This window comes from Nocardioides aestuarii (genome assembly GCF_039527245.1).
In the GTDB taxonomy this organism is placed as follows: domain Bacteria; phylum Actinomycetota; class Actinomycetes; order Propionibacteriales; family Nocardioidaceae; genus Nocardioides; species Nocardioides aestuarii.
The window spans coordinates 241074-296855 of the sequence record NZ_BAAAJT010000003.1 but is presented as its reverse complement, the minus strand read 5'-3'; the positions used below and the strand labels follow the sequence as shown (position 1 = coordinate 296855).

The following is a 55782-nucleotide window of genomic DNA, read 5'->3' as shown; positions in this document are numbered from 1 at the left end:
GTCCTCAACCACGTGGCCCGCGAGCACGCCTGGGCGGTCGCCGCACGCGACGGTGACGCCGAGAAGCGCGCCTACTTCCACGTCTATCCCGACCGTGCCGGGCCGGACGCCTTCGAGGCGACGGTCCCCGAGGTCTTCCCGGACTTCGCTCCCGGCAGCTTCACCTGGGACGACGACCTCGACGGGTGGGTCTGGACGACCTTCAACGACTACCAGTGGGACCTCGACTGGTCGAACCCGGACGTGCTCTGCGAGTTCGCGGCGATCGTGTGCCACCTCGCCAACCTGGGGGTCGAGGTGCTGCGGCTCGACGCGATCGCCTTCCTGTGGAAGCGGCTCGGGACGACCTGCCAGAACGAGCCGGAGGTCCACCAGCTCACCCGCCTGCTGCGCACGGTCGCGCGGATCGCCTGTCCCGCCGTGCTGTTCAAGGCCGAGGCGATCGTCGGCCCGGCCGACCTGCCCGCCTACCTCGGCACCGGTGACCTCGCGGGGCGGGTCTCCGACATCGCCTACCACAACAGCCTGATGGTCCAGCTGTGGTCGATGCTCGCCTCCGGCGAGGTCGGGCTTGCCGTGACCGCGCTCCAGCAGCTGCCGGCGCCTCCCGCCACCACGTCGTGGCTGACCTACGCCCGCTGCCACGACGACATCGGCTGGGCGATCGACGACACCGACGCCTGGCGCGCGGGCGCCGACGGCGCGCTCCACCGCCGGTTCCTGTCCGACTGGTATTCCGGGGCCTTTCCCGGCTCGTGGGCACGCGGCCTGGTCTTCCAGGAGAACGAGGCGACCGGCGACCGGCGGATCTCGGGAAGCCTCGCCTCCCTGGCCGGACTCGAGTGCGGTGACCCCGGCGCCGTCCAGCGGATCCTGCTGCTCCACGCGGTGCTGCTCGGGTTCGGCGGTCTGCCGGTCCTCTGGATGGGCGACGAGGTCGGGCTGCTCAACGATCCCCACTGGGCGGACGACCCGACCCACGCCGCCGACAACCGCTGGGTGCACCGGCCGACCATGCCGTGGGACGCCTACGACGGGCTCCCGGTGCACGACCTCTACGGCGCGACGGTGCTGCGCGGCGTACGGCACCTGGTGACGGTGCGTTCGACACTCCCCCACCTCCACGCGGCGAACCCCACCGAGGTGTGGGACGCCCGCGACCCCGGCGTCCTGCTCGTCGTCCGACGCGGGCCGGACGGGCCGCTGCTCATGGCCGTCAACGTCACCGCCGAGGAACGTCGGGTGGCCGACGACGTGCTCGCGTGGCTCGGTCTCCAGGTGCCCGACCTGCACGACGCCATCGGCGACGCGGCGCCGGTGCTCCGCGACGGGGCGGTGCCGCTGGCGCCCTACCAGGTGGTGTGGCTCTACGACCGCCAGGCCGCGGCCGTCTCCTCGTCGTAGTAGAGGGTGCCGCCGCAGCCCCACGCCTGGGCACCGGAGCCGGTGACCAGGAGCCGGGTCCCCACCGAGTAGGAGGGAGCGGCCTCGCTGTGGGTCGGGGTGACCGGCGCGCCCATCCGCACGGTGCGCTCCGCCGGCAGGTCGCCGTCGCCGAAGGTCTCGTGCACCTCGAAGGCCACCTCTCCTCCCTCGATCGCGGTCACCGTGCCGTCGAAGGACCAGGCCGGCTCGGCGTCCATCACGCAGTGGGCCGTCTTCGTCCTCACCTCCCCGGTCCGCGGCGGCGCCTCCTCGCGGTGCGGGACCGCGGCCGGCCCTGACCCCGGCGGGGTCTCCCGCTGCGACGGGAGCGTCGGCGAGGGGGCCGGCTGCTCGACCGGGGTCTGCTCCTCGGCCGGCGACGCGCCACACCCGGCAAGGAGGGCGGCCAGGAGGATCACTGCTGTGGCGCGCATGGGGGTGGGACGGGCGCGGCCGGGACGCGGTTCCGTCACAGCATCCGCCGCAGGACGGTCGGCCGCAGGTTGGTGAAGAGGTGGAGGCCGAGGGCGAGGAAGAACGCCGCGTGGGCGGTGACGTGGAGCGGCAGCCAGTCCCTGTCCGCGCTCAGCACCATCGCGATCCCGCTGAGGGGCACGAGCACCAGCAGCACCATCAGGCTGCGCTCGACCCCGTGCACCAGCCGCCGCTCCCCCGGGGTCAGCACCTCGGACCACTCCGGGAACCCGTCGACGCGGCGCCACAGCGGCCGGAGGACCCCGACGAGCAGGATCGCCAGCCCCAGCGCGAGGTGCAGCTCGGGCAGGTCGAACCCGCCACCGAACAGGTCCACCTGGTCGGCCCGCGCCTCGCAGGCGTCCTCGATCCGGTCGAGCCTGTCCTCGAACGCGTCGGTGGTGTCACCTCCGCTGCGCTCCTCCCCCGGCGGGTCGCAGTCGTCGAGGTCGAGCAGCCAGCCGACGGCGAGCTGGCCGGCGACCAGCAGCACGGTGGACCAGTGGAGGAGCTTGGTCAGCACGCCGTAGCCCTCGGGTCCGGTCCGCCAACGCACGGCGACACCCTAGGTGGAGGCTCAGAAGTAGCCGGTCTCGCCGTCGAGCAGCTCACGCAGCAGGTCGAGGTGACCGGCGTGACGGGCGACCTCCTCGAGCATGTGGAGCAGCATCCACTCCAGCGTGGCCGACGCCGCGGGGAACTGGCCGCCGACGCCGACGTCGGAGAGCTCGTGGGAGGACAGCACCTCGTCCGTGCGGGCGCACTGGGCGTCGTACGCCGCGAGGAGGTCGGGCAGCGTCCGGTCGGCGACCTGCCACTCGGAGTCCTCGACGCCGTCCCACCCGGGGCCTGCGGGGTCGCGCCCGAGGAACGCGTGCTCGAACCACAGCTGCTCCGCCCACGTGAGGTGGGCGAGCACCCCGGCGACCGTCATCAGCGGCGAGGTCGGCACGAGCGAGCGGTGGGCGTCCTGGTCGGACAGGCCCTCGCACTTCATGCGCACGATGCCCCGCTGGAGGTCGTACCAGCCGATCAGGGCGGTCCGGCTGTCGGCGTCGAACGGCGGGCGCGAGCGGGTGGCAGGCATGTCCCCCACCCAACGACCGGGGCCGTCCTCAGGTCAAGCGCTGCTGGAGCTCCACGGCCTCGCCGACGACCCGGTATCCGAGCCGCTCGTTGACCCCGATCATGTGAGGGTTCGAGGCCGCGTTCCACGTGTCGACGGTCAGCAGGTCGGGCTCGGCCTCCCCCAACCACCGGCCGAGGTCGGCCTTGAGCAGCAGGCCCAGCCGGTGGCCCCGGTGGGCCGCCACGACCGACGTGTCCTCCTGGACGCCGATCCAGGGCCGCTCCTCCTCGACGGTCATCACGGTGTGACCGGCGAGCTCGCCGGTCGAGCGGTGACGCGCGACGACGCGGTAGAGCCGGTGGCCGCTCCCGATCTGGGCGTCCTCGAAGGCCGCGAGCCGCTCCACGGGGTAGACCTCGTCCTCGACCTCCAGGTCGTCCATCGGGGCGTCGTTGATCGACTCGGCAACGGCGACCAGCCGCTCCCGGGTCGCGTCGTCGCTGCGCCCGGCGATGCGCACCAGCTCGTAGTCGTCCGCGTGTGACGCCGCCTCGGCGTACGCCTCCTCGAAGAGCCCCGCGGGCAGGTCGGCGAGGTGCTGGCGGCGGTTGACCGACCGGGCCCGCGCCTCGTAGCCGATCGTGGCGGCGAAAGCCCGCGGCCCCGGCGCGTCCCAGTGGTCGGTGCCCACGAGCGGACGGCCGATCCGACGGCACTCGTCGTGGAGCAGCGCGAAGGCAGCCGTGCCGTGGCCGCGCCGCCGGTGGCCGGGATGGACCCGGACGCCGACCCAGGCGAGCTCGCGGTTGTCCCAGCTGCTGGCGCCGAGGCTGGCGGTGCCGACCGTGACCCCACCTGCGTCGAGCAGGAAGGCTCGGTCGGGCTCGCCGTCCCAGCCGTGGACGAGGTCGAGCGCCGTCCCCCGGACCGTCGACGGGTGGGTCCAGGGTGAGTCGACCGTGTCCGCGGCGTTGCGCACCGCGACGTACTCCGACACCAGGGCGGTGTCGGTGGGGTCCACCTCGCGGAGCTCCATACGGCTCAGGATGAACCCGCACGTCGCCGCCCGCACGGGATTTTCGGTGGCGTCCCGGGCCGCACCGCTCCTACCGTCGCTCCCGATGACGACCCGCATGCACGACGACCAGGTGGATCCCACCCCCGACGACGTACGCCGCCTGCTGTCCGCGCAGCACCCGCAGTGGTCGGGGCTGCCAGTGACCCGGGTCGCCGAGTCCGGCACGGACCATGCGCTCTTCCGGCTCGGCGACGACCTGGTCGCCCGGCTGCCCGTGATCGCCTGGGCCGACGGCCAAGCAACGGCGGAGGCCGCCTGCTGGCCGCCACTGGCGCCCCACCTGCCCGTCGCCGTCCCGGTGCCGCTCGCGCTCGGGGTGCCCGACGACGGCTACCCCTTCGCGTGGTCGGTCAACCCGTGGCTGCCCGGGGGCCGACCGGACGCGAGCACCGACCGCATGGTCCTCGCCCGTGACCTTGCGGGCTTCGTCGGTGCCCTGCGCGGCTGCGACGCGACCGCCGCCCCGCCTGCCACCAGCCGCGGCCTGCCGCTGGACCGGCCGGAGCGCGACGCCGCGACCCGACGCTCGCTGGCGAGGTCCGGCGACGTGGTCGACGCGACGGCGGCCCTGGCCGCCTGGGAGGAGGCGCGGCGCGCCCCGGTGTGGCCCGGGCCGCCGACGTGGCTCCACGGCGACCTCACGGCGGGGAACCTGCTGGTCGTCGACGGCCGGCTGTCGGCGGTGATCGATGCCGCCCCGGTGGCCGGCGACCCCGCCGTCGAGCTGGCCGCGTGCTTCCAGCTCTTCGGCCCTGCCGACCGGGCGCTCGTCCGCGAGACGCTCGGCACCGACGACGCCGAGTGGGCGCGGGCGCGTGGCTGGGCGGTCTCCATCGCCGCGATGGAGATCGCCTACTACCGCGAGACCCGGCCCGAGCTCGCCGAGCGCAGCATCCGGTCGATCGAGGCCGTGCTGTCGGAATGAGTCACCGGAACTGCTGCGCGACCTGCTCGACCCGCGCGACGTGGGCCTCCCAGTCGTAGTCCTCGGGGAGGTTCGAGACGTCGGGCCGGTGACCGGCGAGCCCGTCGAGCGTCTCGCGCAGGATGTCGGCATGGCCGGCGTGGCGGTGGGTCTCGGCGATGACCCAGACGAGCATCTGGTGGAGCGTCACCTCGTTGCGGTCCTCCGGCCAGTGGGGGACACGGCCGGTGTCGCCGAGCTCGAGGTGGCGGAAGGTGCGCCCGGCGTGGTCCCACGCCAGGCGGTAGAGGTCGATCACGTCGTCGCGCGACTCCTCGGCGGTGGCGACCATGTCGGCGTGGGGGTCGTCCTCCACCCCGCCCTCGACGTCGTCGTGCCACGGGGTGTCGACCGGCATCTCCCGGCCGAAGGTGTCGACGAAGTAGCCGAGCTCGACGTAGGCGAGGTGCTTGACCAGGCCGAGCAGGTTGGTGCCGGTCGGCGTCAGCGGTCGGCGCACGTCGTAGTCGCTGGCCCCCTCGAGCTTCCAGAGCATCGCGTCGCGCCCGATCTGGAGCGACCTGACCAGGCTGCCCTTCGCCGTCTCGACGGTCACGCGTCGGGCCTCAGCACGCAGAACTCGTTGCCCTCGGGGTCGGCGAGCACCGCCCACCCCCGGTCGGGCGCCGTACGCCGGTCGTCGACCATCGTCGCGCCGAGCCCGAGGATCCGGTCGACCTCCTCCTCGCGGGAGCGGTCGGTGGGGCGCAGGCAGACGTGCATCCGGTTCTTGACGGTCTTGGGCTCCGGCACGCGGCAGAAGATCATCGCCCGCCCGTCCGCACCGTCGAGCCATGCCTCCTCGTCGTAGTCGGCCTGCTCCTCCTCGGGAGGCAGCACGAAGTCGTCGAGGACCTGGGCCCACCAGCGCGCCTGGGCGGCGGGGTCGTGGGCGTCGAGGCAGTAGTTGCTGGTACGTGAGGCCATGACCTTGACCCAACCAGCGGCCACCGACATCGGCAACGGAGTTGCACGGGCTCACTGGCGCGGCTCTGCTTCGGTAACGTGCCGCGCATGTCGACCTCGGGACAGACAGGGACGAGCACTGCCCAGACGCCGCGCTGGAGCCTGATCGGGCCGGGCCTGGTGGTGGCCGCGACCGGCGTCGGCGCGATCGACCTGGTCGCCACGCTGGTGGCGGGCAGCAAGTACGGCTACGCGCTGCTCTGGTGCGTCGTCATCGGCTGCGTCATGAAGGTCGTCCTCGTCGAGGGCGTGGGTCGCTACACCCTCGCGAGCGGCAAGACGATCTACGAGGGCTGGTCGTCGCTCGGCTGGTGGACCACCGCCTACTTCGGTCCCTACATCGTCGTCTGGGGCTTCGTCTACGGCGCCGCCGCCATGGCCGGCACCGGGCTGCCCCTCCACTCCCTCTTCCCCGGCCTGAGCGTGACCCAGTGGGGCATCCTCTCCGGGCTGATCGGCGCGGCGCTGGTGTTCGCCGGGCGCTACGGCATCTTCGAGAAGGTCTGCGCCGCACTCGTCGGGATCATGTTCGTGACGATGGTCGGCGCCGCTCTCGTGACCGTCCCCCACCTGCCCGACATGGTCACCGGCCTGGTCCCGACCATCCCCGACGGCGGCATCCTCTACGTGCTCAGCCTCGCCGGTGGCGTCGGCGGCACGATCACGCTGGCGGCCTACGGCTACTGGATCCGCGAGAAGGGCTGGACCACGCCGGTCCACATGCGGCTGATGCGGATCGACAACCGCGTCGCCTACGTCGTCACCGGGGTCTTCGTCATCGCCACGCTCATCGTCGGGGCCGAGCTGCTCTACTCCGCGAAGATCGCCGTCGAGACCGGCGACCAGGGCCTGCTCGACCTGTCGAACGTGCTGGCCGACCGCTACGGCCAGACGATGGGGACCTTCTTCCTCGTCGGCTTCTGGGCCGCGGCGATGTCGAGCCTGATCGGTGTCTGGAACGGCGTCTCGCTGATGTTCGCCGACTTCGTCGGCCACGCCCGCAAGCTGCCCGTCGACGACCCGCAGCGCGGCAGCTCCGGGCCCTGGTACAAGGCCTACGTCCTCTGGCTGACGCTGCCGCCGATCGCGCTCCTGCTGATCGGCGAGCCGGTCTGGCTGATCCTCGCCTACGGCGTCCTCGGCGCGCTCTTCATGCCCTTCCTCGCGGTGACCCTGCTGTGGATCCTCAACAGCGATCGCGTCCCGTCCGAGTGGCGCAACAAGCTGTGGTCCAACGTCGTCCTCGGCCTCATCGCGATCGCCTTCTTCGTGCTCGCCGTCAACGAGCTGCGCACCAAGATCGCCGACGCGCTCTAGAAAGTCCTCCCCGCGCCCCCTCCTTCCACGAGGCTGGGGGCGTGGGAAGGGGTGAGGCACCCCACCGACGGAGGACACCGTGACCCTGCACGACCAGCTCGAGCGACTGGCCGAGCGCGCCGAGCCCGAGGCCGGCCCGACCGGCCGCGAGCTCTGGGACCGCGGCACCCGCTACCGCCGCCGGATGAGGGCGGGCACGGCGTCGATCGCCGCCGTCACGCTGCTCGGGCTCGCGGTGCTCACCGGAGTGAGCATCGGTCACGCCGGACCGTCCCCGGAGCCCGTGCCGGCCGATGCCCCCGCTGGTCTGCCGCCGCGGATCTGGGACCCCAGTCCGTGGCTGGCGGGCAGCGCCGAGGCCGGTCCGCCCGGCCAGGTGATCACCGTCATCGAGAACCAGCTGCGGCGAAGCTGGACGACGTCGACGTACGGCGTGGTCGCGGTCTCCGCCGCCACCGGGGACTACCGCTTCCTGGACCTGCCGCGGCTCGCGCTCGGCGACTTCACGCACGTCGCGCTGGCGCCGGACGGCCGCCACGTCGCCTACTGGACCACGGGGAGCTCGACGGGTGCGCCCAACACGACCTCCACCTTCGACGGCCTGCCGGTCACCGGCTTCGCCGTCTACGACGTCGACAGCGGCGAGGTCCGCACCCACTCGGTGCCGACCCGCCACGGGCTGCGACCGGACACGCTCACGTGGACCGGACCCAGCACCTTCGTGGCGTCCTACCTCCAGCAGCAGGGCGGTGGCCGCGAGGGCTTCGCCACCGACGGGGAGACCTGGGTCTGGGACGTCCCCGGCGACGCCCCGGTGCGGGCGACCGAGCCGTCGTGGCTCTCGGCCGGCAGCTGGAGCATCCCGTCGAGTCGTCAGGTGCTCCTGACCGGGCGACGGAGCGACCGCATCCTCGACGGAACGACGCTCGAGGTGCTGGCGCGGCCGCCCCACGCCACCCATCTGGACTACGGGGCGGGGATCGCGGTCAGCCCCGACGGCACCCGGATCGCCGGCCTCTGGACCCCCGGTCCGGGCACCAGCCGCTCACCGTCGCCGGTCGCCGTCGCGCGGCTGGACGACACCGCCGACGCGACGCGCGTGCGCTCCGGACCCAGCACCTACGTCCTCGTGGGGTGGACCGACGACGACCACGTGGCGGCCCTCGGCACCGGAGGGCCGGACGGGTCCCACTCCGCGCTCCTCGAGGTGGACGTCGACGACGGGTCGTCGCGGGAGCTGATGGTGGTGCCCAACGGACTCGCCCCGATCCAGTGGGCGACCGACCTGCTCGGCTCCCCCGTCGTCGACCGCCCGGCGCCGCCGCGACCGCTCGACCCGCGCTGGGTCACCGCCGGCCTGGCGACCCTGGTCATCGCCGGTCTGTTCTCGCTGTGGGGGTGGCGCCGACGTGTCCGGCCCTGAGGCGCACGAGGGGTTCGAGCAGTTCGTCGCCTCCCGGCGCGCGGCACTGCTCCGCTCGGCCTACCTGATGACCGGCGACCTCCACGACGCCGACGACCTCGTCCAGGTGACGCTGGTGAAGGCGGTCGGGGCGTGGGACCGGATCGCCGACCGTCCCGAGCCCTACGTCCGCCGGATCCTGGCGCGCGAGGCCACCAACCGCTGGCGGCGACGACGGTGGCGCGAGCTGCCCACCGCCGACCTGCCGGACTCCGCCGCGTCCACGGGCCGCGATCCCGACGACGTCGACCTCCTCGACCGGGCGCTGGCGACGCTGAGCCCCCGGCAGCGCGCGGTCGTCGTCCTCCGCTACTACGACGACCTCACCGAGCGCGACACGGCCGACGCCCTCGGCATCTCGGTCGGCACCGTGAAGTCCCACGCGCGCGACGCCCTCACGAGGTTGCGCGCCCTGGTCCCGGAGGCGGCGGCTAGCCTCACGCCGTGACACCGACCGTCGACGAGCTCCTCGAGCACGCCCGCCGCGCGCAGGGATTCATGCCCGACGACGAAGGCCTGCTGCTGCACGAGCTGGCGACCCGGCAGCTGCCCCACGGGCCGGTCCTGGAGGTCGGCACCTACTGCGGCAAGTCGGCGGTCTACCTCGGAGCGGCCGCCCGGGAGGTCGGCGGGACGGTCTTCACCGTCGACCACCACCGCGGCTCGGAGGAGAACCAGGCGGGGTGGGAGCACCACGACGCCACGCTCGTCGACGCGGAGTCGGGGCTGATGGACACGCTCCCCCGCTACCGCCGCACCATCGAGCGGGCCGGGCTCGAGGACGTCGTCGTCGCGGTGGTCGGCCGGTCGCTGACCGTGAGCAGGCACTGGCGCACACCGCTGTCGATGCTCTTCATCGACGGCGGCCACGGCGACGAGCCCGCCCACGACGACTACGCCGGGTGGGCGCGGTGGGTGCAGCCCGACGGGCTGCTGGTGATCCACGACGTCTTCCCCGACCCGGCCGACGGCGGGCGTCCGCCCTACGAGGTCTACCTCCGGGCGCTGGAGAGCGGTGCCTTCACCGAGTCCGAGCACCTGGGATCGGTCAGGGCGCTGCGGCGCACGTCAGGGGCGGCGGGCGACCCGGTCTGAGTCGCAGCCGCACTCGAGGCCGATCTCGGCGAACGGCGCGGCCAGGGTCGTGCCGCGCATGATCGTGGCGCCGGGCGTCGTGAGCGACAGCGCGTCGACCGCCAGGATCACGGCCGCCGACGTGTAGGTCGTCTGCTCACCCGGCCAGTTCACGTTCTCCGGGAAGACGAAGCCGGTCCAGTAGGAGCCGTCCTCGTGGCGCAGGTGCTGCATGTCGGACAGCAGGCGTACGGCGCGCGCGCGGTCGTCGAGCGCGTCGAGCGCGAGGACCAGCTCGCAGGTCTCGGCGCCGGTCACCCACGGGTTCGTCGAGACGCAGCGGATGCCGAGCCCGTCGACCACGAAGTCGTCCCACCGTGACGCGATGAGCGCGTGTCCGGCGTCGCCGCGGACCGCGCCGCCGAGCACCGGGTAGTACCAGTCCATCGAGAAGTGGGACTTGTCCAGGAAGAGGTCGCGGTGCTCGCGCAGCGCGTGGGCCAGCCGGCTGCCGGCCAGCTCCCACTCGGGCTGGGGGTCGCCGACCAGGTCGGCCAGGGCGACGCCCGCGCGCAGCGCGTGGTGGATGCTCGACGACCCCGCGACGAGCGCGTCCGCGTTCACGCGGCCCGGACCATCCTCCGACCACTCCTGCGCCCAGGCGATGCCGCCGAACGGCAGCTGCATCGACACCGCCCAGTCGAGCCCGGCGCGCACCACGGGCCAGTACTCCTTCACGAACGCGAGGTCGCGGCGCACGAGCCAGTGGTGCCAGACCCCGACCGCGAGGTAGGAGGCCATGTTGGTCTCGCCGCTGGCGTCCTCGACGACGCCCTCGACGACCTTCATCGGCACCGAGCCGTCGGCCCGCTGCACCGTCGGGACCCAGGCGTAGGCGCGCTCGGCCGCCTCGACCTCTCCCGCGGCGACCAGCGCCATCGCCGCCTCGACGTGGTTCCACACGTCGGTGTGCTCGCCCGCCGACCACGGGATCGCGCCCGACTCCTCCTGCACGGCCACGATCGAGCGAGCCGTCGCGGCCAACTCGTGGGCGGTCAGGACGCCGTCGAGCGCGGGGAGCTCAGCCGACACCTCAGCCGACGCCCGTGACGTGCGGCTTGCGCAGGTAGAGCACCAGCGACTTGCCGATCAGCGGGTCGAGCACCTTGGCGGCGTACTGCAGGGCCTTCGGTTGCTTCATGATCTCCCAGACCAGCAGCCGGTGGTAGGCCTTCGCGAGCGGGTGGTCGTCGTTGGTGACGCCCACGGCGCACTTGATCCACCAGTAGGGAGCGTGCAGGCCGTGGGCGTAGCCGCGACCCTCGAGCACCAGTCCGGCGCTCTCGGCCTTCGTGATCAGCTCGGCGTCGGTGTAGATCCGGATGTGACCGCCCTCGACGTCGTGGTAGTCCTTCGACAGCATCCAGTTGACGGCCTCGGGGAACCATCGCGGCACGGTCAGCGCGACCGTGCCGCCGGGACGGGTCACCCGGACCAGCTCGCGGATCGCGGTGAGGTCGTCGGGGACGTGCTCGAGGATCTCGGCGGCCACGACGCGGTCGAACTCGCCGTCGGCGAAGGGCAGCGCCAGCGCGTCGCCCTCCTTGACGTCGGCCTCGGCGCCCACGGGCACCTCGCCGGCCTCGCTCATCGCCACGAAGAGGTCGCGGACGCCGGCCAGCTCGTCGGCGTCCTGGTCGAAGGCGATGACGTCCGCACCGCGGCGGTACATCTCGAACGCGTGCCGGCCGGCGCCGCAACCGAGGTCGAGCACGCGCTCACCCGGTCGCAGCCCGAGCCGGTCGAAGTCAACGGTGAGCACGGATCGCCTCCTCGTAGGTCGCAGCGGTGGCCTGGGCGACGGCCCGCCAGCTGAACTTCTCCTCGACGCGGCGGCGGCCCGCCGCGCCCATCGCAGCACGGCGCGCCGGGTCGTCGAGCATCGCCTCGATCGCATGGGTCAGCTGGCCCACGTCGCCCGGCTCGACCAGGTCGGCGCAGTCGCCGTCCTCCCCGACGACCTCGGGGATCGCGCCCGCCCGCGAGACGACCAGCGGCGTCGCGCAGGCCATCAGCTCGGCGGTCGGCAGGCTGAAGCCCTCGTAGAGCGACGGCACGCACGCGAGCTCGGCCGAGCCCATGAGCGCGACCAGCTCGTCGTCGGAGAGACCGTGGACGAAGCGCACCGACCCCTCGAGCCCGAGCTGGTCGATCAGCTGCTCCGTACGCCCGCCGGCGACCGGCTTGCTGACCAGCACCAGCTCGAGGTGGGGCCGCTCGACCCGCAGCTTGGCGAAGGCCTCCAGCAGCGTGGCGATCCCCTTGACCGGCGCGTCGGCGCTCGCCATCGCCATGATCCGGCCGGCCACCCGCGGCCCGGTCGGCGGGACGAAGCGCTCCTCGACCCCGAGCTGGACGACCCGCATCCGCTCCGGGTCGATGCCGAAGTCGCGCGCCGCGTCACGTCGCGACGACTCCGACGGCGTGAGGATGAACGGCATCTGCCGCGCGACCTTGCCCTGCATGCGCAGGAAGCCGTACCACCGGCGCAGCGTCAGCCGCTGCCGCCGCGAGGTCGCCTGGGCCAGGTCGATCCGGCGGTCGAGGGTGATCGGGTGGTGGATGGTCGTGACCATCGGCAGGAAGGACGCGATGTCGACCATGCCGTGGCCGAGGACCTGGTTGTCGTGGACGACGTCGAAGTCGCCGGCGCGGTCGCGCAGGAGCTTCGCCACCCGCGTGGAGAAGGTCTTCGGCTCGGGGAACCCGGCCGTGCACATCGTGAGGAACTCCTCGACGTCCACACGGTCGCGGAACTCCCGCAGACTCGGGACGCGGAACGGGTCGGGCTCGCGGTAGAGGTCCAGGCTCGGCACCTCGGTCAGTGCCACACCGGGGTCGAGCACCGGGTAGGGCGGCCCCGAGAACACCTCGACCGTGTGGCCGAGCGCCACCAGCTCGCGGCTGAGGTGGCGGACGTAGACGCCCTGACCACCGCAGTGGGGCTTGCTGCGGTAGGACAGCAGCGCGATCCGCATCCGGGAACCTTTCGGGAGAGCCGTCGACAGCGGCCGGGAGGCCGCGGAAAGACTACCCGCGGGTAGCGAGCTTGCGGTGATCCCAGCTCGCCACGTGGTCGGGGCGTACGACGACCGCGACCCGCTTGGCCGCCTGACGTTCCACCTCGGTCCGGCCCAGCTCGCCGAGGTCCCCCAGCGATCCGACGCCCGTCATGGCCACCACGACCGCGCCGCCGATCCGCTCGATCTCGGCGCGGTCGCGGACGATCTCTGCCCGGCCGCGGATCGAGACCCCGCGGAGCTCGGCGTACTCCGTCCCGTCCTCGACCAGGCAGCTGACCCGGTCGTCACGCTCGAGGTTCCTGATCTTCTGGCTGCGGCCGTAGGTCCAGAAGGCGATCCGGCCCTCGTCGAGGACGTAGAACAGCGTGGTCAGGTGGGGGTGCCCGTCGGGTCCCAGGCTGGCGACCTGCACCTTGAGCTGCGTCCCGAGGAAGGCCGCGACCTCGGCCTCGTCCATCCGGACGGCGTCGCGGGAGCCGGCCACCTCAGCCCTCGCTGGAGTGGCCGGGGAACACGTGCGCGCTCGGGTCGATGGCGACCGCCGCGTTGTTGACCGCCGTGGCCGCCTCACCGAAGCCGACCGCGATCAGGCGCACCTTGCCGGGATATTCGGTGATGTCACCCGCGGCGAAGACCCGCGGCAGGGAGGTCTGCATCGAGGGCCCGACGACGACGTGGCGCTTCTCCACCTCGATCCCCCACTCCTGGAGGGGGCCGAGGTCGGCCACGAACCCGAGCGCCGCGACCAGCGCCTGGCAGGGCAGCGTGCGCGGCTCCTCACCGTCGACCGTCACCTCGACCTCGGCGAGCGTCTCCTCGCCGCGCAGCTGCGTGACCTGGGCGCGGGTGATGATCTCGACCTCGCTGGACCTGACAGCGTCGACGGTGCGCTGGTGCGCCCGGAAGGCGTCGCGTCGGTGGACCAGCGCCACGCTGCGGGCCACCGGCTCGAGGTGGAGGGCCCAGTCGAAGGCGCTGTCGCCGCCGCCGACGATCACGACGTCCTTGCCGGCGTAGGGCTGGAAGGACGGCACGAAGAACTCCATGCCGCGGCCCAGCCAACCGTCGCCGGCGGGCAGCGGGCGGGGGCTGAACTTGCCGATGCCGGCGGTGATCAGCAGCGCCCCGGCACTGACCTCGGAGCCGTCGTCGAGCCCGACGACGACGTGGTCCTCCCCGTGGCGCAGCGTCCGGGCCGTGCGGTCGAGGTGGTAGGCCGGGTGGGCGGTCGACGCCTGCGCCACCAGCCCCTCGACCAGGTCGCGTCCCTTGACGCTGGGGAAGCCTGCGACGTCGAGGATCGCCTTCTCGGGATACATGGCGGTGATCTGCCCGCCCAGCTCGGGCAGGCTGTCGACGACCGCGACCCGCAGGCCCCGGAACCCGGCGTAGTAGGCGGCGTAGAGCCCGGTGGGCCCCGCTCCGATGATCAGCAGGTCCGCGTCGGTCTCGGTGGCCACGTGACAGTCCTACCGGGTCCGGATGTCGCTGACCAGCCACACGCCGTCGCGGCGGACGACCGTGACCAGCAGCCGTTCACCTCGGGTCGTGGTGCCGGAGCCGGCCGAGGCGACCAGCCGGTCGACGAAGACGAGCGCGGTGACCTCGTCGCCCGAGGAGCGCACGACCCCGGCGTCGACCACCCGCGCCTCCTGGGTCGCGCGGCCTGCGAGGAGGTCGTCACCGCCCTCCTCGACCCGGGCGCGGAATCGGGCCGCGAACCCGGGCGTCATCCGACGGGCGGCGTCGTCGAGCTGCGCGTCGAGGTCGGAGAATCCGTAGGAGAGGATCGCGTGGGTGCTGCTCGCCGCGGAGCGGACGGCGGCCGCGGTCTCGACCGGGGCCGTGACGACCGGCCGCGCCGCCGTCGGCGCCGCCGCGCCGTCGTCGCGCAGCAGCCAGGCCTCGACCGCGACGGCGGCGGCCAGCACCGCCACCAGGGTGATCAGGACGACCCGTCGGCGGGCGGACGCGGCCATCAGTCGAGCACCTCGACGGACGTCGCGAGCCAACGCCCGTCCTCCAGCACCAGCTCCAGGCGGAGCCGGGCGTCACGCTCGCGCGGGCGGCCGCGACTCGCGCGGGTCGCGAGCGTGCCGTCGGTGGCCGCCAGCACGGTCGCGGACGTGGGGCCGAGCGCGACGACGCCGACCTCGACGACCGCGCCCCGCGCGACGGCGCGCTGGCGGGTGAGCGAGCGCAGCACGACCCCGCTGTCGGCGTAGCGCCGGGCCAGATCGCCCGCAGCGCCGTCGACGACCCGCTCGATCGACGCGGGGTCGTCGTGCGCGACGTTGACGAGTGCGTCGGCCTCCTCGGCCGCCGCTGACATCACCGCTCCGTAGCGTTCACCCGTGCCGGACACCGCCTCGGCCCGCCCGCGATCACCCAGGACCAGCAAGGCGCCGAGGGCGACGGTCGCGGCGAGCAGCACCGCGACCAGCGCCAGCCCGGTGTCGACGACGTCCGGTTCCCGGCGTTGGGTGATGGTCACCGGCCCTCCTGTCCCCCGCGCCCGACACGGCGTTCGTGTCGCGCATCGTACGCATCCTGGCCCGCCCCGCTGAGGGCGTCGGCCCGGGCGAGCACGAAACGCCGCAACCGCTCCGCGGGTGGCGTCGGCTCATGGTCGGTGCGCCAGGTCAGACCGATGGTGCGACGAGCGGCACCCTCCAGGGGCACGGCCTCGGCACCGCTGCGCGCGGCGACGACGTCCGGCACCACGGCGACCCCCAACCCTGCGGCGACCAGCCCGACGATCGTGGTGAGGTCCTCGCTCTCGAAGGCGACGGCCGGCGCGACCCCTGCGTCGCGCATCAGGTCGTCGACGAGGCGCCGGTGGCCGAAGCCCGGCGGGGTGGTCACCAGCTCGTCGCCGGCCAGCTCGGCGAGACCGACCCGACGGCGACCGCGCAACCGGTGGTGGGGCGGGACGACCAGCACGAGCTGCTCGACCGCGAGCGGCGCCCACCCGTAGTCGCCCTGCGGGCGCTCCATGGTGAACGCGAGGTCCACCGCACCGCGCTCGAGGTCGGCCACGATCTCGTGCCCCGGCTCCTGGCGCAGCTCCACCCGGACCCGCGGGGCCTCGGCGTGGAACGCCGCGAGCACCTCCGGCACCAGCGACGTGGCCTGCGAGTCGAGGAAGGCCAGCCGTACGACGCCGGCCTCGGGGTCGAGGGCGGCGGCCAGGTCACGGACCAGCTGCTGGTGGCGGGCGGTGAGCTGTCGGGCCGCGGCCAGCACGACCTCGCCGGCCGGCGTCGGACGGACGCCCGTCGGCAGCCGCTCGAACACCCGGCTCCCGAGCTCGGCCTCGACGCGCGCCAGCGCCCGCGACAGCGTCGGCTGGCTGGTGCCGACCAGCGCGGCGGCGTCCGTGACGTGGCCGACGTCGGCCACGGTGACGAGCCAGGCGAGGTCGCGCAGGTCCATCCGATCATCATACGAGTTCTGCATGACCTGTCGGACTTCTGGACATTGGACGCATGAGCGAGGGCCGGGCATGGTGGTCGCCCGTGACCACCCACGCCGCCGACGTCGAGTCCTTCGCCGGTCACCGTCCGGGGACCGCGGGCTACCGCCGGGTCGTCGCAGCGCTGTTCGCCGCCGGCCTCGCCACGTTCGCCCTCCTCTACGACACGCAGGCCGTGCTCCCCGAGCTGGTCGACGAGTTCGGCGTGAGCGCCACCCGCAGCACCCTGACGGTGTCGCTGACCACCGTCGGCCTCGCCGCGGCGCTGCTGGTCACCGGGCCGTGGTCGGACCGCGTGGGCCGCACCCGCCTGATCCACCTCTCGCTGGTCGGCTCCTCCGTCGTCGCCGTGGCGTGTGCGCTGGCGCCCACCTGGGAGGCGTTGCTGCTCCTGCGGCTGCTCCAGGGCGTCACCCTCGCGGGCCTCCCCGCCGTCGCGACCGCCTACCTGCGCGAGGAGCTCCACCCGGGCGCCCACGCCCGCGCCGCCGGCCTCTACATCGGCGGCACGGCCCTCGGCGGCGCTGCCGGCCGGCTCGTGACCGGCCCGCTCGCGGAGGCCTGGGGCTGGCGGTGGGGCCTCGGCGCCACCGCGCTGGTGGCGATCGTCTGCACCGTTGCAGTGGCCCTGCTGCTCCCGCGGTCGCGGGGCTTCGTCCCTCGCCCGGCCGGCCTCTCCGCCGTCGTCGTCTCCGGTCGCCGGGCGCTGGCCGACCCAGCCCTGCGTGCGCTCTACGTCATCGGCGGGTGCTCGGTCGGCTCGCTCGTCGCCGTGTTCAACGTCCTCGGGTTCCGTCTCGGGGGCTCCCCCTTCGGCCTGGGCCTCGGTGCCGTCAGCCTGCTCTTCCTGGTCTACCCGCTGGGCTCGCTGAGCTCGACGGTCTCGGGTCGGCTCGCCGACCGGGTCGGCCGGCGCGCCGTGGTGCCCGTGGGCGCCACGCTGGCGGTCCTCGGCCTCCTCCTCACGCTGCCCGACCTGCTGCCGCTGGTCGTCCTCGGCCTCGCCGTCTTCGCCGTCGGCTTCTTCGCGGTGCACGGCGTGGCCAGCGGTTGGGTGCCGGTCCGCGCCCACGCGGGCGGCGTGAGCGCGGGCCAGGCCGCATCGCTCTACCTCGTCAGCTACTACATCGGCTCGTCCCTCTTCGGCAGCCTCGCGGGCCAGGCCTACGAGTGGGCAGGCTGGCCCGGGGTGGTGGCGCAGTGCCTGCTGCTCTGGGCGGTCGTCGCGAGCTGCGTGCGCTCGCTGCGGCGTACGCCGTCGCTGCTCGCCTGACGGGGCGCGTGACCTACGCCGCCTTGCCGCGGTTTCCGCACGTCACTCTTGTCACACGACTAACCTCGGGAAACACTTGTGCACGTCCCACCCGGTGCCTCCCCTCCCGGCACCGCACAACCGAAGGATCCCCCCATGAGCAGCGACTCGGCGGCTGCCACCGTGGCGCCCCTCGACGAGCGACGCCGCCAGCACGCGGTGGTCAGCCTCGGACTGGTGATCCCCGTGCGCCAGGAGTCCGACGAGCGCCTCGACCGGATCACCCGACTGGCCCAGCGCGTCTTCGACGCGGCCTGGACCTCCATCACGGTGCTCGACGACGACCAGGCCTGGTTCCCCAGCGCGCAGGGCTTCGACATCGAGCAGATGGACCGTGACGACACCTTCTGCGACCGCACCACACGAGCCCGCCAGTTCACGGTCGTCGAGGACGCCACGGCCGACCCGCGGTTCTCCGGGCTGACGGCGGTCCGCGAGGCCGGGATCCGTTTCTACGCCGGGGTCCCGCTCCTGGACTCCCAGGACAACGTCGTCGGGGTCTTCTGCCTCTACGACACCCGGGTCAGGACGCTCTCGCCGTCCGAGGAGCAGACGCTGAGGGACCTCGGCGTGTGGGCGCAGCAGGAGCTCGTCACCAACCGCGAGATGACCCGGGCCGGCCAGGTCCAGGCCTCGATGCTGCCGTCCCGCCCGATCAAGGAGGGCGACTGGCAGGTCACGGGCATCTGCCTGCCCGCGCAGGCGGTCGGCGGCGACCTCTACGACTACGCACTGACCGGCCACGTCCTCCACCTCGGGCTCGGCGACGTGATGGGCAAGGGCACCGGAGCGGCGCTCGTGGGGGCGGGAGTCCGGGCGGCCGTCCGCGCCACCCACGCCTCGGTCGTCGAGGGGACCAACCTCGGCACCGCGACCACGCAGGTGGCCCAGAGCCTGGTGCGCGACCTCGAGCGCGCCGAGACCTTCGTGACCCTCTTCCAGGCCGCCATCGACCTGCGCCACGGCGTCATGCGCTACGTCGACGCCGGGTCCGGGCTGTGTGTGCTGCTCCGCCGCGACGGCCGGGCCGAGCTGCTCGCGGGAGAGGACCGGCCCCTCGGCGTCTTCCGCGACGACCGCTGGACCGAGCACCTCGTGTCGCTCGACCCGGGCGACCGGCTGCTGCTCTTCAGCGACGGGGTGCTCGACCTGCTCGACGACCCCGACGACTGGGTCACCGAGGTGGCGCTGATGATGCGCGCCCACGCCGATGCCGGCGGCCTGCTCGCCGAGCTGCGCCGGACGACCCGTGAGACCCTGCAGCTCGACGACGTGACCGCCGTCGCCGTCTACTGCGGGGAACCCGTCGCATGAGGCCGGTGCGCCTCGCCGTCATCCGCGTCATCGTGGTGGTGACCGCGATCCTCGGCATCAACTACGTCGTGTGGCGCTGGCTGTTCTCGGTCAACTGGGACGCCTGGTGGATCGCCGTCCCGCTGGTGCTCGCCGAGACGTACAGCCTCGTCGACTCGCTCCTCTTCGGGCTCGGCATGTGGCGGCTGCGCGAACGGGGCCCTGCCCCCGCAGCCCCGGAGGGACTGACCGTCGACGTCCTCGTCACGACCTACAACGAGCCCCTCGACCTGGTGATGGAGACCGCCCGCGCGGCCCAGCGGATCCGCTACCCCCACCAGACCTGGATCCTCGACGACGGCAACCGCGCCGAGCTGCGGGAGCTGGCCGAGGCCGAAGGCATCGGGGTCATCACGCGGAGCGACGACTGGGTCGGCATGCCGCGCCACGCCAAGGCCGGCAACCTCAACAACGCCCTGCTCCAGACCGAGGGCGAGTTCCTGATGATCCTCGACGCCGACCAGGTCGCACTGCCCGAGATCCTCGACCGCACACTCGGCTACTTCACCGACGAGAAGATGGCGATCGTCCAGACGCCTCAGTACTTCGTCAACGTCCCCGACTCCGACCCGCTCGGCAGCCAGGCACCCCTGTTCTACGGCCCGATCCAGCAGGGCAAGGACGGGTGGAACGCCGCCTTCTTCTGCGGGTCCAACGCGATCATCCGGCGCGAGGCGCTGATGCAGCTCGGGGTCTCCCGCTACGCGGCGGAGGTGGAGGAAGGCGTCCGGCGGGCGCTCCGCACGGCCCGGTCGGTCGTCAAGGAGGCGCGGCGCACCCTCGGCGCCGACGAGGAGGCCGTGCGCCAGGCGCTCGACGAGGTGCTCCACGACATCGGGCGTGCCCGGCGCGAGCTCGACCGCGGCACGGCCCTGATGGACGTGACCTACCGCTTCCAGCAGCGGGTCGCCGACATCCGGCGCCGGCTGGTCGCCGCCGACCTGCAGGCGCTGCAGGCCGACCTCGCGGCGATCGCAGGGCTCGAGGAGCTCGCCGGCTCCGACGCCACGCTCGCCGACGTCGACGAGGACGCCCTCGCCCAGCTCGCCGACCGCGAGTGGTCTCCGCTCGGCGCCGTCGAGACGGTCGACGCGCTGATCCGCGCGATCGACGTCGACCTCGGCGGCGAGGCACAGCCGGTGATGCCGATGGCCACCGTGTCGGTGACCGAGGACATGGCGACCTGCATGCGGGTGCACGGACTGGGCTGGCGTACGGCCTACCACGACGAGGTGCTTGCGCTCGGGCTCGCTCCCGAGGACCTGCAGACGATGATGACCCAGCGGCTGCGGTGGGCCCAGGGCACGGTCCAGGTGATGTTCCGCGAGAACCCGCTCGTCCAGCAGGGCCTCAGCGTCGGACAACGGCTCATGTACTTCTCCACCATGTGGAGCTATCTCTCGGGCTTCGCCGCCCTGGTCTACATCGCAGCGCCGGTCATCTACCTGACGATCGGTGTGCTCCCCGTCCAGGCGTTCAGCGTCGACTTCTTCCTCCGGCTCGTCCCGTTCCTGGTCGTCAACCAGCTGTTGTTCTGGGTCGTCGCCGACGGGCGGCCGACCTGGCGCGGGATGCAGTACTCCCTCGCCCTGTTCCCGGTCTGGATCAAGGCGTTCACCTCGGCGTTCGGCAACGTCTTCCTCCACCGTCCGCTCGACTTCGCGGTGACCCCGAAGGAGCGGCGCGAGGACACCGGCCACCGCTGGGACCTGGTCCGGCCGCAGCTCGTCGCCGTCGGGCTGCTGCTCGCAGCCCTGGCGGTCGGTGGTGTGCGGCTCGCCGTCGGTCAGGCACCTCCCGTCGGCACGGCCGTCAACATGATCTGGGTGGTCTTCGACCTGGTCATCTTCTCGGTCGTCCTCCAGGCCGTGCGCTACCGCGGTTTCGACCCGGCCGGACAGCGACCCACCATCCCGCGCGGGACCAGCGCCGCGCGCACCCCCCACGACCGCACCACCGACGCCCACCCTGACGACGAGCAAGGAGCAGCATGATCGACTTCGACGTCCGCACCACCGACGCCGGGATCGGGGTGGTGACACCCCGCGGCCGGCTCAACATGGTCGCGGCGCGACAGCTGCGCGAGACCCTCACGGGCCTCGTCACCGCCGGCAACACCCGGATCGTGGTCGACCTGGCCGAGACCACCTTCCTCGACTCCTCCGCCCTCGGTGCCCTCATCGCGGGCCTCAAGACCGCACGCCAGGCCGGCGGCGACCTCCGCATCGCGCGACCCACCGAGGCCGTGCTGACGGTGTTCAAGCTGACCAACATGGACAAGGTGCTCCGTCCCCGTGCCGACGTCGACGGGGCCTTCGATGACTGACCCCGCGGCGGGCCACGAGCTCGTCCTCGACCTGCCGGTCAGTCCCGGGGCCATCGACGAGGTGCAGGACGCGCTCGCCCGCTTCTGGGAGCTCGACGGCGCGGTCACCATGCTCGACCGGATCCGCTTCGAGAGCGCCCTCGTGGAGATCGTCGGCAACGCGGTGGAGCACGCCTACGCGTTCGACAGCACCAGCGGCGGCGTCGGGCGGGCGCTCGAGGTGCGCCTGCTCCTCGACGCGGCGCGCGTCGAGGCGGAGGTGTCCGACAACGGGTTGCCGGTCGAGATCGACCTGGGCCAGGTCACCATGCCCGGGGAGGACGCCGAGTCGGGCCGCGGCCTGGCGCTCGCGCTGGCCGCCGTCGACGACATGCGTTACGAGCGCTCGGGGGGACGCAACCGGTGGGTGCTGGTCTGCCGACGCGACCAGGCGTGAGGCTGCTCGCGGGGCTGGTGGTCGCCCTCGCCGTCCTGGTCGCCTCCCCGGCGGTCGCCACGCCTCCCCAGCCCGACGGCGCGGACGCGTGGTTCGGTCCGGTCATCGACACCAGGAGCGACAGCCTCGCCGACTACGCGGCACGGTTGGGTGCCGACCCGTCGCTGGTCTCGGTCGAGCTCGGCTACCCGCTCGACGAGGACGCCCGCGCCGTGGTGCGTGACGTCGCGACGGACGCGGCGGCGCTGGGGACCGTGGTCGTGCTCGACGCCCGGCCGCTGGTGCCGCTCGCCGACCTGACCCCCGGCGACGCGGACGACCTCGCCCGGGCGCTCCGGCGGCTCGAGCGCGACCGGGGGGTCCGCTTCCTGGTCCGGTTCGCCCCCGAGATGAACGGGTCGTGGGAGACCTGGGGACAGCAGCCCCGCGACTTCGTGGCCGCCTTCCGGACGGTCGCCGACGCCCTCCACGCCGACACCGACGCCGGAACCGTCTGGGCACCGGTCTACGGGTCCGGCTATCCGTTCCGGGCGGTCGACGGCGCCGACGGGGCGCTCGACGAGGTGCTCGAGCGCGACCGGCCCAGTCTCGACACGTCGGGGGACGACCGGCTCGACGCGGCCGACGACCCCTACGGTCCCTACTACCCCGGCGACGCGGCCGTCGACTGGGTCGGGCTGTCGATGTACCGGCTCGGACAGTCGCAGGCACTGCGCCGCAACGCCGAGCTGCCCGGGGCCGAGCTGCGGCTGCGGCTCGACGAGCAGTGGGGCTACGGCGACGACCGGACGCGCCGCCCGTTCGTCGACCGGTTCGCCACCACCGTCCAGCCGCTGCTGCTGGGCACCGCGGCGCCGTACAACCCGGCCGTCGGCGGCGACCCCGAGATCGAGGTCAAGCGCCAGTGGTGGCGCCAGCTGCTCTCCGTCGTCGATGCGGACGACCGGATCGGCGGGGTCACCTGGCTCGAGGTGCGTCGGACCGAGCCGGAGGTCGACGACGTGGTCGTCGAGTGGCGGGCGACCGCCTCCCCGGCGATCGCGAAGGCGCTGCGTCGTGACCTGCGCGCCTCCGAGCGGATCGAGCTCGCTCCCGTCTACGAGGTCCGCGACCGCGACACCGACCTGGTGACGCCGCAGCCGGCCGGACCGGCGCCCGGCGCCGACCCGACCCTCGACGACCGGGGAACCTCGCCGGCGTGGTGGTGGCTCGGCTGCGGTTTGCTGCTCGTGCTCGCCCTGGTGGCCGGCCTGCTGCGCCCGCGGTGGCTCGAGGTCGACGGCGACGTCGTCGAACGCGACCCGCGGCTCGACGTGGTCCGGGGCTCGATCCTGCTCGGGTCCCTGGTCGCCCTCGTCGTCACGCTCGGTCTCGACGTCGGTTCCCTCCCGGGCTGGCTGGTCGTCGGCGCCGTCGGCACGCTGCTCGCCGTGTCCGGTGCGGCGCACATGCTGGCCGAGCACCGTCTGGTCGAGGTCGGCGGCTCTCCCGCGGCCGTCTCGGGACACCTGAAGCGCGCCGTGGTGGTCTACCTCGCCGCGGTGGCGCTGACGGTGCTCCACCTGCTGCTCGACGCCCTCCCGGGGGTGACCTCCCCGTTCGGGAGCTATGCCGACGCCGCCCTGCTGCTGGACTACCCGCCTCCCGGGACCGTCACGACCGACCTGCTGGCGTTGCGGGTCGCCCCGGGTCCGGTCGTCCTCCTCGGACTGTTCGCCGTGCTGGCGGTGCTCGCGGCCGCGGTCGGTCCCGCCTGCCGCCGCGGTGGCTGGTGGATCCTGCTCGGGGCCTCCTGGCTCGTCTTCGCCCTCGGCGCCCAGACCGGCTGGCAGGTCGCAGCCCTCGGGTGGGAGACCGGCTGGCCCCTGCTCGTGTGGCAGCTGCCGTTCGTCCACGCGATGGTCGCCGTCCACCTCCTGCTGACGAGCGACGACCTGGGGCGGCGGGTCGCGCTCGGGGCGACAGGCGTGGTCGGGCTCGCCTCGGCCGCGTGGGGTGCGTGCGTGCTGGTCGGCCTCGCGCCGGACGTCCAGCCGACGATGGTGGTGGCCCTGATCAGCGCCACGACGGTCATCGCCGTGGCGGTCCTCGGGTGGGGCCTGATCGAGCGGGCGTTCGGGTGGAGCGGCGCGGCCGGTCGTCACCCCCTCGCCGTCACCGGGCTCCTGCTGCTGGTCGTGGTGGGCGCGTCGATGGTCTGAGCGACGCGCTCAGTCCTCGTCGTCGAGGAGACCCTCGTGGCGCGCCGCGGAGACGATCTCGCGGACCTGGGTGAGGGTGCCGCACCCGTCGTCGAGCAGCCGGTTCCGCTCAGCGGCGAAAGCGGCGCCGAGGTCGGCGCGGACCTGCTCGCCGACCTCGTCGCGTGCGGGGTTGAGGATCGACAGCTCCTCCTCGGTGAGGTGGTGGTTGACCACGCCCGCCAGCTCCTCGACGGCGTCGTCGAACGCCTGGGTGTCGGTGCCCTTCAGCTCCAGCACCGCGAGCAGCGCCTCGTGGCCCTCGGCGTGCTCAACCTCACCGTGCTCGGCCTCGTGCTCGCCGACCGCGCGCTTGCGCTGCAGCTTCGGGTAGACCAGCTTCTCCTCGGCGAGGGCGTGGGCGACGTGGAGGGCCGCGAACGCCTGACGTACGGCGTCGCGGTCGGAGGAGCTGTCCCGCAGGTCGCGCAGCAGGGCCTCGAAACGACGGTGGTCGTCGAGGATCAGGTCGACGACGTCGCCCTGCACGGGCCGGCCGAGATCGATGGAGGTCATGGCGCGACCCTAACCAGCGCGCCATGAGGCCGTGCTCACCCGTCCGTGGCCCCTAGGGTGTGGGCGTGACCAGCGACCCCTGGGCCGAGTTCAGCCGCGACCCCCGGCGCGTGGAGCACGCGTCCCTCCGCGCCGGCGACGCCGACCGTGACGTCGTGGCGCGCGTCCTCGGCGAGGCCTACGCCGAGGGCCGGCTCGACCACGAGGAGCTCGACGACCGCACGACCCGGCTGCAGTCGGCGCGCACGCTGGGCGAGCTGCCCGCCTTCCTGGAGGACCTCGTGCCGGCGAGCCCCACCACCTCGTCCCACGCCCCCCTCGCGATCGAGCAACGGGCCCTCGAGAAGTGGCGACGCGACCGACGCGAGGCGCTGTGGGGCTTCATCTCCGTCTCAGCCATCGTCTGGACGATCTGGCTGGTGACCTCGGGGGTGGGGTCGTTCCCGTGGCCCGCGTTCGTCACCCTGGCCGCGCTGCTCAACGTCGGCCGGACCCAGGTCCAGCGCGACGACATCGTCGCCGACGAGCGTCGGCGCCTCGAGAAGAAGGAGCGCAAGGCCCTCGAGCGCGATCCCGACGACGAGGATCAGGCCTGACCCACCGGCCGTTCCGACCCGCGGCGCCGCCGGCGCACGACCAGGGCGACGACCCCGAGGGCGAGGGCAGCCGCGACGACCGCCGGGCCGGCGTACCACGTGAGAAGGCCTGTCGAGGTGCCGAAGAGCGCCCACCGCGGACCGGCCTCGAGCGCGCCCGAGGTCAGCACCAGGCACCGGGACTGGAGACGTGGGTGCACGGCCACCAGCGAGATCGCGTCGTCTGCGGTCAGCTGCTCGGCGCCGGCCCAGCCCTGCGGGCCGCCACCCGGCTCGAACCGGACGGGCAGCACCGGATCGTGGCCGCGCCACGAGGGCGCGCAGCCGTCCCAGTTGTCCACGTCGACCGACCACACCTCCCGCCCGTCCGCGAGGGAGAACAGCCGGGCGACGGCGTCGCGGCCGGGCTCGACCAGCAGCAGCAACCGACCGTCGGGCGACAGGCTCGCAGCCGGCCGGTTCACCGGATCGCCGGTCCACCCGTCCGTCGCGACCAACGGCTGCGCGGTCGAGCTCCCCGTGTCGAGGTCGGTCGTCGTCACCGCCAGTGCGTCGCCCACCGTCACCGTCACCACCTCGGTCGGGGACAGGAAGCCCGCCGGCGTGCCCTCGGCGAGCGGTGTGGTCTCCCCGGTGTCGAGCTCGACCACACTCGGACCCTCGTCGTGGCGCGGGTGGGTCGTCGAGTCGATCAGCACGAGGGTGTTGTCGGGCGACCAGTCGACACCGGGGCCGATCCGCAGTCGTCGGGACAGGTCAGCGACCCGGGTGATGCTCCCCGTCACCAGGTCGCGGACCTCGAACCGGCCGTTCCACTCCCACGACTGCACCAGGAGGACGGCGCCGTCCGGGGACAGCGCCGTGTCGCCCGGCAGCTCGAACAGGTCGCCGCTCGCCGTCACGCCGAGGCCGCGGGCGTTGCCGAAGTCGTTGTCGACGAAGGTCGCGGCCAGCACGCCCGGACGCGCCGGCAGCGGGTCGGAGGGGCGTTCGAACCCGATGCGCTGCGGGTAGCCGCTCGGGTCGCGATCGCGCAGCACGCCGACGAGTGCGGAGGCCACGCCGCCCAGGAGCAGCACGGCCAGCAACGCAGCGAGCGGTCGCCTCCTCATGCGGCCAGCCTCGCGCCGCTCGAGCCGCGACCGGGGCGGCCGGACGGATCCTTCCCCAGTTGTGACTACCTCTCAGTCGAGGCAGAACTCGTTGCCCTCGGGGTCACGCATGACCACGTGGCCGGCCTGCATCGGCGGCGCCGGCTCGTGGCGCTCCACCCGCGAGGCACCGAGGCCGATCAGCCGCGTCGCCTCGGCCTCGAGGGCCCGCATCCGCTCGCCTCCCTCGAGCCCGGGGGCCGCCCGGACGTCGAGGTGGAAGCGGTTCTTGGCCACCTTCGGCTCCGGCACCTGCTGGAAGAAGAGGCGGGGACCGACTCCGTCCGGGTCCTCGCAGGCCGACCGGCTGTTGCGCAGCTCCGGCGGGAGCGACGCCGAGAAGGCGTCCCAGCTCTCGAAGCCCGGCGGGGGCGGCGGGAAGACGTAGCCCAGCACCGCACACCAGAACTCCGAGAGTGCACGCGGGTCGGAGCAGTCGACGGTGACCTGAACGGTCCTGGCGGTCATCGCGAGCACACCATGCGCCGGCCTCCGAGCTCGCTCCTCACTCGCGAACCCGCTCCACCCCGGTGATCGAGCCTGTCGAGATTCACTTCGTCGCCGGCGCTCGCTGCGCTCGCGCGCTCCTCGCTCGTCGGGAACCCTCCGAGCTCGTTCCTCACTCGGGGCCCCCTCCTCACTTCGTCGCCTCCATCATCTGCCGCAGCTCCTTCTTGAGGTCGCCGATCTCGTCACGCAGCCGGGCTGCGAGCTCGAACTGGAGCTCGGCCGCGGCGGTGCGCATCTGCTCGGTCAGCTCCTGGATCAGCTGGGCGAGCTCGCTGCTCGGCAGGCCGGCGAGGTCGGGGTGGTGGCCGTCGTCGCGCATCCGCGACAGCGCCGGCGTCGGGGAGGTGCCGGGCTTCACGCCACCAGCGCGCCCCTTCTCCCCCACGTCGGCCCAGGTCTGGAGCAGCGCCTGGGTGTTCTCGTCCTCGCGGGCCAGCATCTCGGTGATGTCGGCGATCTTCTTGCGCAGCGGGGTGGGGTCGATGCCGTGCTCGCGGTTGTAGGCGACCTGCTTCTCGCGGCGTCGGTTGGTCTCGTCGATCGCCAGCTCCATCGACGGGGTCACCTTGTCGGCGTACATGTGCACCTCGCCCGAGACGTTGCGGGCGGCACGGCCGATCGTCTGGATCAGGGACTTGTCGGAGCGCAGGAAGCCCTCCTTGTCGGCGTCGAGGATCGCCACCAGCGAGACCTCGGGCAGGTCGAGGCCCTCTCGCAGCAGGTTGATGCCGACGAGCACGTCGTACTGGCCCAGACGCAGGTCGCGCAACAGCTCGATCCGCTGCAGGGTGTCGACCTCGGAGTGGAGGTAGCGGGTGCGGATGCCGGCGTCGAGGAGGTAGTCGGTGAGGTCCTCCGACATCTTCTTGGTGAGCGTCGTGACGAGCACGCGCTCGTTCTTCTCGGTGCGAGCGTTGATCTCACTGATCAGGTCGTCGATCTGACCCTTGGTGGACTTGACCACCACCTCGGGGTCGACCAGCCCGGTGGGCCGGATGATCTGCTCGACCGTGTCGCCCCCGACCTTGTCGAGCTCGTAGTCACCCGGGGTGGCCGAGAGGTAGATGGTCTGGCCGATCCGCTCGAGGAACTCCTCCCACCGCAACGGCCGGTTGTCCATCGCGCTCGGCAGCCGGAAGCCGTGGTCGACGAGGTTGCGCTTGCGCGACATGTCTCCCTCGTACATGCCGCCGATCTGCGGGACCGCGACGTGGGACTCGTCGACGACCAGCACGAAGTCCTCGGGGAAGTAGTCGAGCAGCGTGTTGGGGGCGCTGCCGCGGCTGCGGCCGTCCATGTGCATGGAGTAGTTCTCGATGCCCGAGCACGACCCGACCTGGCGCATCATCTCGATGTCGTAGGTGGTGCGCATCCGCAGCCGCTGGGCCTCGAGCAGCTTGCCCTGGCGCTCGAACGTCTCGAGCCGGTCGGCCAGCTCGAGCTCGATGCCCTTGATGGCACGCTCCATGCGCTCGGGACCCGCGACGTAGTGGGTCGCGGGGAAGACGTGGAGCTCCTCGTCCTCGGTCAGCACCTCGCCGGTGATCGGGTGGAGCGTCATCAGCCGCTCCACCTCGTCACCGAAGAACTCGACGCGGACCGCCATCTCCTCGTAGACCGGGAAGATCTCGAGGGTGTCACCGCGCACCCGGAAGGTGCCGCGGGTGAAGGTCATGTCGTTGCGCGTGTACTGGATCTCGACGAGCCGCCGCAGGATCGAGTCGCGGTCGTGCTCCTCGCCGACGCGGAGCCGGAGCATGCGGTCGACGTACTCCTGGGGGGTGCCGAGGCCGTAGATGCACGACACCGTCGAGACCACGATCACGTCGCGCCGCGTCAGCAGGCTGTTGGTCGCGGAGTGGCGCAGCCGCTCGACCTCCTCGTTGATCGAGGAGTCCTTCTCGATGTAGGTGTCGGTCTGGGGGACGTAGGCCTCGGGCTGGTAGTAGTCGTAGTAGGAGACGAAGTACTCGACCGCGTTGTCGGGGAAGAGCTGGCGCAGCTCGTTGGCGAACTGGGCGGCGAGCGTCTTGTTGGGCTGCATCACCAGGAGCGGGCGCTGGAGCTGCTCGGCCACCCACGCCACGGTCGCGGTCTTACCGGTGCCGGTCGCGCCGAGCAGGACGACGTCCTGGGTGCCGCCCTCGATCCGCCGGGTGATCTCGGCGATCGCGGTCGGCTGGTCACCGGAGGGCTGGTAGTCGGACTGGACGTGGAACGGCGCCACACGTCGCTCGAGATCGGTCACGGGCCGCATGCGGCGAGCCTACGGCCCCCCACCGACAGCCCCGTCTGGACCAATTTGCCGATTCCGGTGACGAGACTCCGCCGTCTCCCTAGTCTGGCCGAAAGGCGCGCCCGGTACCCCCCCGGCCAGACGTGTCGCTGTTCTGCCCCCCGAACAGAAGAAGAGGCACCATGCCCGAGACACTCGACTTCCACGGGTCCGAGACGGAGAAGGACCCGCGGCGGTCCCTGCGCGTCTCCGAGTGGCCGGTCGTGCGCAAGGTCGCCCTCGTGCTGGCGATCCCGCTGCTGCTCGCCGTCGTGCTCGGTGCGCTGCGTGTCCAGGACGAGCTCCAGGTGGCCGGAGCGGCCAACGCGACCGCCAGCCAGGTGACCGTGCTCGGCCCCGCCGTCGCCTACCTGAACGCGGCGGAGGACGCCGCGCTCGTCTTCCGCGAGACCGACGACGAGCAGCGGCGCGACGCCGCGCTCAAGCGTGTGAACGACGCCGCCGCCGCGCTCGAGTCCGCCTGGTCGGGTGCCGACCTGTCCGACGGCCAGCGGGCCCAGGTCCGCCAGCTGCTCGACGACACCCAGGGCCTGCGCGACGGGTCGTCCTACACGATCGTCTCCACCGCGTCCCAGGAGCTGCAGGACCTCGAGGCACAGGTGACGCTCGGCATCGCCGGCATGACCGACGCAGGGTCCGGCACCGAGTCGCTCATCGGCGTCGTCGGCCACCTCAACACCGGTCGTCTCGCGGTCGTCCGCCAGCAGCAGCTGGTCGTGGTCGACCCCGCCGTGATCCCCAAGGAGGAGCTCTACGGCTTCCTCGGAGTCGAGTCGGCCGCCATCGCCAACCTCGAGCTGCTGCTCCCCGACGACGAGCAGGTCGACCTGCTGCGGCAGTACAACGCCAGCAACGCCGGCCTCCTCGGCATCGGCACCCCGGACCTCAAGGGCCAGGCGCCGCTCAAGATCTACGACCAGCTCACCACCGACCTGCTCGAGCGGATCGAGACCGGGCTGGCCGCCCAGGCCACGGCCTCCAACCGCACCGCGATCGTCACGGCGCTGCTCACCGCTCTCGCCCTGCTGATCGCCGTCGTCCTCGGCCTGCTGGTCTCCCGGCTGCTGGTCCGCCCGATCCGCCTGGTGCGCGACAACGCCCTCGCCGTCGCCCACGAGGAGCTCCCCGAGACCGTGCGCCGGATCCGTGCCGGCCAGGACCCGGGCTTCGTGTCCACCATCCCGGTCACGACCCACGAGGAGCTCGGCCAGCTCGCCCGCGCCGTCGACGACCTCCACGAGACCGCCGTACGCCTGGCGCAGGACGAGTCCGAGCTGCGCTCCCGCGTGGCGGACATGTTCGTCACGCTCTCGCGACGCAACACCTCGCTGGTCAACCAGCAGCTGCGCCTGATCGAGAAGCTCGAGACCGACGAGGAGGACCCGCAGCGGCTCGAGAGCCTCTTCCGGCTCGACCACCTCGCCTCGCGCATGCGCCGCACGGCGGAGTCGCTCGTCGTCCTCGCAGACGCCCCGACCCAGGCGAGCGAGCAGGACGCGCTCTCCATCGACGAGGCGCTGCAGGCGGCCCTCGCCGGTGTCCAGGACTACCAGCGGGTGCGGGTGTCAGGGGCGCCGTCGCTGCGGGTCACCGGCGCCGCCGCCCCCGACCTCGTGCACCTGTTCACCGAGCTGGTCGACAACGCGCTCGCCTTCTCGCCGCCGAGCTCGCAGGTCGAGATCACCTCGACCACGCCCGCCGGCATGGTGCTCGTCGAGGTCGCCGACCGTGGCCTCGGCATCGACACCGCCACCCTGGCCGACCTCAACCAGACGCTGCGCACCGGCGCCGAGATCACGGCCGACACCACGCGCCGCATGGGCCTCTTCGTGGTGGCGCGGCTCGCGCGCCGGCACGGGCTGACCGTCTCCCTCGAGCGCAACGCCGACGGTGGTACGACGGCCCGGGTGTTCATCCCGAAGCCGCTGCTCTCCACCGGCGCCGACGATGCGGACCACGGGCTCGGCGACGAGGGCGAGGCCCCGCTGGCCACCGTCACCCCGGTCACGCCGGTTCCGGTGGCGGCCGCGCAGGTCGAGGAGATCGAGGAGGACCCCACCCTCGTGCCCGAGGAGGCCACCGCCGCGGCCGAGTCCGAGCCCGAGGCCGATCCGGCACCGGCGCGACCGGTCGCCGCCTCGGGGCGACCGAACCTCGCGGAGGCCATGTTCAAGCGGCCCAGCCTCCCCGATGCCGACCGGCTCTCCCAGCAGTCGCCCCTCCCGTCGCCGACCTCGACCCTGCCCACGCGCCGACCGGCGGCGCCCACCGCGCCGGCTGCACCGGCTGCACCGGCTGCTCCGGCGGCCGCGACCACCCCGGCGGCGACCGCCGAGGCCGGTCCTGCCGAGGTGCCCGGGCTCGACGCGCTCTCGGCCGTCATCAACGCCAACATCCGGCTCCCCCAGCGCCGCCCGGGGACCTCCGACCAGCCGCAGGAGCTCACCCCGCTGCTGCCGCGCCGCGAGCGGCCCGCCACGCCCGAGCCGGCGGCCGAGGAGGTCGTCGCGGAGCAGCCGGTCGTCGAGGCACCCGTCGCGGAGCAGCCGGTCGTCGAGGCACCCGCCGCGGAGCAGCCGGTCGTCGAGGCACCCGCCGCGGAGGTGCCTGAGGCCCAGCAGCCCGTCATCGAACCGATGGTGGCGTCGCTGGACCCCGAGACCGTCGCCGTCGAGGCCCTGGCCACGGTGTCCTCGCTGTCCGAGGCGGCCGAGCCGGTCGTGGTCGACGCCCTGAGCGGGCCGACGACCTACGACGTCGACAGCAGCGCCGACGACGACGAGACCCCGCTCTTCCGCCAGCTGCGGTCGAGCTGGTTCTCCAACGACGGCGGCAACGACTGGAGCGACGACCAGGCCGACGCCGGCTGGCAGGCCGCCGAGAAGGTGACGGAGGCCGCACCCTCCCGCCTCACCCAGTCGGGCCTGCCCGTGCGCGACCCGGGCAACCGGCTCGTGCCCGGAGGCATGACCAAGGCCGCCCCGACCCTCCACCGTGACCCGGAGGCCATCCGGGCGCGGCTCGCCGCACACGCCGCGGGCGTCGCCCGCGGCCGCACCATGGCCACCAGCCCAGCAAGCGCAGCAGCAGCCACCGCACCCACCGACCCCGTAGAGGACGTGACCCCCTGATGAGCGAGACCTTCTCCCCCACCACGGCCGTGAGCCAGGCGCGAGAGCTGGACTGGGTGGTCAGCCGCTTCGTGGACGAGGTCCCCGGCACCGCCCACGCGATCCTCGTCTCCGCCGACGGCCTCCTCACCGCAGCCAGCGCCCAGCTGCCGCCGGACCGCGCCGACCAGGTGGCCGCGGTCGCCTCCGGCCTCGCGAGCCTCGCGGTGGGCGCCTCCCGGCTCTTCGAGGGCGGTCCGGTGCTGCAGACCGTCGTGGAGATGCAGAACGGCTACCTGCTGCTGATGAGCGTCGGCGACGGTTCGCACCTCGCCGTCCTCACCCAGGACTCGGCCGACATCGGCCAGATCGGCTACGAGATGGCGCTGCTCGTCGAGCGCGTGGGCCAGATGGTCCAGGCGCAGGCGCGCACGCCCGGGATGTAGGAGGCCCCCATGAGCAGCGACGACAACCACGAGGACGTCGAGACGCGCGCGCCCCGGCTCGTGCGCTCCTACACGCTCACCGCCGGTCGCACCAAGACCGACGTGGACCTCCCCGTGGAGGCCACCCTGCGCCGCCAGGGGTTCGACGACGAGGGCGGCGAGACGCCCCGCCAGCGGATCCTGCGCGTCTGCGACAGCAAGTCCGTCGCCGAGGTGTCGGCGCTGGTGAAGATGCCCATCGGCGTCGTCCGCGTGCTGCTCGGCGACCTCGTGGAGGAGGGACTGGTGCGCGTCCAGGCGACGCTGACCGACTCCTCCTCGACCGACGAGCGCCGCGACCTGATCGAAAGGACCCTCCGTGGACTCCGTGCACTCTGACGACCGCCGCGCCGTCACCTCCACCAAGATCGTCGTCGCCGGCGGCTTCGGCGTCGGCAAGACGACCTTCGTGGGGTCGGTCTCCGAGATCATGCCGCTGCGCACCGAGGCGCTCGTGACCAACGAGTCCGAGGGCGTCGACGAGGTCGCGGCCCACACACCGGGCAAGACCTCGACGACCGTGGCCATGGACTTCGGCCGGATCACGCTCGCCCCCGACCTCGTCCTCTACCTGTTCGGCACGCCGGGTCAGAAGCGCTTCTGGTTCATGTGGGACGACCTCTGCGTCGGCGCCATCGGCGCGATCGTCGTGGTGGACACCGAGCGCCTCGACGAGGCCTTCTCCCCACTGGACTACTTCGAGGCGAAGGGGATCCCCTTCATCGTCGCGGTCAACCAGTTCGAGGGCACCCACCGCTACGACCTCGACGAGGTCCGCGGTGCGCTCGCCCTGCCGGACTCGGTGCCGATGATCCACCTCGACGCCCGCCACCGCGAGTCGGTCAAGCAGGCGCTCGTCCGGGTCACCGAGTACGCCCTCGAGCGGATGACCAGCTCGGTCGCGGTGCCGGCCAGCTGATCGCGCGGGCGAGGTCGTCCCTCGCCTCGACCTGCGGTCCCGGGCGACCGCGGGAGGACCGGTAGGTTTGAGGCGTGCTGGTGATCCTGCGGTACGTACGACGGACGCTGCTGACGCTGCTCGGCATCCAGGTCGTGCTCGCGGTGGGGATGTCCCTGGTCGACTCCTACCGGCGGCGCAGCAGGAGGCCCAAGCCGTTCCCGGTCACGCCACCGCGCACGGTCGCGGTCGGCGAGGCCGACGGCGACGTCACGACCTACACCTACGGGCGCGACCTCTACGACGACATGCTCGAGGCCATCGCGGGTGCCCGGCGCCAGATCCTCTTCGAGACCTACATCTGGAAGGGCGACGAGGTCGGCGAGGAGTTCAAGCAGGCGCTCACGGACGCCGCCGCCCGCGGCGTCGAGGTCCACTGCATCTACGACAGCTTCGCCAACGTCGTGGTCTCCCCGCGCTTCAAGCGGTTCCCCTCCTCGATGAAGGTGCTCCCCTACCCGACCTACAACGCGGGGTGGAGGTTCCTCGACCTGCGCCGCTACGGGCGCGACCACCGCAAGATCCTCGTGGTGGACGACGCCGTCGGGTTCGTGGGCGGCTACAACATCGGCACGGCCTACGCCACGGAGTGGCGCGACACCCACGTCCGGATCACCGGCCCGGCGGTCTGGGACCTCAAGCGCGCCTTCGCCGACTTCTGGAACCTCAACCGCCGCCGGCTGCTCGGCCAGAGCGAGCGGCCGCTGCTCCTGGAGACTGCTGCGGCGTGGGAGCCGCGGGTACGGGTCCACCGCAACGTGCCGCGGCTGTGGATGTTCCCCATCCGGGGCATGTACCTCGAGGCGATCAACCGGGCCAGCCGCAACGTCTGGCTCACCCAGGCCTACTTCCTGCCCGACCAGGACTTCGTGGACGCGCTCGTCGCGGCCGCGGGCCGCGGCGTCGACGTCCGGCTGCTGGTCCCGCTGAAGTCGAACCACGTCGTCGCCGACTGGATCTCGCGCGGCTACTACGACCAGCTGCTGCGCGGCGGTGTCCGGATCCTGCGCTTCCAGGGCGCGATGGTCCACGCGAAGACCGCGACCGTCGACGGCTCGTGGTCGACCGTCGGCACCGCCAACATCGACCGGCTCAGCCTCCAGGGCAACTACGAGATCAACCTCGAGGTCATCGACCAGGGACTCGCCGGCAGGCTCGAGGAGATCTTCGAGACCGACCAGTCCAACTGCCTCGAGCTGACGCTGTCGGAGTGGTCGGCGCGCGACCTCCACCGGCGGTTCACCGAGATGGTGCTGAACCCGTTGCGGCCCTTGCTGTGAGGGGCCGGCTGTGAGGGGCCCGCTGTGACGACATTGCCCCTCGACCGGGTGGTCGCCCTCGACGGTGGCCTGTCGACCGCGCTGGAGGAGCGCGGCGCCGACCTGTCCTCGTCGCTGTGGACCGCCCGGCTGCTGACCGACGACCCGGAGCTGCTCGCGGCGGCGCACCGGGCGTTCTACCTCGCGGGCGCGCGGGTGGCGACGACGGCGAGCTATCAGGCCACCGAGCCCGACCTCCTCGCCCGCAGCGTCGCGGTCGCGCGCGGCGTACGGGACCAGCTCGCCGAGACCCACGCGGGCCTGCTGGTGGCCGGCAGCGTCGGACCGTACGGCGCGGTGCTGGCCGACGGCTCGGAGTACCGCGGCCGCTACGGCATCGGCCGGGCCCGGCTGCGCGACTTCCACGCACCCCGCATCGACGTGCTGGTGGCCGCCGGGCCGGACCTGCTCGCGGTCGAGACGATCCCGGACCAGGAGGAGGCCGAGGTCGTCGCCGACCTGCTGGCCGACGCCGGCCTCCCCGCCTGGGTCAGCTACACCGTGACCGGCGACCGGACGGCTGCCGGGCAACCGCTGGGCGAGGCCTACGCCGTCCTCGCCGATCGCCCGGGCCTCGTGGCGGTGGGCGTCAACTGCTCGGCCCAGGAGGACGTCCTCGGCGCGGTGACGGCGGCGGTCGCGGCCACGGGTCTCCCCGCCGTCGCCTACCCGAACCGGGGCGGCTCGTGGGACGCCGACCGCAAGCAGTGGTCCTACGGCGACGCCCTCGACCTCTCGCTGGTCGAGGCCTGGGTCGCGGCCGGCGCGCGCTGGGTCGGGGGCTGCTGCGGAACCGGACCCTGCGACATCGCCGCGCTGTCGACCCGGCTCGAGGCCGTCGCCCCCTAGTCCGCCCGGGGGATGTCGAGCACGCTCGTCAGCTGGAGCGCCTTCGCCTGGTCGCCCTTCACCTTCAGCCGGCCTCGCAGCACGCCGAAGACCGGGCTCAGGTGGCCGGTCGCGAGGCGCAGGAAGTCGTGGCCCTCGCAGGTGACGGTGGCGTCGCGGGGCCCGTCGTGGTCGCCGTCGGTGACCGTGGCCGCACCGTGGCGCACCACCACGACCCGGCGCTCGAGCTCGCCGTCCGGGTGACCGGTGAGCCGGAAGCCGACGGTGAGGTCGACCTTCGCGGCGCGGGTCGGGTTCACGAAGTCGGGGAGCCGGTCGAAGATCTCACCCAGGACGACGGCGCGGAAGCCCGACCTCATCACCTTCTCCAGGTGTCGCCCGTCGACCTCACCCACCGCCGTCGCGACCTCGACCGGCTCGAGACGACGCGGGTCGACGGCGACACCGGGGCGGCCGGGGACCTCGAACAGGCCGCCCATCGCCAGCGCCAGGTCGGTGTCGCCCTCGATGTCGAGGGTGCCGCGGAGGTACTCGAGACCCGCGTTGCGCTCGCCCGCCACCACGGCGGCCAGCACCTCGGGACGGCCCCGGACGACGACGTCGACGTCGGCTCCCGCCGGATGGGCGGCGATCCGCCCCGCGTCGAAGCGCAGCGCCAGCGCGTCGCCCGGCGTCTCGTAGCGGACCGTGCCCGCGACGGCCGCGAGACGGCTGGGCAGCGCTCGGCGCGGAAGGTCGGCGAGGACGTCGGCGAGCGCGGGCGTGGCGGTCGTCACTGTCACACCATGTCACAGACACCTGGCCGACGCCGGGGCCTCAGGTCGGCAGGTGGGTCCGCGGCGCCATCCGCGGGCCGAGCCGCGGCCGGTGGAGACCCGCGAGCCCGACGAGGGCCTGCACGCGGTAGCGGTGGGGGCGGTAGGGCTCCAGGAACTCGCGCAGCTCCTCGTCGTCGAACGCCGTCCCGGTCAGGGCCCAGCCGACGTCCTTCGCGACGTGGTAGTCGCCGAAGGAGACCGCGTCGGCGTCGCCGAGCGCCCGCTGCCGCACCTCGGCGCTGGTCCACTCCCCGATGCCGGGCAGCGACTGGAGCGCCCGGTCGGCCTCGTCGCGCGAGGCGGTCGTCGTGCGTTCGAGGGCGTGGGCGACCCGGGCCGCCATGACCACCGCGCGCGACCGGGCCGGGTCGATGTGGAGCTTGAGCCACTCCCACGACGGGATCGTGCGCAGCGTCTCGGCGTCGGGCTGCACGTAGACCCCGAGGTCGTGGCCGGGCCCCGGGGCACGGGTGCCGTAGCGGTGGACGAGGTTCCGGAAGCCGGCGAAGGCCTCCTGCCCGGTGACCTTCTGCTCGATGATCGCCGGGACCAGCGCCTCCATCACCAGTCCCGTCCTGCCCAGCCGCCAGTTGCGGTGGGCGCGCCAGACGTCGGCGATGACCTGGTGGCGCGGGTCGAAGCCGCTCGCGTCGTCGTCGGCGCCGAGCAGCGCGGGGACCGCCTCCAGGACCCACTCGGCACCGTCGCCCCACGCCGCGCAGTAGACGCCGTCCTCGCGGGGCCGGCTGTCGACCATCAGCGTGGCGACGCCCTCCGGCGTACGGATGCCGCGCCAGTGGCGGCCCTGGAAGTCGATCTTGTAGGTCGGGTCGGATCCCCCGTGGCGCTGCTGGCGCAGCACGGCGTCGACCGGGCAGTCCCACTCCGGCACCCAGAGCCGGGTGTTGCGGCTCTGGGAGTCTGGGTCGTGGGACATGGGGAGGAGCGTAGGTCACCGGCCTGACGCGGCGGTACTACCCTCACGGACGTGACGGACCAGGGTGGGCGCGAGATCGAGCAGGACATCGAGACCGACTTCTCCAGGCAGATGTCCTACGGCGACTACCTACGGCTCGACACGTTGCTGTCCGCGCAGGTCCCGCTCAGCGACCCGCCGCAGCACGACGAGCTGCTCTTCATCGTCCAGCACCAGACCTCCGAGCTGTGGCTGAAGCTGATGGTCCACGAGCTCCGCTCCGCCCGCGCCCTGCTCGCCGCCGACGAGCTCTCCCCCGCCCTCAAGCGGCTCGCGCGGGTCAAGCACATCCAGCGCACCCTCACCGACCAGTGGTCGGTGCTGGCCACCCTGACCCCCAGCGAGTACGCCGAGATCCGGCCCTTCCTCGCCACCTCGTCGGGCTTCCAGTCGGCGCAGTACCGCGAGGTGGAGTTCCTGCTCGGCAACAAGGACACCGAGATGGTCAAGGTGTTCGGCCACGACCCGGCCACCCGCGACCGGCTGGCCGGTCTGCTCGCCGAGCCGTCGCTCTACGACGAGTTCCTGCGCCTGCTCGGCCGCCGGGGCTACGCCGTGCCCGCGGAGCTGCTCGACCGCGACTGGACGGGGCGCCGCCCCTCCCACGCCGGGCTGGTCGACGTCTTCGCCGGGGTCTACGCCGCTCCGCACGACCACTGGGGCGTCTACGAGACCTGCGAGGAGCTCGTCGACGTCGAGGACAACTTCCAGGAGTGGCGCTTCCGCCACCTCCAGGTCGTCCAGCGCACGATCGGCCAGCGTCCCGGCACCGGCGGCTCCTCCGGCGTCGCCTTCCTGCGCCGCGCGCTCGACCTCACCTTCTTCCCCGAGCTCTACGAGGTGCGCGCCCGCATCGGCGGGTGACGTGCAAGCGGGCGGCAAGGGCGCGTCAAGCGTGCTGCCACACGCTGACCGGGACAGATCCACCGTCCCGGCGAAGGAGCCCCGATGTCCGCCCCGTTGCACCCCACCATCACCACCCCCACCGACACCCGCGTCATGGGCGTCATCCACACCGTCTACCGACGCGAGCTGCGACTCGCCGGCGAGGTGGTGCGTGGTGTCGCGCCCGGCGACACCGCTCGCGCCGCGGTCGTCGCGGACCACCTCCAGCTGGTCCACGACCACCTGCACCACCACCACACGGCCGAGGACGACCTGCTCTGGCCGCTGCTGCTCGAGCGCGTCCCGGAGGAGCTCGCCCCGCTCGTGCATCTGATGGAGCAGCAGCACGCGACGGTGGAGTCGCTCGTCGCCGAGGTCGCCACGCTCCTCCCCCGCTGGCGCAGCGGCGCCGCGGCCGACGACCGCGACCGGCTCGCCGAGCTCCACGACCGGCTCTACCTCCACCTCGTGGAGCACATGGACGCCGAGGAGGAGCGCCTGCTCCCGATCGTGGCGCGTGCGGTCACCCAGGACGAGTGGGAGGCGATGGGCGCGCGGGCCCGCAGTGGTACGCCCCGGTCGCAGTCGCTGCTCGTGCTCGGGATGATCGTGCACGACGGCGACCCCGAGGTCGTCGCGACGATGCTCGCGACCGCTCCGGGCCCGGTGCGGTGGTTGCTGCCGCGGCTCGCGCGGCGGGCCTACCGGCGGCACGCCCTGAGCGTCTACGGCACCGCGACGCCCTGACCCGGACCCGGCTCAGCCCAGCGCGGCCAGCGCCGCCCGGCTCTGGTCGGCCCACAAGGCGAGCCCGAGGGACTCGTGGGTGGCGAGTGCCGCGGTGAGGTGGTCGCGTGCCGCGGCGCGGTCGCCGGCGGCCGCGGCCAGCTCGCCCAGCGCCTGGTGGACGCTGCCGGTGAACAGCACGCCGGAGGCGATGGCGAGCTCGTCGGCGAAGGGCGTGAGGGCGTCCCGCAGCGCCCGGACCGCGTCCTGGTCGTCCAGGGCGATCCAGGTGCGCGAGCGCAGGGCGTCGACGGTCACGGTCAGGTAGTCCCGCGGCGGCGTCGGCTGGTCGGCCCAGTCGCCGAGCACCGACCGGACCTCGTCGGTCCTGCCGGCCCGCACCAGGGCCAGGGCGTGCAGCTCGCGGAAGACCGGGTGGTGCTCCCGCGCCGCGGCCAGCACCGGCTCGAGCTCGGCGAGCCGGCCCTGGTGCTCCAGCACCATCGCGCGGTGAGCCAGGCCGATGCCGAGACCCGGCATCGCCAGCGTCGCCTCGAACTCCTCCACCTCCTCCACGACCGCCAGCGCCCCCGCCCAGTCCTCCGCGAGCTCACGCCGCAGCGCCTCGTGCCAGCCGCTGATCACGACCGCCTCCGAGACGTGGGCGCGCACGGCGATCTCGCGCGCCCGGGCCACGTCGGTGCGCCAGCCGTCGAGCTGGCCCAGGCTCGCCCGGTCCGAGCCACGGTGGGTCAGGAACGCCGCCAGCGTCGCGTCGTCCCCGACCCGGGTGGCGATGCCGATGACCTCGTCGTAGAGCGGCAGCCGCCGCGCCCGCATCTCCGGGCGCAGCAGCGCGACGACCGCGACCTTGATCACCCGCATCCGCTGGGCCTCCGAGACCTCGGCGCTGCGGGCGAGGCGGACCGCCTCCTCCGACGCCGACGTGGCCAGCTCCTCGTCGCCGGGGCGGAAGAAGAGCTCGAAGGAGAGCCCGCCCCGGAGCAGCGCCCGGGTCGTGGGGTCGACGTCCGGCTCGGCGGCGATCACCTGCTGCCAGAGGGCGATGCCGTCGTCGTCCCAGCTCGGGTGGGCGCGCCATCCCCAGACCGTGTCCTCGGTGAGGGCGACCAGGGCCGCGGCCGCTGCGGCGGCGTCGCCGCGCTCGAGGGCCGAGCGGGCGGCCCGGGAGGCCGGTTCCCAGGCGTCGATGGGACGGCCGAGGCGCAGCAGCGCGCGGACCGTGACGAGCAGGAGCTCCTCGCGCTCAGGCGCGGACAGCGCCGGGTCGCGGTCCTGCAGGTCCCCGGCGAGGCGGGCCAGCCGGAGCGCCTCGTCGTACGAGGCCTCCTGGCACGCCTGGCTCGAGGCCCGTTGGGCGAACCACCACGCCGACCGCTCGTAGCCCGGTCCGGCGAGCTCGTAGTGGCGCGCGAGCTCGGCGGCGTGCCCGACGAGCGCGCTCGCGTGGCGCACCTCGAGTGCGGCCCCGACCGCGGCGTGGGCCCGGGCCCGCGCCGCACCTCCCAGCACCTCGTAGACAGCGTCGCGCGCGATCGCGTGGGCGAACCGGAAGCGACCAGGTCCTTCCTCCTCGACCAGCCCGAGCACCTGGAGGGCCTCGGCGGCGTCCGCCACCTCCGCGACCGGCCTCCCGACCGCCTCGGCGACCACGCCGAGGTCGAAGGTCCGGCCCGCGACCGCGGCCACGGTCACGACCTCGTGGGCTCCGGGGTCGAGCGACCCCAGGCGTTGACGGACGACGTCGCGCACACCCGCCGGGACCGCACGGTCGTCGCCGACCGGGTCGGAGAGGCCCCCACCACTGGCGAGCAGGCGGACCACCTCGCCGAGGTAGAACGGGTTGCCCTCGGTGCGCGCGACGAGGGCGGCGGCGACCTCGGGGTCCACCTCGGTGCCGGTGCGCTGGCGCACCCAGGTGCGCACCGCACCGGGGTCGAGGCCGCGGAGCTCCAGCCGATCCGCACCGAGGCGGGTCAGCGCGGCGACGGTCTCGGTGAGCGCCGCCGACGACACGGCCTCCCGGCGCACCAGGAGGACCAGGAGGGTCGGGACGTCGACGAGACCGGCCGCGAGGCGCCGCAGCAGCCGGAGGCTCTCCGCGTCGGCCCACTGGACGTCGTCGAGCACCAGGACCGAACGGCCGGCGGCCCGCAGCGCCGTCGCCACCTGATCGGCCTGCTGGAAGCTCACGGACGCGGCGTCGTGGGCGTCGTCCACCTGCAGGGCCGCCGCCGCGTCGACCTGCGAGAGCGCTCGCGACCAGCCCCAGAGGGGCGGGCACGGGTCGGACTCCCAGATCCCGCGGCCGGCGCCGAAGCCGCGTCGCCGCGCACGGCCGACGACCTCCTCGGCGTACCTGCTCTTGCCGATGCCCGACTCGCCCTCGACCACGAGCACCCGACCGCGCCCCGTCGTCTCGACGGCAGCCAACAGCTCCTCGGCCGCGCCGAGCGCCGCCTCGCGGCCGAACAGGCCCGGCAGGTCGCCGGCTTCCGGATCCTCGGGAACCGGCACCGGGAGCGTGGGGGCGAGCGCCGGGTCCTGCCGCAGGATCGCCTGCTCCAGGGCCTGGAGCTCGGGACCCGGATCGACCCCCAGCTCCTCGGCCAGGTGGTCCCGGGCCCGCCGCAGCGTGGCCAGCGCATCCCCCTGGCGTGCCGCCAGGTAGAGGGCTCTCGCGAGGAGCGCCCAGAGCCGCTCCCGCAGCGGGTGGTCCGCGACCAGCCGCTCCAGCGCACCGACGGCCTCGGCGTGGTCGCCGAGGTCGGTGCGCCGCTGCCAGAGGTCCTCGGTCGCGGCCATCCGCAGCTCGCCCAGCCGGACCGCCTCGGCCCGCAGCCCCGCGGACGCCAGCCCGGCGTACGCCTCACCGCGCCAGCGGGCGAGCGCGGCGGTCAGCGCGTCGACGGCTGCCCGGGGATCGGGCTCGGCACGCGCAGCAGTCACCTCGGCGGCGAAGACGCGGGCGTCGAGCTCGACGTTGTCCTGGCGCAGCGAATAGCCGCCGGGGTGGGTGCGCAGCCGTTCACTCGCGCCGCGCTCGGTGCGGCCGGGGTCGAGCGCGCGGCGCAGCCTGGCCACATAGCTCTGGAGGGACGCCTCGACCCTGGCGGGCGGGTTGCCGTCCCACATCTCCTCGATCAGCTGCTCGATCGCGACGGCCCGACCGTCGGCCGCGACCAGCAGGCCGACCAGGGTGCGCGGCTTGGCGCCCCCCAGGTCGACCTGCTGGCCGTCGACGACCACCTCGAGGTCGCCCAGGACGTGGATCAGCACGCTCGGATCATAGGCAGTCCGGCGGTCATCGGCGGGTGGCTCCGGCCGCCCGCGCGGACGACGGCCCGCGGAGGCCCATGACGCCGGTGACCAGGGCCCAGGCGGACAGCGACATGCCGGCGACGGCGAAGAGCGGCGACGTCTCGGTGTCGGGGAGCAGGAGGGTCAGCGGCACCACGACGGCGTGGACCGTGCCGCCGACGATCCCGACGACCGACAGCACCCGGAGCCGGCCCCAATCGGCGCCGATCGCGGTCGCCATCCAGACGATCGCGGCACCGCTCAGCGGATAGAGGAAGGCGGCCAGGCCGAGGTGGGTCAGGGCGACCGGGGCGCTGTGTCCGTGGGCCAGGTTCTCGGAGTCGACGGCTGCGGCGGTGTGCAGGACGGCCTCGACGAGGTAGAGCGCGAGAACGACGACGCCGACCCCGAGGGCCGAGTCGGCGCGGGGCCAGCGTCCTGAGCGCCGGGCGCCCCAGAGGCCGAGGAGCATCAGGGCGACGCCGAGGGCGAGCAGGGAGTGCCCGGGCACCCAGCTGGCGTCGGCGGTCATGACGGCGAGCTCCTCACGGGCGGTGTTGCCCTCGGCTGCGACCTCGGGGTGCATCCCGCCACCGACGGCGGAGAGGACGCCGGAGGCGATCAGAGCGAAGGGCCAGGCGCGTACGACGCGCGACGTCGTGGTGGTGGTCGGGAGGGTGATCGGGCTGGTGTTCTGTGTCGTGGTCATGGCAGCAGCGTCGAAGCCCGCGCTTGACCGTCGGTTGCGCTGCGCTTGCACGGGCGGTGTGGGCGCTCCGCACTAGCGTGGACGCATGCTGATCGCGGAGCTGGTGACCACCCACGCGGCGGTGTCCGCGACGCGCTCGCGCAAGGAGAAGTCGGCGGCGCTCGCCGCCGCCCTCGCCTCGGCCGACCGCGACGACCTGCCGATCGTCGTCTCCTGGCTGGGCGGGTCGCTGCTCCAGCGCCGCACCGGCCTCGGCTGGCGGGGGCTCCAGTCGCTCCCGGCCCCCGCGGAGTCCTCCTCGCTCGAGGTGCGCGAGGTCCACGAGGCCTTCGACCACCTCGCGGGGCTCTCGGGCGCCGGCTCCCAGCAGGCCCGGGCCGACGCGGTGGCCGACCTCTTCGGGCGGGCCACCGCCGAGGAGCAGCGCTGGCTGCGGGGCCTGGTCACCGGTGAGGTCCGACAGGGAGCGCTCGACGCCCTCGTGCAGGAGGCCCTCGCCGTCGCCGCCGGCGTCCCTCTCAAGGCCGTGCGTCGCGCCGCGATGCTGGCCGGCTCGACGGTCGCCGTCGCGGTGCCGGCGTTCGAGGGCGAGGCGGCGCTGGCCGCGATCGGCCTGCAGGTCGGCCGACCGGTGCTGCCGATGCTGGCCTCCAGCGCGACCGACGTGGCGGCCGCGTTCGCCAAGGTGGCGCCCGACGGCGGCCCGGTGGCGGTCGACACCAAGCTCGACGGCATCCGGATCCAGGTCCACCGCCGGGGCGGCGACGTCACGGTCGCCACCCGGAGCCTCGACGACATCACCCACCGGCTCCCCGAGGTGGTCGCCCTCGCCCGCTCCCTCCCGGCCGAGTCGTTCGTGCTCGACGGCGAGGCGATCGCGCTCGACGAGTCCGGGCGGCCGCGGCCCTTCCAGGAGACCGCCTCCCGCACCGCCCAGGACTCCGGCGTCGAGGTCAGCTCCTACTTCTTCGACCTCCTCCACCTCGACGGGCGCGACCTGCTCGACGTCGACGGCGCCCGACGCCTCGAGGCGCTGAGCGGCCTGGTGCCGGAGTCCAACCTCGTGGCCCGGCTCGTCACCGACGACCCGGCCGAGGCCGACGCCTTCGCCACGCGGGTCGTCTCCGAGGGGCACGAGGGGGTCGTGGTGAAGAGCCTGTCGGCGGCGTACGACGCGGGGCGGAGGGGGGCGGGCTGGGTGAAGGTCAAGCCGGTCCACACCCTCGATCTCGTCGTGCTCGCGATCGAGTGGGGCTCCGGGCGACGGTCCCGGTGGCTCTCCAACATCCACCTCGGCGCCCGCGACGAGGCCTCGCCCACCGGCTTCACCATGCTCGGCAAGACCTTCAAGGGCATGACCGACGAGATGCTGGCCTGGCAGACCGAGCGCTTCACCGAGCTGGCCACCTCACCCACCGACAGGTCCGACTACGTCGTGCACGTGCGACCCGAGCAGGTCGTCGAGATCGCCTTCGACGGCCTCCAGCGGTCCACCCGCTACCCCGGCGGCCTGGCGCTGCGGTTCGCGCGGGTGGTGCGCTACCGCGACGACAAGACGGCGGCCGACGCCGACACCCTCGAGACCGTGCGCTCCGTCGCGAGACTCGGAGACGACGCATGACCCGGGTCTACGTCGACATGGTCGGAGACCTCTTCCACGCCGGCCACGTCCGGCTCCTGCAGGAGGCGGCGCGCCACGGCGACCACGTCATCGCCGGCGTGCTGTCCGACGAGACCGTCGCGGCCTACAAGCGGCGTCCGGTGATGACGCTCGCCGAGCGGGTCGCGGTGGTCGAGGCGTGCCGCCACGTCGACGAGGTGGTTCCCGATGCACCCCTCCGGTTGACCGACGGCTTCCTCGACGACCACCAGATCGACGTGGTCGTCCACGGCGACGACCTGACGTCCGAGGCTGCCGCCGAGGTCTACGGGCCCGCCGTCGAGCGCGGGATCCTGCGGCTGGTCCCACGCTCCGGCGGGATCTCCACCACCCAGCTGATCCGTCGGGCGCGCGAGCACCGTTGACCCGACAGGGCGTCCTCGGCATGGTGGTCGACATCGAGGAAGGAGGCGCCATGACGCGACAGGTGGTCGTGACGACGATCCCGGTGCTCCCCGAGCACCACGAGACGAGCGCTGCCGCCCTGAGCGACTTCGTCGCCCGGATGCGAGATGTGGAGGGCTGCCTGGGGTTCGACGTCTACGAGTCCTCCGCCACGCCCGGCAGCTTCGTGACCATCGCGCAGTGGGCCGACCACGCGGCGTTCGAGGCCCATCGGGGCTCGCCGGCGGTCGTCGAGGCGATGCAGGCAGCCCAGCCGTTCCTGAGCGGTCGGCCCACCGTCGACCCGCTGGTCCCGGTCGACGCCGTCGAGCCGTAGGTCGTCCACCTCGCGGCGTGACGAAGTCGTCACGCCTGTACGAACACGTGTTGCACTAATCTGTCGCCATGAGCTCGTCCGCCACCGCGCCGCCGACCGACGGTCGCCGTACGGCCGCGGCCGCCCGTCGGCGCAAGCGGGAGGCTGAGATCATCGCCGCCACCCGCGAGCTGTTCGACCGGGCCGGGGTCCGCGACGCCCAGATCGACCAGATCGCCAGGGCCGTCGGGGTCAACCGGGCCATCGTCTACCGTCACTTCACCGGCAAGGAGGAGCTCTTCGCCCTCACGCTGGTGCAGTACCTCGACGAGCTGAAGGCAGCGCTCGAGAGTGCCGACGCGGCCGGCAACGACGCCGCCGACCGGCTCACCCGGATCACGACGGCGTTCGTCGACTACGGCATCGCCCACCCGGCGTTCGTGGACTGTGCTCAGACCCTGATGCGGCGCACCGGGCCCGAGCTGCTCGAGGAGATGAGCGAGTCAGCGGTCTTCCGCCTCGGCCGCGCGATCTCCGGCTGCCTCGCCGTGCTCGGCGCTGCCCTCGAGGCGGGCGTGGAGTCCGGTGAGTTCGAGGTCGACGACCCCACCCTGCTGGCCAACACGCTCTACGCCAGCGGGCTCGGCGCGCTCCAGCTCGCCCGCGTCGGGATCCTGGTGAAGGAGGCCGCTCCCGGCATCCCCACCGTCGGCGAGATCAGCCCGGAGCAGGTGCGCGACTACCTCGTCGCGAGCGCGCTGGCCCTCGCCACGAGACACTGACGCGCGACTCGGGTGTCACGCCCGCCCGACTCGGCGGTCACGCGGGCGCGACTCGACGACCTACTTCTCGAGGATCGCGACGACGCCCTGGCCGCCCGCGGCGCAGATCGAGATCAGGGTGCGGCCGGAGCCGGCCTGGTCGAGCTGCTTCGCGGCGGCGTTGACGATGCGTCCACCGGTGGCCGCGAAGGGGTGGCCCGCCGCCAGCGAGGATCCGTTGACGTTGAGCTTCGACCGGTCGATCGGACCGAGCGGGGCGTCGAGGCCGAGCCGCTCCTTGCAGAAGATCGGGTCCTCCCACGCCTTCAGCGTCGAGAGCACCTGGGAGGCGAACGCCTCGTGGATCTCGAAGTAGTCGAAGTCGTCGAAGGTCAGGCCCTCGCGCTGGAGCATCCGCGCGACCGCGTAGGCCGGGGCCATCAGCAGCCCCTCCTGGCCGTGGACGTAGTCGACGGCCGCGGTCTCGTAGGCGGTGAACCACGCGAGCACCGGCAGGTCGTGCTCCTTCGCCCACTCCTCGGAGGCCAGCAGCACCGCGGAGGCGCCGTCGGTCAGCGGGGTGGAGTTGCCGGCGGTCATCGTGGCCGCCTCGCCCTTGCCGAAGACCGGCTTGAGCTTGGCGAGCTTCTCGGCCGAGGAGTCGGGGCGCAGGTTGTTGTCGCGCTCGAGGCCGCGGAACGGGGTCACCTGGTCGTCGAGGAAGCCGGCGTCGTACGCCGCGGCGAGGCGCTGGTGGGACGTGGCGGCGAGCTCGTCCTGCTCCTCGCGCGAGATCTGCCACTCCAGGGCGGTGAGGGCGGCGTGCTCCCCCATCGAGAGCCGGGTGCGGGGCTCGCCGTTCTGGGGGATCTCGAGGCCGATGTCGCCGGGTCGGATCGCGCCGAGCGCCTTGACCTTGCCGGCCGTGTCGCGGGCGGCGTTGACCTTCATCAGCTTCTTGCGGAGCTTGTCGCTGATCGCGACCGGGGCGTCGGAGGTGGTGTCGGTGCCACCCGCGATGCCGGCCTCGATCTGGCCGAGGGCGATCTTGTTGGCGACCTGGATCGCGGCCTGGAGGCCGGTGCCGCAGGCCTGCTGGATGTCGGTGGCGGGCGTCTCGGGCGAGAGCTTCGAGCCGAGGACGGCCTCGCGGGTCAGGTTGAAGTCGCGGGCGTGCTTGAGCACGGCGCCGGCGACGACCTCGCCCAGGCGCTCGCCCTCGAGGCCGAAGCGCGTGACCAGGCCGTCGATGGCGGCGGTCAGCATCTCCTGGTTGGAGGCGTCGGCGTAGGCGGTGTTGGAACGGGCGAAGGGGATCCGGTTGCCGCCGAGGACGGCGACACGGCGAACGGAGGGAGCCAGTTCTACAGAGTGCGTGGAGGTCTGCATGACACCCATTGTGACTCACGAGTAACCTTCTCCGAAACCGCCTGAGTCGCACATCACGAAATGTGGACGTCCAGTGTCACAGGGAGTTACAACATCACCATGAGCGATCGCTACCAAGGCTTCGTGCAGTCCTCCGTCGGCCAGCTCCTCGTCAAGAACCTCGGCCTGCCCAACCCCACCCCGCTGCAGCGCTGGGAGGAGGGTGCCCCGCTCGTCGACGGCACCGTCGTCGTCGGTGGCACCGGCCGCCTCGCCGAGTCGCTGCCGGGCATGCTCGACCTGCTCGGCATCGCCACCACCCAGGCGCCCGACGCCGCGGAGAAGTACCAGGGCCTGGTCTTCGACGCCACCGGCCTCACCGACGCCGGCCAGCTCTCCGCGCTCCGCGACTTCTTCACCCCGCTGATGCGCAGCCTCGCGACCTGCCCCCGCATCGTCGTGCTCGGCACCCCGCCCGAGCTGGTCTCGGGCTCCGAGCGGGTGGCCCAGCGCGCGCTCGAGGGCTTCACCCGCTCGCTCGGCAAGGAGGTCGGACGCGGCGGCACCGTCCAGCTGGTCTACGTCGCCGAGAAGGCGGAGGGCGCCGTCGCCTCGACCCTGGCGTTCCTCCTCTCGCCCAAGTCGGCCTACGTCTCCGGCCAGGTCGTCCGCATCGGCACCCACACGGCGAAGGCCGGTGAGGTCACCGACTGGACCCGCCCGCTCGAGGGGAGGGTCGCGCTCGTGACCGGCGCCAGCCGCGGCATCGGCGAGCAGATCGCGCGCGTGCTCCACCGCGACGGCGCGACCGTCGTCGGGCTCGACGTCCCGCAGGCCGCCAGCGACCTGCAGGCGCTGATGCGCGAGCTCGACGGCGACCACCTCACCCTCGACATCACCGCCAAGGACGCGCCGCAGCGGATCGCGCGCCACCTCAAGGAGAAGCACGGCGGGGTCGACGTGGTCGTCCACAACGCCGGCATCACCAAGGACAAGAAGCTCGCGAACATGGACGAGGACCGCTGGAACGCGGTCATCAACGTCAACCTCGTGGCGCCCGAGCGGATCACCCGCGAGCTGCTCGACCAGGGCGTCGTCAACGCTGGCGGCTCCATCATCGGGGTCGCCTCGATCGCCGGCATCGCCGGCAACGTGGGCCAGACCAACTACGCCGCGTCGAAGGCCGGCGTCATCGGGCTCGTCGACAGCCTCAAGGACGAGCTCCAGGACGGCATCACCGTCAACGCGGTCGCGCCCGGCTTCATCATCACCCAGATGACCGCGGCCGTGCCCTTCGCGACCCGCGAGGTCGGCCAGCGCCTCAACGCGATGTCGCAGGGCGGGCTGCCGGTCGACGTCGCCGAGACCATCGCCTGGTACGCCTCCCCCGGTTCCACCGCCGTCAACGGCAACGTGGTCCGGGTCTGCGGCCAGATGATGCTGGGGGCATGACGTGCCCGCGATGCCGACGCTGCTGAAGGCCGCGCTGCCGTCGATCCCGGTCGTCAACCAGCTGCCCGGCGTCCGCAAGGAGCAGGGCGCCGACCCCAGCACGCTGCGGTTCAGCCGCGGTGGGGTCATCGCCGACCGCGACCACGCGGCGGCGTACGCGCGGGTCTGCGGGTTCCCGGTCAAGGACACGGTGCCGCTGACCTACCCCCACCTGCTGGCCTTCCCGCTCCACATGGAGGCGATGACCAGCCCGCAGTTCCCCTTCCCCGCGATCGGCTCGGTCCACGTCGAGAACTCGATCACCTCTCACCGGCCGATCGTGGCCGGCGAGTCGCTCGACGTGAGCGTGAACGTCTCCTCGACGCGACCGCACCCGAAGGGCACGGTCGTCGACTTCCTCGCCGAGGTCCGCTCGGGCAGCGAGGTCGTGTGGGAGTCGACGTCGACCTACCTGCGTCGCGGGCGGTCGAACGACGACGCGGACAAGGGGCTGACGTTCGACACCACTCCGGCCGGTACGACGCAGTGGCAGCTGCCGGCCGACCTGGGCCGGCGCTACGGCGCGGTGTCGGGTGACCGCAACCCGATCCACCTCTACCCCGTGACGGCGAAGGCGCTCGGCTTCCCGCGCCAGATCGCCCACGGCATGTGGAGCCTGGCGCGCTGCGTCGCGGCGCTGGAGAACCGGCTGCCGGACGCCGTCACGGTCGAGGTCGGCTTCAAGAAGCCGATCCTGCTGCCCGGCACCGTCGCCTTCGGCCACGAGGCCCGGCCCGACGGCGGCCAGGTCTTCGCGCTGAGCAGCCCGAAGGACGGCGCCCCCCACCTCGTGGGACGGGCCGTCCGGGCCTGACCCCGGAGTGGAGGTGACTGAGCCACATTTCGAGCACGCGGAATGTGGCTCACTCACCGCTGGCTGGCAGCGGCCCAGAGCCGCTGCTCGGCCTCGGGCGAGAGCCCGGTGGCCGGGCGGTCGGCGGGCTGCTCGGGCAGCCCTTCCCGCTGCAGCCAGGCCCAGGTGTCGCCGACCGTCTCGCCGACCGGCCGGCAGGTGAGCCCGGCGTCGAGGGCCGCGGTGACGTCGCAGTCGTGCATCGCGGCGTAGTCGCCCGTCGGTGGCATCCAGATCGGCAGCTCGGTCCAGGGCGCCACCCCGGCGGCCTCGACGACCGCGGGATCGAGCCACACCAGCTCGGCGTCGGCCCCGGTGACCCGGACGCACTCCTCGAGGAGCTCACCGATCGTGGTGTGGCCCGGTCGGCTGACGGCGTTGAGGACACCGGTGGGCCGGTGGTCGAGGACCCAGTCGGCGAGGTCGCGGGCGTCGACGTACTGCAGCGGCCGGTCGTGCGGTCCCGGCGCCGGGACCCGGTCGCCGGCGGCGACCCGCTGGAGCCAGAAGGGGAGCCGGCCGATCTGCTCGTAGGGACCGAGGACCAGCCCGGCCCGCAGGCACGACCACGGACCGTCGAACTCGGCCTGCACGGCGAGCTCGCCGCCGCGCTTGTCGGCGGCGTAGTCGGTCGCGTCCGCGTCGGCCGAGGCGTCGACGACGGGTGCCGACTCGTCGAGCCCGGGCGCCGGCGGCCAGGTGTAGACCGAGCGGGAGGACACGTAGGCGTAGTGGCCGGCCCGTCCCGACAGCAGCCGGGCGCTGTCACGGACGGCGACCGGGGCGGAGGACCAGGTGTCGACCACGACGTCGAACTCGTCGTCGCCCAGCGCGGCGGCCAGCGAGGCCGCGTCGAGCCGGTCGCCCCGGCGTACGTCGACACCGGCGGCGTCGCGGCCGGCGCGGCCCCGGTTGAGGGTGACGACCTCGTGACCCCGGGCGAGCGCCGACTCGACGACCGCGCGGCCGACGTGGCGGGTGCCGCCCAGGACCAGGACCCTCACGCTCGCGGCTCCCGCATCCGGATCAGGCCCTCCTGGGCGACGGAGGCGACCAGGGTGCCCTCCTCGGCATAGACCTGCGCCATCGCGAACCCGCGGGCGCCGTGGGCGGCCGGTGAGTGCTGGTCGTAGAGCCACCACCGGTCGGCGCGGAAGGGCTGGTGGAACCAGACCGCGTGGTCGAGCGACGCCGGTTGGAGCCGCGGGTCGGAGATCACGACGCCGTGGGGCACGAGCGAGGCGCCGAGCAGGGTCAGGTCACTCGCGTAGGTGAAGGCCGCGAGGTGCTCGAGCGGGTCGTCGGACAGGTCGCCGTTGACGCGGATCCAGATCTGGGCCCGGGCCGGGTGGTCCGGGTCGTCGGGCAGGCCGTGGCCGCTGACGCCGACGTAGCGCACCTCCAGGGCGGCCCACTCACGGGCGAACGCCTCGGAGTTGCCGCCCTGCATCTTCACCAGGTCGATCATGTCGACGGCCTCGGCCGGGGGGCGTACGTCGGGCATCCGGTCCTGGTGCTCGAAGCCCGGCTCGTCGATCTGGAAGTTGGTCGTCTGGAAGTAGATCGGTCGCCCGTGCTGGCGTGCCTCGACCCGACGGGTGGCGAACGAGCGGCCGTCGCGGAGCCGCTCGACGTCGTAGACGATCGGCACGGACGGGTCGCCCGGGCGCAGGAAGTAGGAGTGGAGCGAGTGGGCCCGATAGACCGGCTCCACCGAGTGGCACGCGGCGATCAGCGCCTGGGCGGCGACCTGGCCGCCGAAGACCCGTTGGCGGTCGGTGTCGGCCTGGCGGCCGCGGTAGAGGTCGACGTCGATCTGCTCGAGGTCGAGCAGCTCGACGAGCTGGGCGGCGGATCCGGCCACGGTCACTCCTCCCGGTCGGGGCCGTCGGTGTCCTCCGGGCCGCTGAGCCCGGCGAGGAACTGCTCGAACTCGTGACCGATCTCGTCGCCGGTCGGCAGCGGCTGGTCGGAGGCGAGCAGGCTGCTGCCCTCGTTCTCGGCGCGCTCGAACGCGTCGTACTGCTGCTCGAGGGCAGCCACGACGTCGGCGACCTCCTCGTTGGCGGCGAGGTAGCGGGCGACCTCGGCCTCACGGTCCTCGGCCTCGGCGCGGAGCCCGGACAGGTCGACGGTCAGCCAGGCGGCGCGCTCGACGTGCTCGAGCAGGGAGATCGACGCGGCGGGGTACTCCAGCTGCGCGAGGTAGTGGGGGACGTGGGCGACGTAACCCATCGCGTCGTGGCCCCACTCCCCCAGCCGCACCTCGAGCAGCGCCTGGGCGCTGGCCGGGATCCGCAGCTCGCCGCGCCACGGGCTGTCGTCGGGGACGAGCTCGGGGTTGTTGGCGTGGTGGGTGATCGCGATCGGACGGGTGTGGGGCACGGCCATCGGCACCGAGCCGATCGTCACGACGCGCGTGACCCCGAAGCGCTCGACCACCTGGCGCACCGCGCGGGCGAAGCCCTCCCAGCGGTTGTCGGGCTCGGGGCCGTGGAGGATCAGGTAGGGCGTGCCGCCGGTGTCACGCACGAGCCGGACGACCAGGCGTGGCGCCTCGTAGCCGGCGTAGTGGTCGCGCACGAACGACATCGGGGGCCGCCGGGCCCGGTAGTCGTGCAGCTGGTCGACGTCGAAGGTCGCCACCACGCGCGCGTCGGACAGGTCGATGAGGTGCTGGGCCGCGCGGGCGGCCGCGTTGCCGGCGTCGAGGAAGCCGTCGAGGGCCAGCACCATCGGCAGCCGCTCGACCCCCTCGAGCTCCGGGACCTCGTCGACGATGTGCACCAAGGTCGGTTCGCTCGCCACCCGACGATCCTACGAGTAGGTCGCCAGCATCATGCGGGCGGCGTCGTCCAGCAGCCGCTGCTCGTCGACGCCGAGCAGCTGCTCGAGGCGGCGCACCGGGTCGGCGACGCCGTCGAGCTCCTCGACGAGGGTCCAGAGCATCTGTTCGCCCCAGGTCTCGGCGACCGCCTCGCACACCCACCACGCGACGCCGTAGTTGGCCTGCGAGGCAGGGCCGTTGAACGTCTCGCCGTCGGGGAGTGCCGAGAGGCCGCGGCGGGCCGCGGTCAGCGCCTCGGCGGGGACCAGTCGCTCCGAGGTCGGCAGCGTCTGCACGGAGAGGTACTCCGCCAGCCCCTCGCTCAGCCAGACCGGGATCCGGTCGTCGCGCTCGCCGAGGGCCACGTGGACCAGCTCGTGGCGGAGCAGCCGGTCGCGGGAGGCCTCCGGCACGCTGAGGATGCGCGGGTTGAGCACGACGCGCGTGCTGGCGACCTCGGACGCCCCGGCTCCGTCAGGACCGGCGACCACCGGGAAGGCGAGCCCGTCGACCGCCAGCGGGTCGCCGCCCGGGACGCCCTCGAGACCCGACACGAACGCGGGGTCGGAGAGCGCGTAGACCACGACCCGCCCGTCCCAGGCGATCGGCAGCCGTGGCCCGATCGTGGCGACCGCATCGGCGACGGCCGACACCAGCTCGTCGGCCCGGTCGGCGCTGCCCGCGTCGAACATGCCGAGCACCCCGGCCCGCTCGCGCACGACGACCCGCTCGAGGTCCCAGGGCTGCGGCTGGACCCGGTTGCGGCGCTCCCAGGCAGCGTCGGTCATGGACGTGACCCGGAACCGCCGACCGTCGCGCACGAACCGGTAGCGGTCGCGCGTGACGACCGGCATCGCGTCGTAGCCCCGCAACCGGAGCTCGACCCGCACGGTCCCCCACCAGCCGTCGCCGTCGCGGACCAGGCTGGCCGGCTCCAGGGAGAACCCGACGGTGCTCGCGGGCAGCTGCACGACGTTGTCGAACCACCGGTCCTGGCGTGCACGCGAACCCCCCACGCCCCGTCCGTACGCCGCCGCGTCGCCCCGTCGCACCGCGGCCGCCCGGCGGTCGAGCAGGGCGGCGATGCCGCGAGCCGCCTCCGGCGCCACCCGGGTGCCGCTGGCCGCGCCGGTCGCAGCGGGCCCGGCCGGGGCGGGATCGAGGCTGCAGCCGGCCAGCACGAGCACCGTCGTCGCCGCCACGGCGGCGAGCATCGCGGGTCGGTCAGGGCGTGTGCTCGGCATCGACTGGAGAACGACCCTCGACGGGCGCCGTTACGCCGGTCGAGACCTCCTCCACGATGCCGCGGGCGAGCGACTGGGCGTCGAGCCCGATCCGCTCGAGGATGACCGCGCGCTTGGCGTGGTCGAGGAACTCCTGGGGGATGCCGTGGAGCCGGAACGGCGTGGTCACCCGGGCGTCGTTGAGGGCCTGGAGCATCGCGGCCCCGACGCCGCCGACCCGGCCGTTGTCCTCGAGGTGGACGACCAGCCGGTGGTCGCGCGCGAGGTCGACCAGGGCGGGGTCGACGGGCTTGACCCAGCGCGGGTCGACGACCGTGACGCCGATGCCCTGGGCCACGAGCCGCTCGCCGACCTCGATCGCGGTGTGGGCCGTCGAGCCGACCCCGACGACCAGGACGTCCTGGTCGCCCTCGCGGACCAGCACGTCGACACCGCCGACCCGATCGACGGCCTCGACGTCGGCCGGCGGCGGACCCTTCGGGAACCGCACGACCGTGGGCGCGTCGTCGACCTCCACCGCCTCGTTGAGCAGCTCGCGCAGCCGGGCGGCGTCGCGGGGGGCGGCGAGCCGGAGGCCCGGCACGACCTGGAGCACCGACATGTCCCACATGCCGTTGTGGCTGGCGCCGTCGTCGCCGGTGACGCCCGCGCGGTCGAGCACGAAGGTGACGCCGCACCGGTGGAGCGCGCAGTCCATGAGCACTTGGTCGAAGGCCCGGTTGAGGAAGGTCGCGTAGACGGCCACGACTGGGTGGAGCCCGCCCATCGCCATGCCGGCGGCGCTGGTCGCGGCGTGCTGCTCGGCGATGCCGACGTCGAAGGTCCGCTCGGGGAACCGCGCCTCGAAGAGGTGGAGTCCGACGGGGTGCATCATCGCCGCGGTCATCGCGACGACGTCGTCGCGCCGCTCGCCGAGCTCGACGATCTCGTCGGCGAACACGTCGGTCCAGATGCCGCCGGTGGGGTGCTCCTCACCGGACTCGATGTCGAAGGGCCGCGGCGAGTGGAACTGGTCGGCCTCGTGCCGCTCGGCGGCGTCGTAGCCCATGCCCTTGCGGGTCAGGGCGTGGACGATCACCGGGCCGTTGAACCGCTTGGCCTGGGCGAGTGCCTTCTCCATCGCCTGCTCGTCGTGTCCGTCGACCGGCCCGACGTACTTCAGGCCGAGGTCCTCGAAGAGTCCCTGGGGCGCCAGCGCGTCCTTCATCCCCTTCTTGACGGCGTGGAGGACGTCGTAGGTCGCGGGCCCGACGCCCTTGACGGCGTTGAGGCGCTTCTTGACCACGTCGAGCGCCTGCTCGTAGCGGGGGTTGGTGCGCAGCGAGGCAAGGGCGTTGGTGAGGCCGCCGACGGTCGGGGTGTAGGAGCGGCCGTTGTCGTTGACGACGATGACGAGCCGGCTGTCCTTGGCGACCGCGATGTTGTTGAGCGCCTCCCAGGCCATGCCGCCGGTCAGCGCGCCGTCGCCGATCACCGCGACGACGTGGCGGTCGTCGCCGCGCACCCGGTAGGCCTTCGCGAGGCCGTCGGCGTAGGACAGGGCCGTGGAGGCGTGGGAGTTCTCGACGATGTCGTGGTCGGACTCCGTCTGGCTCGGGT

At 73.2% G+C, this 55782-nt stretch carries 55 protein-coding genes (2 of these 55 running past the window's edge); 27 read left to right on the top strand and 28 right to left on the bottom strand.

Going from position 1 to position 55782, the window contains the following annotated elements; all coding sequences use genetic code 11:
- On the top strand, positions 1–1404 hold the 3' portion of the coding sequence (locus tag ABD091_RS18995) for an alpha-amylase family protein (protein ID WP_343921579.1). The gene continues 474 nt to the left of window position 1, outside the view; 1404 of the gene's 1878 nt are visible here — the last part of the coding sequence; the start codon falls outside the window, past its left edge; it ends in the stop codon at positions 1402–1404.
- Here ABD091_RS18995 and ABD091_RS18990 read toward each other — a convergent pair.
- The 4 genes from ABD091_RS18990 to ABD091_RS18975 are packed head-to-tail and all read right to left on the bottom strand — an operon-like array spanning position 1368 to position 4004.
- Positions 1368–1859 carry a hypothetical protein gene (locus ABD091_RS18990; protein WP_343921577.1) on the bottom strand — a complete coding sequence of 164 codons (492 nt, stop codon included), beginning with the start codon at positions 1857–1859 and terminating at the stop codon, positions 1368–1370. The two genes, ABD091_RS18995 and ABD091_RS18990, sit on opposite strands and share 37 nt — an antisense overlap.
- Before the next feature lie 35 nt (positions 1860–1894).
- On the bottom strand, positions 1895–2455 hold the full coding sequence (locus tag ABD091_RS18985) for a cytochrome b (RefSeq protein ID WP_343921575.1): 561 nt from the start codon (positions 2453–2455) through the stop codon (positions 1895–1897).
- Between the two features lie 21 nt (positions 2456–2476).
- Positions 2477–2986 (bottom strand): DinB family protein, encoded by a 510-nt coding sequence (locus ABD091_RS18980; protein ID WP_343921573.1) that lies wholly within the window; start codon positions 2984–2986, stop codon positions 2477–2479.
- 28 nt (positions 2987–3014) lie between these two features.
- Complete coding sequence (locus ABD091_RS18975) at positions 3015–4004, bottom strand: GNAT family N-acetyltransferase (protein WP_343921571.1); 990 nt, start codon at positions 4002–4004, stop codon at positions 3015–3017.
- Positions 4005–4089: 85 nt separating this feature from the next.
- Here ABD091_RS18975 and ABD091_RS18970 point away from each other — a divergent pair, with 85 nt between their 5' ends.
- The gene (locus ABD091_RS18970) at positions 4090–4971 is read left to right on the top strand and encodes an aminoglycoside phosphotransferase family protein (RefSeq protein WP_343921569.1); all 882 of its coding nucleotides are present in this window, start codon (positions 4090–4092) and stop codon (positions 4969–4971) included.
- A gap of 1 nt (position 4972) precedes the next feature.
- Here ABD091_RS18970 and ABD091_RS18965 read toward each other — a convergent pair whose 3' ends face one another.
- Positions 4973–5566, bottom strand: a complete 594-nt coding sequence (locus ABD091_RS18965; protein WP_343921567.1) for a DinB family protein — start codon at positions 5564–5566, stop codon at positions 4973–4975.
- On the bottom strand, positions 5563–5937 hold the full coding sequence (locus tag ABD091_RS18960) for a VOC family protein (RefSeq protein ID WP_343921565.1): 375 nt from the start codon (positions 5935–5937) through the stop codon (positions 5563–5565). Before ABD091_RS18960 ends, ABD091_RS18965 begins: the two co-directional genes overlap by 4 nt.
- Before the next feature lie 87 nt (positions 5938–6024).
- Here ABD091_RS18960 and ABD091_RS18955 point away from each other — a divergent pair, with 87 nt between their 5' ends.
- From ABD091_RS18955 to ABD091_RS18940, 4 genes are all read left to right on the top strand, one after another.
- Positions 6025–7293 carry an Nramp family divalent metal transporter gene (locus tag ABD091_RS18955; protein WP_343921563.1) on the top strand — a complete coding sequence of 423 codons (1269 nt, stop codon included), beginning with the start codon at positions 6025–6027 and terminating at the stop codon, positions 7291–7293.
- Between the two features lie 79 nt (positions 7294–7372).
- On the top strand, positions 7373–8716 hold the full coding sequence (locus tag ABD091_RS18950) for a hypothetical protein (RefSeq protein WP_343921561.1): 1344 nt from the start codon (positions 7373–7375) through the stop codon (positions 8714–8716).
- On the top strand, positions 8703–9203 hold the full coding sequence (locus ABD091_RS18945) for a SigE family RNA polymerase sigma factor (protein ID WP_343921559.1): 501 nt from the start codon (positions 8703–8705) through the stop codon (positions 9201–9203). The genes ABD091_RS18950 and ABD091_RS18945 overlap by 14 nt, the downstream gene beginning before the upstream one ends.
- Entirely contained in the window at positions 9200–9850 is a 651-nt protein-coding gene (locus ABD091_RS18940) for a class I SAM-dependent methyltransferase (RefSeq protein ID WP_343921557.1), read from the top strand. Before ABD091_RS18945 ends, ABD091_RS18940 begins: the two co-directional genes overlap by 4 nt.
- On the opposite strand, the gene ABD091_RS18935 is transcribed toward ABD091_RS18940, so the two are convergent.
- Genes ABD091_RS18935 through ABD091_RS18900 form a run of 8 tightly spaced genes read right to left on the bottom strand, consistent with a single transcriptional unit; the run spans position 9824 to position 16347 of the window.
- Complete coding sequence (locus ABD091_RS18935) at positions 9824–10921, bottom strand: glucosidase family protein (RefSeq protein WP_343921555.1); 1098 nt, start codon at positions 10919–10921, stop codon at positions 9824–9826. The genes ABD091_RS18940 and ABD091_RS18935 overlap by 27 nt on opposite strands.
- A 1-nt stretch (position 10922) precedes the next feature.
- Positions 10923–11651: a class I SAM-dependent methyltransferase gene (locus ABD091_RS18930; protein WP_343921553.1), complete on the bottom strand. Its 729-nt coding sequence runs from the start codon at positions 11649–11651 to the stop codon at positions 10923–10925.
- Positions 11638–12867, bottom strand: coding sequence for a glycosyltransferase family 4 protein (locus ABD091_RS18925; RefSeq protein ID WP_343921551.1), 1230 nt, complete (start codon positions 12865–12867; stop codon positions 11638–11640). Before ABD091_RS18925 ends, ABD091_RS18930 begins: the two co-directional genes overlap by 14 nt.
- Before the next feature lie 52 nt (positions 12868–12919).
- Positions 12920–13396 carry a pyridoxamine 5'-phosphate oxidase family protein gene (locus tag ABD091_RS18920; protein WP_343921549.1) on the bottom strand — a complete coding sequence of 159 codons (477 nt, stop codon included), beginning with the start codon at positions 13394–13396 and terminating at the stop codon, positions 12920–12922.
- A gap of 1 nt (position 13397) precedes the next feature.
- Positions 13398–14372 carry an NAD(P)/FAD-dependent oxidoreductase gene (locus ABD091_RS18915; RefSeq protein WP_343921547.1) on the bottom strand — a complete coding sequence of 325 codons (975 nt, stop codon included), beginning with the start codon at positions 14370–14372 and terminating at the stop codon, positions 13398–13400.
- A 9-nt stretch (positions 14373–14381) separates the two neighbouring features.
- The gene (locus ABD091_RS18910) at positions 14382–14891 is read right to left on the bottom strand and encodes a hypothetical protein (protein ID WP_343921545.1); all 510 of its coding nucleotides are present in this window, start codon (positions 14889–14891) and stop codon (positions 14382–14384) included.
- Positions 14891–15406 carry a hypothetical protein gene (locus tag ABD091_RS18905; protein WP_343921543.1) on the bottom strand — a complete coding sequence of 172 codons (516 nt, stop codon included), beginning with the start codon at positions 15404–15406 and terminating at the stop codon, positions 14891–14893. The genes ABD091_RS18910 and ABD091_RS18905 overlap by 1 nt, the downstream gene beginning before the upstream one ends.
- Positions 15403–16347: a LysR family transcriptional regulator gene (locus ABD091_RS18900; protein WP_343921541.1), complete on the bottom strand. Its 945-nt coding sequence runs from the start codon at positions 16345–16347 to the stop codon at positions 15403–15405. Before ABD091_RS18900 ends, ABD091_RS18905 begins: the two co-directional genes overlap by 4 nt.
- Before the next feature lie 53 nt (positions 16348–16400).
- Between ABD091_RS18900 and ABD091_RS18895 the strand changes: the two genes are divergently transcribed.
- From ABD091_RS18895 to opgC, 6 genes are all read left to right on the top strand, one after another.
- Positions 16401–17660, top strand: coding sequence for an MFS transporter (locus ABD091_RS18895; RefSeq protein WP_343921539.1), 1260 nt, complete (start codon positions 16401–16403; stop codon positions 17658–17660).
- A 135-nt stretch (positions 17661–17795) separates the two neighbouring features.
- Positions 17796–19013: a PP2C family protein-serine/threonine phosphatase gene (locus ABD091_RS18890; protein WP_343921537.1), complete on the top strand. Its 1218-nt coding sequence runs from the start codon at positions 17796–17798 to the stop codon at positions 19011–19013.
- Complete coding sequence (locus ABD091_RS18885) at positions 19010–21046, top strand: glycosyltransferase (protein ID WP_343921535.1); 2037 nt, start codon at positions 19010–19012, stop codon at positions 21044–21046. The genes ABD091_RS18890 and ABD091_RS18885 overlap by 4 nt, the downstream gene beginning before the upstream one ends.
- Positions 21043–21378 carry an STAS domain-containing protein gene (locus ABD091_RS18880; RefSeq protein ID WP_343921533.1) on the top strand — a complete coding sequence of 112 codons (336 nt, stop codon included), beginning with the start codon at positions 21043–21045 and terminating at the stop codon, positions 21376–21378. Before ABD091_RS18885 ends, ABD091_RS18880 begins: the two co-directional genes overlap by 4 nt.
- Complete coding sequence (locus ABD091_RS18875; protein WP_343921531.1) at positions 21371–21814, top strand: ATP-binding protein; 444 nt, start codon at positions 21371–21373, stop codon at positions 21812–21814. The genes ABD091_RS18880 and ABD091_RS18875 overlap by 8 nt, the downstream gene beginning before the upstream one ends.
- On the top strand, positions 21811–24015 hold the full coding sequence (gene opgC / locus ABD091_RS18870) for an OpgC domain-containing protein (protein WP_343921528.1): 2205 nt from the start codon (positions 21811–21813) through the stop codon (positions 24013–24015). The genes ABD091_RS18875 and opgC overlap by 4 nt, the downstream gene beginning before the upstream one ends.
- 9 nt (positions 24016–24024) lie before the next feature.
- Here opgC and ABD091_RS18865 read toward each other — a convergent pair whose 3' ends face one another.
- Entirely contained in the window at positions 24025–24570 is a 546-nt protein-coding gene (locus ABD091_RS18865) for a hemerythrin domain-containing protein (RefSeq protein WP_343921526.1), read from the bottom strand.
- Positions 24571–24635: 65 nt separating this feature from the next.
- Here ABD091_RS18865 and ABD091_RS18860 point away from each other — a divergent pair, with 65 nt between their 5' ends.
- A complete protein-coding gene (locus tag ABD091_RS18860; protein ID WP_343921524.1) occupies positions 24636–25166 on the top strand; it encodes a DUF1707 SHOCT-like domain-containing protein in 531 nt (176 codons plus the stop codon).
- On the opposite strand, the gene ABD091_RS18855 is transcribed toward ABD091_RS18860, so the two are convergent.
- The 3 genes from ABD091_RS18855 to uvrB all read right to left on the bottom strand — a co-directional run bounded on the left by ABD091_RS18855 (position 25157) and on the right by uvrB (position 29084).
- Positions 25157–26278, bottom strand: a complete 1122-nt coding sequence (locus ABD091_RS18855; protein ID WP_343921522.1) for a hypothetical protein — start codon at positions 26276–26278, stop codon at positions 25157–25159. The two genes, ABD091_RS18860 and ABD091_RS18855, sit on opposite strands and share 10 nt — an antisense overlap.
- A gap of 72 nt (positions 26279–26350) precedes the next feature.
- Positions 26351–26785 carry a VOC family protein gene (locus tag ABD091_RS18850; RefSeq protein WP_343921520.1) on the bottom strand — a complete coding sequence of 145 codons (435 nt, stop codon included), beginning with the start codon at positions 26783–26785 and terminating at the stop codon, positions 26351–26353.
- A gap of 169 nt (positions 26786–26954) precedes the next feature.
- Positions 26955–29084 carry an excinuclease ABC subunit UvrB gene (gene uvrB, locus ABD091_RS18845; RefSeq protein WP_343921518.1) on the bottom strand — a complete coding sequence of 710 codons (2130 nt, stop codon included), beginning with the start codon at positions 29082–29084 and terminating at the stop codon, positions 26955–26957.
- A 161-nt stretch (positions 29085–29245) separates the two neighbouring features.
- Here uvrB and ABD091_RS18840 point away from each other — a divergent pair, with 161 nt between their 5' ends.
- From ABD091_RS18840 to mmuM, 6 genes are all read left to right on the top strand, one after another.
- Positions 29246–32254 (top strand): sensor histidine kinase, encoded by a 3009-nt coding sequence (locus tag ABD091_RS18840; RefSeq protein ID WP_343921516.1) that lies wholly within the window; start codon positions 29246–29248, stop codon positions 32252–32254.
- Positions 32254–32679: a roadblock/LC7 domain-containing protein gene (locus tag ABD091_RS18835; protein ID WP_425571495.1), complete on the top strand. Its 426-nt coding sequence runs from the start codon at positions 32254–32256 to the stop codon at positions 32677–32679. Before ABD091_RS18840 ends, ABD091_RS18835 begins: the two co-directional genes overlap by 1 nt.
- A gap of 9 nt (positions 32680–32688) precedes the next feature.
- Positions 32689–33057 (top strand): DUF742 domain-containing protein, encoded by a 369-nt coding sequence (locus ABD091_RS18830; protein ID WP_343921514.1) that lies wholly within the window; start codon positions 32689–32691, stop codon positions 33055–33057.
- Positions 33047–33637, top strand: coding sequence for a GTP-binding protein (locus tag ABD091_RS18825; protein ID WP_343921512.1), 591 nt, complete (start codon positions 33047–33049; stop codon positions 33635–33637). Before ABD091_RS18830 ends, ABD091_RS18825 begins: the two co-directional genes overlap by 11 nt.
- Before the next feature lie 149 nt (positions 33638–33786).
- Positions 33787–34956 carry a phospholipase D-like domain-containing protein gene (locus ABD091_RS18820; protein ID WP_379190187.1) on the top strand — a complete coding sequence of 390 codons (1170 nt, stop codon included), beginning with the start codon at positions 33787–33789 and terminating at the stop codon, positions 34954–34956.
- Between the two features lie 24 nt (positions 34957–34980).
- On the top strand, positions 34981–35844 hold the full coding sequence (gene mmuM / locus ABD091_RS18815) for a homocysteine S-methyltransferase (RefSeq protein ID WP_343921508.1): 864 nt from the start codon (positions 34981–34983) through the stop codon (positions 35842–35844).
- On the opposite strand, the gene ABD091_RS18810 is transcribed toward mmuM, so the two are convergent.
- Together ABD091_RS18810 and ABD091_RS18805 are read right to left on the bottom strand one after the other, a co-directional pair.
- Positions 35841–36620, bottom strand: a complete 780-nt coding sequence (locus tag ABD091_RS18810; protein ID WP_343921506.1) for an SCP2 sterol-binding domain-containing protein — start codon at positions 36618–36620, stop codon at positions 35841–35843. The genes mmuM and ABD091_RS18810 overlap by 4 nt on opposite strands.
- 40 nt (positions 36621–36660) lie before the next feature.
- Positions 36661–37599 carry a DNA-3-methyladenine glycosylase family protein gene (locus ABD091_RS18805; protein ID WP_343921504.1) on the bottom strand — a complete coding sequence of 313 codons (939 nt, stop codon included), beginning with the start codon at positions 37597–37599 and terminating at the stop codon, positions 36661–36663.
- A 51-nt stretch (positions 37600–37650) separates the two neighbouring features.
- On the opposite strand from ABD091_RS18805, the gene ABD091_RS18800 reads away from it, so the two are divergent.
- Positions 37651–38502 (top strand): tryptophan 2,3-dioxygenase, encoded by an 852-nt coding sequence (locus ABD091_RS18800; protein WP_343921502.1) that lies wholly within the window; start codon positions 37651–37653, stop codon positions 38500–38502.
- A gap of 84 nt (positions 38503–38586) precedes the next feature.
- A complete protein-coding gene (locus ABD091_RS18795; protein ID WP_343921500.1) occupies positions 38587–39270 on the top strand; it encodes a hemerythrin domain-containing protein in 684 nt (227 codons plus the stop codon).
- 12 nt (positions 39271–39282) lie between these two features.
- Here ABD091_RS18795 and ABD091_RS18790 read toward each other — a convergent pair whose 3' ends face one another.
- Positions 39283–42549, bottom strand: coding sequence for an ATP-binding protein (locus tag ABD091_RS18790; protein WP_343921498.1), 3267 nt, complete (start codon positions 42547–42549; stop codon positions 39283–39285).
- Between the two features lie 25 nt (positions 42550–42574).
- On the bottom strand, positions 42575–43279 hold the full coding sequence (locus ABD091_RS18785) for a hypothetical protein (protein WP_343921496.1): 705 nt from the start codon (positions 43277–43279) through the stop codon (positions 42575–42577).
- Between the two features lie 85 nt (positions 43280–43364).
- Here ABD091_RS18785 and ABD091_RS18780 point away from each other — a divergent pair, with 85 nt between their 5' ends.
- The 4 genes from ABD091_RS18780 to ABD091_RS18765 all read left to right on the top strand — a co-directional run bounded on the left by ABD091_RS18780 (position 43365) and on the right by ABD091_RS18765 (position 46421).
- Positions 43365–44900 carry an ATP-dependent DNA ligase gene (locus ABD091_RS18780; protein ID WP_343921494.1) on the top strand — a complete coding sequence of 512 codons (1536 nt, stop codon included), beginning with the start codon at positions 43365–43367 and terminating at the stop codon, positions 44898–44900.
- The gene (locus tag ABD091_RS18775; RefSeq protein WP_343921492.1) at positions 44897–45304 is read left to right on the top strand and encodes an adenylyltransferase/cytidyltransferase family protein; all 408 of its coding nucleotides are present in this window, start codon (positions 44897–44899) and stop codon (positions 45302–45304) included. The genes ABD091_RS18780 and ABD091_RS18775 overlap by 4 nt, the downstream gene beginning before the upstream one ends.
- 50 nt (positions 45305–45354) lie before the next feature.
- The gene (locus ABD091_RS18770) at positions 45355–45660 is read left to right on the top strand and encodes a putative quinol monooxygenase (RefSeq protein WP_343921490.1); all 306 of its coding nucleotides are present in this window, start codon (positions 45355–45357) and stop codon (positions 45658–45660) included.
- Between the two features lie 68 nt (positions 45661–45728).
- Positions 45729–46421: a TetR/AcrR family transcriptional regulator gene (locus ABD091_RS18765; protein WP_343921488.1), complete on the top strand. Its 693-nt coding sequence runs from the start codon at positions 45729–45731 to the stop codon at positions 46419–46421.
- A 60-nt stretch (positions 46422–46481) separates the two neighbouring features.
- Here ABD091_RS18765 and ABD091_RS18760 read toward each other — a convergent pair whose 3' ends face one another.
- Positions 46482–47789 (bottom strand): acetyl-CoA C-acetyltransferase, encoded by a 1308-nt coding sequence (locus ABD091_RS18760; RefSeq protein WP_343921486.1) that lies wholly within the window; start codon positions 47787–47789, stop codon positions 46482–46484.
- Between the two features lie 99 nt (positions 47790–47888).
- On the opposite strand from ABD091_RS18760, the gene ABD091_RS18755 reads away from it, so the two are divergent.
- Positions 47889–49220: a 3-oxoacyl-ACP reductase gene (locus ABD091_RS18755; RefSeq protein WP_343921484.1), complete on the top strand. Its 1332-nt coding sequence runs from the start codon at positions 47889–47891 to the stop codon at positions 49218–49220.
- A gap of 10 nt (positions 49221–49230) precedes the next feature.
- Positions 49231–50073: a MaoC/PaaZ C-terminal domain-containing protein gene (locus ABD091_RS18750; protein WP_343921482.1), complete on the top strand. Its 843-nt coding sequence runs from the start codon at positions 49231–49233 to the stop codon at positions 50071–50073.
- Positions 50074–50126: 53 nt separating this feature from the next.
- Here ABD091_RS18750 and ABD091_RS18745 read toward each other — a convergent pair whose 3' ends face one another.
- The 5 genes in view from ABD091_RS18745 to dxs are tightly spaced (at most 9 nt apart) and all read right to left on the bottom strand, a layout consistent with a single transcriptional unit that may run on beyond the window.
- Positions 50127–51116 (bottom strand): NAD-dependent epimerase/dehydratase family protein, encoded by a 990-nt coding sequence (locus ABD091_RS18745; protein WP_343921480.1) that lies wholly within the window; start codon positions 51114–51116, stop codon positions 50127–50129.
- Positions 51113–51976 (bottom strand): acyl-CoA thioesterase, encoded by an 864-nt coding sequence (locus ABD091_RS18740; protein WP_343921478.1) that lies wholly within the window; start codon positions 51974–51976, stop codon positions 51113–51115. The genes ABD091_RS18745 and ABD091_RS18740 overlap by 4 nt, the downstream gene beginning before the upstream one ends.
- A 2-nt stretch (positions 51977–51978) precedes the next feature.
- Positions 51979–52920 (bottom strand): proteasome assembly chaperone family protein, encoded by a 942-nt coding sequence (locus ABD091_RS18735; RefSeq protein WP_343921476.1) that lies wholly within the window; start codon positions 52918–52920, stop codon positions 51979–51981.
- A gap of 9 nt (positions 52921–52929) precedes the next feature.
- A complete protein-coding gene (locus ABD091_RS18730) occupies positions 52930–54183 on the bottom strand; it encodes a hypothetical protein (RefSeq protein ID WP_343921474.1) in 1254 nt (417 codons plus the stop codon).
- Positions 54164–55782 carry the 3' portion of a 1-deoxy-D-xylulose-5-phosphate synthase gene (gene dxs, locus ABD091_RS18725; protein WP_343921472.1) on the bottom strand. It continues 298 nt past the right edge of the window, so only the last 1619 of its 1917 coding nucleotides appear in the window; its start codon lies off the right edge, out of view; it ends in the stop codon at positions 54164–54166. The genes ABD091_RS18730 and dxs overlap by 20 nt, the downstream gene beginning before the upstream one ends.

Excerpts from the sequence above, each read along its gene's own strand:
- ABD091_RS18970 (WP_343921569.1), top strand. The coding sequence starts at position 4,090 with ATGACGACCCGCATGCACGACGACCAGGTGGATCCCACCCCCGACGAC.
- ABD091_RS18910 (WP_343921545.1), bottom strand. The coding sequence starts at position 14,891 with ATGGCCGCGTCCGCCCGCCGACGGGTCGTCCTGATCACCCTGGTGGCG.
- ABD091_RS18750 (WP_343921482.1), top strand. The coding sequence starts at position 49,231 with ATGCCGACGCTGCTGAAGGCCGCGCTGCCGTCGATCCCGGTCGTCAAC.
- ABD091_RS18795 (WP_343921500.1), top strand. The coding sequence starts at position 38,587 with ATGTCCGCCCCGTTGCACCCCACCATCACCACCCCCACCGACACCCGC.
- ABD091_RS18980 (WP_343921573.1), bottom strand. The coding sequence starts at position 2,986 with ATGCCTGCCACCCGCTCGCGCCCGCCGTTCGACGCCGACAGCCGGACC.
- ABD091_RS18760 (WP_343921486.1), bottom strand. The coding sequence starts at position 47,789 with ATGCAGACCTCCACGCACTCTGTAGAACTGGCTCCCTCCGTTCGCCGT.
- ABD091_RS18755 (WP_343921484.1), top strand. The coding sequence starts at position 47,889 with ATGAGCGATCGCTACCAAGGCTTCGTGCAGTCCTCCGTCGGCCAGCTC.
- ABD091_RS18805 (WP_343921504.1), bottom strand. The coding sequence starts at position 37,599 with ATGTCCCACGACCCAGACTCCCAGAGCCGCAACACCCGGCTCTGGGTG.
- ABD091_RS18830 (WP_343921514.1), top strand. The coding sequence starts at position 32,689 with ATGAGCAGCGACGACAACCACGAGGACGTCGAGACGCGCGCGCCCCGG.
- ABD091_RS18785 (WP_343921496.1), bottom strand. The coding sequence starts at position 43,279 with ATGACCACGACACAGAACACCAGCCCGATCACCCTCCCGACCACCACC.
- ABD091_RS18990 (WP_343921577.1), bottom strand. The coding sequence starts at position 1,859 with ATGCGCGCCACAGCAGTGATCCTCCTGGCCGCCCTCCTTGCCGGGTGT.
- ABD091_RS18855 (WP_343921522.1), bottom strand. The coding sequence starts at position 26,278 with ATGAGGAGGCGACCGCTCGCTGCGTTGCTGGCCGTGCTGCTCCTGGGC.
- ABD091_RS18890 (WP_343921537.1), top strand. The coding sequence starts at position 17,796 with ATGAGCAGCGACTCGGCGGCTGCCACCGTGGCGCCCCTCGACGAGCGA.
- ABD091_RS18885 (WP_343921535.1), top strand. The coding sequence starts at position 19,010 with ATGAGGCCGGTGCGCCTCGCCGTCATCCGCGTCATCGTGGTGGTGACC.
- ABD091_RS18955 (WP_343921563.1), top strand. The coding sequence starts at position 6,025 with ATGTCGACCTCGGGACAGACAGGGACGAGCACTGCCCAGACGCCGCGC.
- ABD091_RS18865 (WP_343921526.1), bottom strand. The coding sequence starts at position 24,570 with ATGACCTCCATCGATCTCGGCCGGCCCGTGCAGGGCGACGTCGTCGAC.
- ABD091_RS18960 (WP_343921565.1), bottom strand. The coding sequence starts at position 5,937 with ATGGCCTCACGTACCAGCAACTACTGCCTCGACGCCCACGACCCCGCC.
- ABD091_RS18880 (WP_343921533.1), top strand. The coding sequence starts at position 21,043 with ATGATCGACTTCGACGTCCGCACCACCGACGCCGGGATCGGGGTGGTG.
- ABD091_RS18900 (WP_343921541.1), bottom strand. The coding sequence starts at position 16,347 with ATGGACCTGCGCGACCTCGCCTGGCTCGTCACCGTGGCCGACGTCGGC.
- ABD091_RS18875 (WP_343921531.1), top strand. The coding sequence starts at position 21,371 with ATGACTGACCCCGCGGCGGGCCACGAGCTCGTCCTCGACCTGCCGGTC.
- ABD091_RS18925 (WP_343921551.1), bottom strand. The coding sequence starts at position 12,867 with ATGCGGATCGCGCTGCTGTCCTACCGCAGCAAGCCCCACTGCGGTGGT.
- ABD091_RS18765 (WP_343921488.1), top strand. The coding sequence starts at position 45,729 with ATGAGCTCGTCCGCCACCGCGCCGCCGACCGACGGTCGCCGTACGGCC.
- ABD091_RS18840 (WP_343921516.1), top strand. The coding sequence starts at position 29,246 with ATGCCCGAGACACTCGACTTCCACGGGTCCGAGACGGAGAAGGACCCG.
- ABD091_RS18975 (WP_343921571.1), bottom strand. The coding sequence starts at position 4,004 with ATGGAGCTCCGCGAGGTGGACCCCACCGACACCGCCCTGGTGTCGGAG.
- uvrB (WP_343921518.1), bottom strand. The coding sequence starts at position 29,084 with ATGCGGCCCGTGACCGATCTCGAGCGACGTGTGGCGCCGTTCCACGTC.
- ABD091_RS18820 (WP_379190187.1), top strand. The coding sequence starts at position 33,787 with ATGTCCCTGGTCGACTCCTACCGGCGGCGCAGCAGGAGGCCCAAGCCG.
- ABD091_RS18780 (WP_343921494.1), top strand. The coding sequence starts at position 43,365 with ATGCTGATCGCGGAGCTGGTGACCACCCACGCGGCGGTGTCCGCGACG.
- ABD091_RS18775 (WP_343921492.1), top strand. The coding sequence starts at position 44,897 with ATGACCCGGGTCTACGTCGACATGGTCGGAGACCTCTTCCACGCCGGC.
- ABD091_RS18730 (WP_343921474.1), bottom strand. The coding sequence starts at position 54,183 with ATGCCGAGCACACGCCCTGACCGACCCGCGATGCTCGCCGCCGTGGCG.
- ABD091_RS18850 (WP_343921520.1), bottom strand. The coding sequence starts at position 26,785 with ATGACCGCCAGGACCGTTCAGGTCACCGTCGACTGCTCCGACCCGCGT.
- ABD091_RS18895 (WP_343921539.1), top strand. The coding sequence starts at position 16,401 with ATGAGCGAGGGCCGGGCATGGTGGTCGCCCGTGACCACCCACGCCGCC.
- ABD091_RS18770 (WP_343921490.1), top strand. The coding sequence starts at position 45,355 with ATGACGCGACAGGTGGTCGTGACGACGATCCCGGTGCTCCCCGAGCAC.
- ABD091_RS18835 (WP_425571495.1), top strand. The coding sequence starts at position 32,254 with ATGAGCGAGACCTTCTCCCCCACCACGGCCGTGAGCCAGGCGCGAGAG.